The organism is Thalassospira xiamenensis M-5 = DSM 17429 (genome assembly GCF_000300235.2).
GTDB classification, from domain to species: Bacteria; Pseudomonadota; Alphaproteobacteria; order Rhodospirillales; family Thalassospiraceae; genus Thalassospira; species Thalassospira xiamenensis.
Window position 1 is genome coordinate 799,255 of the sequence record NZ_CP004388.1, and the last position, 57,671, is coordinate 856,925.

Consider the following 57,671-nt stretch of genomic DNA (forward strand, 5'->3'; position numbering starts at 1 on the left):
ATCGGCTATCCCCCACCGGCATCACCAGAATAACCTGCCCGTGACCGATGATGAATTTGGGCGCTGTCAGGCCGAAGGGATGATCCGTGATCCAGCGCCAGCAGATATAACCGGTCGGCTGCGGGACATGTTCCGGGCCAAAAACCAGGCGTCGAACGGCTGAATTGATCCCGTCCGCACCGATCACAAGATCAAAGCTGCCGGTCGTGCCGTCAGTAAAACGAACCTGTGCCTGATCGGGTGCGTTACTGATGTCGGATACGGAAAGACCAAACCGGATGGTCGGTGTTGTCAGTCTGGCGCACAGGATTTCGTGAAAGTCGCTACGCGTCAGGGCCTGAAATGTCGGCCAGCCGAGCTGTTCGGTTTCAAGCGCAAACAGTTTCCGGTCACGATGATCGAAATAATCCAGTCGTGGAAAGGCACAGGATTTGTCGGCAACATCCTGATCAATGCCAAGGTCTCGAAGGGCCGTCACCGCATTGCCGGGCAGGTGCAACCCCGCCCCGGTGGGTTTCCAGCCATCAAGGGTTTCGGCAATCGTAATGTCATGTCCGTCGCCTTGCAGGGCAATGGCCGCAGACAAACCGGCGATGCCGCCGCCGACAATCAGAATGTTCATTTTATGCCTGTAACTGGAATGGGGTGATGTTCGGATCAGCCGCCCGTCATGCTCATATGGCGACCGACTGCGGGTTTCTGGCCCTTGCGGTCGATGACGAAATCATGGCCCTTGGGTTTCAGCAGCATGGCTTCGTCAAGTAGACGATCAAGGGTTTCGGGTGCGCCCGAGCGGAGGGCCGCGCGCAGATCAACGTGGTCTTCCTGACCAAGGCACATGTAAAGCGTACCGGTACAGGTGACGCGCACGCGGTTGCAGCCCTCACAGAAATTATGGGTAAGCGGTGTTATGAAACCAAGACGCCCGCCGGTTTCGGCCACCGTGACATAGCGCGCCGGGCCGGGGGTGACATATTCGGACGGGATCAGAGTATATTCCTGTTCCAGCCGTTCACGAACGGCGGTCAGCGGCAGATATTGATCTGTGCGATCCCCGTCAATATCGCCAAGCGGCATGGTTTCAATCAGGCAAAGATCAAAGCCTTCCTTGCCGCACCAGGCGACAAGACGGGAAATTTCGTCTTCGTTGAAATTGCGAAGGGCGACCGTGTTGATCTTGATCTTGAGCCCCGCCTGTTTGGCAGCTTCAAGCCCGCTTAGCACCTGTTCAAGGCGGCCACGGCGGGTGATTTCGGCGAATTTCTGATGATCAAGACTATCAAGCGAGATGTTGAGCCGTTTGACGCCAAGACGTGCCAGATCATCGGCGTAGGTCGCAAGCTGGCTGCCATTGGTCGTCATGGTAAGTTCGTCAAGCGCACCGGATTTAAGATGACGCGACAAATCCCTGATCAGGTCCATGATGCCACGGCGCACCAGTGGCTCGCCCCCGGTCAAGCGCAGTTTGCGTACACCGCGCGCAATGAAGGCCGAACAGAGCTGATCGAGTTCTTCAAGTGTCAGGACTTCGGATTTTGGCAGAAAGATCATGCTTTCGGCCATGCAATAGGTGCAGCGGAAGTCACAGCGATCCGTCACCGATACCCGAAGGTACGATACATGGCGGCCATATTTGTCAATCAGCGGTCTGGTCATGGCGGCGGCGCTTGTTTCTGTTTATTGGTCTGGAAACGCTATGTAATGCGCAAGTTCGACTTTGGCACAGGGGGGATTGATTTGGCCACCCCGATTTGTGATGAAATCATCACCTTTCCGTCAGATAACATCAGAAAAACCGCGGGAAATATCCGCCGCGATGTTTCTATCTGTCAGGAAATTCAGGCATTATCGAATGCCTATTCCCAGTTTTCGGCTTCGCGGATGTGGAGGGTCGCGACGTCGCGATCAAGCGATGCCATGACATTGCGTAGCGTCTCGACATTCTCGCTGCCAAGCTTGGCAACCAGTTCGGCCGAACGTTCCGGCTTGGACAGGGCGGAACGTACATCGCGGAACAGGGCGCGCAGCAATCGTACACAATGTTCCTCGGTAAAGGTCCATGCATGATCGCCATGTGGCATGTTGTCATTGACCAACTGGATCATCCAGTTTTTACGCCGCTCGTAATCCTTGAAATGCAGGGCCATGCGCGAGAAGACCAGATTAAGCCGGTTGGCGACCTGAGGCTCTTCGGCAAGGTGATCCCAGTAATCTGTCGGATCACGCAATTCATCTTCTTCGTCGGCATGCTGTTCAATGATGGTCTGTATTTCGCCATCGATTTCCTGCAGCATATCCATGCCAACCATCATGCGGATGACCTTGAAGAAGGGTTGCAGGATTTCGCGCGACAGTGCCCCATGTTCCAGATCGCCCGCTTCGCGGCCTTCAAGCTGATGGGCAAAACGGCTGACCAGAAGGCGGCCCAGCGGATCGTGGCGGACAGCGACATTCTGGCGGGTCTTGACGGTATCAAGATCGGCTTCAAGCGTCATCCATGCCGCGTCAAACAGCTTGTTCTGCCCGCGCAAGGTTTCCAGCGCGCTTGAAATCTGTTCGGCGCTGATGGTGCCGCCATGCGCCTTGGCCTGTTCGATGAGGCCAGCGGCAAATTGTTCGAGTACGGCGAATGCGGCGGAGTGGTGACGCTGTTTGAAGCTGTCCCGCGGTGGTTTGACGATTGCAATCATTTACCCGTTCCGACCTTGTTATCATTTAAATCAGATCACCGGATTGATTCGCCCGGTAGCCGATGGATGCGATCTTGCGTATCAAATTCCGTCAAGACGCCGAATTATTCAATCTTTTCATTTCAGCAAGTTCCGTGCCATCGCAGGCGGTTATTCATAGCCGACGGCAGCCTCGACAATTTCAAGCACGACATGACGTGGGCGGATGATCTGGCGTCCGGCTTCTTCGAAATTTACGGCGATCCTGTCGCCGTCTACCGCCTGAATGCGACCAAGGCCCCAGTCGGGCTGGCCAGGATGGCGGACAATGGTGCCAGGTGTGAGCAGAAAATCCATGATCAAGCTCTTTTGTCTGATGTTCGTCTTTTTAATATAGTCAGGCAATAGGCCCGGAACAAATAATGCGCAATGATGACAGTCACATCTTTTGAGGCCCGTCGATGATGGGCAAAATTTGCCGGTCTGCAAATGCGGCAAAAATCCGCAGGTTAAAGAAGGTTTTAACACATCAGGCTGCAATCTGGGCGCGGTTTACACCGACCGTGATCCGATCATGTCCCAAATATCGACCGGGCGGCCAGATGTGAGCCACGTATTGTTTTGGGGAAGCAGTGCGGACCTGTTGAACAGAATTCTTGGAGATACCCGTTACATGGAACAGGACAGAGCAGTGGAACTGATCCTGATCGAGCTGATCAGCTCGCGCATTTGCCACGACCTTGTCGGGCCTGTGGGGGCTGTGAATGCCGGTGCCGAGCTGATGGGGGAGGCCGGTGTTGCCGATGACGAGGCACTTGCGCTGATGCGCAAAAGCGGGCTTGAGGCCGCGCGCCGGTTGCAATTGTTCCGTCTGGCATTCGGGCGCGCAGGCAACAGCGTTGACACAAAATCGATGCGCGATGCGGTTGCCCAGAGTTTCGAGGCCGAAGGCAAGGTGACCCTTCTGTGGGATCAAACTGGAATTGGAATTGATCCAGCTCATGGAAGGCTTGTGCTCAATATGGTGATGTTGGCCCGTGAAGCTTTGCCGTTTGGTGGGGATATTGTTGTTACCTGCGAATCCGGGGGGCGGATTTCGGTCAATGCAACCGGAAAACGTGCCGCGTTTCGCCCCGATGTGGAAAATGTCATGAAAAATGAAGTGGCCCCGGAACAGCTTGATCCCCGGACCGTACATGGCTTTTTCCTGCGAAATCTTGCGCATCGGACTGGTGGTGCGCTTTCAGTCTTGCAAGAGGACGGAAATGTTGCATTGATCTATGATTAAAAAAAACACATGCGGGTCTGGTAATACGGTGTGCTAGGTTCTACGTAAGTAACGGATTGAACGTGTGTTTCGCGCACTGGTCGTGGGGATGGGCGTTCCGGTTCCGGCAAACAGTATGATTGTCGGAGATGTGGAGGGGGTTTATGGACGATCTTTTAAGTGAATTTCTGACAGAGACTTCGGAGAGCCTTTCGACGCTTGACGTCGAGCTGGTCAAACTGGAGCAGAATCCGAACGATCCGGATATTCTGTCGAATATTTTCCGCCTGGTGCATACCATCAAGGGGACATGCGGATTTCTTGGGTTGCCGCGACTGGAAGCAGTTGCGCATGCCGGTGAAAACGTGCTTGGCAAGATCCGTGATGGCGAACTGGTTGTAACACCGGATGCGGTGACGCTTGTTCTTGAATCCATTGATACGATCAAATATCTGCTGAGCGAGCTTGAGCAGAATGAAACCGAACCGGATGGCAATGATGCCGATCTGATCGCGCGTCTTAACCATTTTGCCGATACCGGTACGATTATGGGCGGAAGCGCCGCACCGGCAGCCGCCGCCCCGGTCGAGGAAGAAGTCGCCGAAGAAGTGCCGATGACCGATGATGAGCGGTTGCAGGCAATTTTCGATGCAACCGAAGTCGACCCGGATATTCAGGAGCCGGAACCTGCTCCTGCGCCCGAGAAACCCGCACCGGCAGCCGCCCCGCCCGCAGCAGCAAAGTCGCAGGCAGTTGCCCCGGCCAAGGCCGCTGCGTCCGAGGGGCCAAAGGCCGAAGCGCAGCGTGTCGAGGCGAAGGAAAGCTCTGTCGCGGCTCAGACGATCCGTGTGAACGTCGAGCTGCTTGAAAACCTTATGACCCTGGTTTCCGAGCTTGTTCTGACCCGTAACCAGCTGTTGCAGATGGTTCGCGGCAAGGATGACAGCGAATTTACAGTTCCCTTGCAGCGCCTGTCGCACATCACTACCGACCTTCAGGAAGGTGTGATGAAAACGCGTATGCAGCCGATTGGCAACGCTTGGGCGAAACTACCGCGTATTGTTCGCGACCTTGCGCTTGAGATGAACAAGAAAATCGATCTGCAGATGATCGGTGCCGATACGGAACTTGACCGTCAGGTGCTTGAACTCATCAAGGATCCGCTGACCCACATGGTCCGTAACTCTGCCGACCATGGTCTTGAAGATATTCCGGGGCGTCGTGAAGCTGGCAAGCCGGAAACCGGTACGGTTACGCTGAATGCCTATCACGAAGGCGGTCACATCATCATCGAGATTTCCGACGATGGTCGCGGTCTCAATATCGAACGGATCAAGGCCAAGGCGATTGCCAATGGTCTTGCAACCGAAAGCGATCTTGACGGCATGGCGGATTCGCAAATCCACCAGTTCATCTTCAAGGCCGGTTTCTCGACCGCCGAAAAGGTGACCTCGGTTTCGGGGCGTGGTGTCGGCATGGACGTGGTCCGTACCAACATCGAAAAAATCGGTGGTACGGTTGAACTGAAATCGGTCGAAGGCCGTGGTTCGACCTTTATCATCAAAATCCCGCTCACCCTTGCCATCGTTTCGGCACTGATCGTTGAAAGTGGCGGCGAACGTTTCGCCATTCCGCAGATCAGCGTTCTGGAATTGGTCCGGGCTTCAAGCAATTCCGATCATTCGATCGAACGCATCCACGATACGCCTGTCCTGCGTCTGCGCAACCGTCTGCTGCCGCTTGTCACGCTCAAGAAAATTCTTGGTCTTGATGACGGCGAAACAACGGTCGATGACGTGGATGAAGAAGCCTTCATCGTCGTCACCCAGGTTGGGACCTATTCGTTCGGTATCATCGTTGACCGAGTGTTCGACACCGAGGAAATCGTGGTTAAACCGGTCGCACCGATCCTGCGTGACCTGTCTCTGTTCTCGGGGAACACCATCCTTGGCGACGGTAGCGTGATCATGATCCTGGATCCGAACGGCATTGCGACCCGCACCGGCGAAATCACCGTTGGTGGTTCGCAGGGTGTCGAAAGCAAGGCGCGCTCCGATACCGGTGATCGCGAAACGACGTCCATGCTGGTCTTCCGGGCTGGCGGTGCAGAAGTTCGTGCCGTACCGCTGGCACTGGTTGCCCGCCTCGAAGAAATCGATGTCGAAAACATCGAATATTCGAACGGTCGTCCGCTGGTTCAGTATCGTGGCAAGCTGATGCCGCTGGTCTTCATTGATGGTTCCTATCAGATGAAAGCCGAAGGCCGTCAGCCGACCCTGGTCTTCCAGGATCGCGAACGGACCATGGGCCTTGTGGTTGACGAAATTGTCGATATCGTCGATGACGTCCTTAATGTCGAACTGACAGCCGATCAGGATGGTCTGGTCGGGTCTGCGGTGATCGACGGCAAGGCAACCGATCTGATTGATGCTGGCTACTATCTTGAACTGGCGTTCTCGGACTGGTTTGGTCATGAGGATACCGGCGGTGAGAAAAAGCGTGTGCTTCTGGTCGATGACAGCCCGTTCTTCCGTAACCTTCTCACACCGATGCTGTCGGTGTCCGGTTTCCGTGTCATTGCGGTCGAGAATGCCGAGCAGGCGCTTGATCTTAAAAATCGCGGTGAAATGTTCGACGCGATCATCAGTGATATCGAAATGCCGGGCATGAACGGCTTCGAATTTGCCGAAAGCCTGCAGAATGATGAACATTGGGGGGATACCCCGATCATCGCGCTGTCCTCACACACCAGCGAGGAAGACTTCGAACGGGGTCGTCAGGTTGGCTTTAGCGACTATGTCGCGAAATTCGATCGAGATGCGCTGGTATCAACGCTGATCCAGACGCTGAGCGCAGTGTAAATCGGGGAAAAGTCCAATGAGCGATAAAAAGGCACTCGTCCCGAGCAAAGAACAGAGCACGGCCCTTGACCTTGGCGGGGCGACGAAGGATTTCGTTACCGCCTATATCGGCAAGCAGTTGTTCGGTATTCCGGTTCTGACGGTTCAGGATGTTCTTGGTCCGCAGCGCATCACGCGCATTCCGCTGGCTCCGCCCGAAGTGGCAGGGTCGCTGAACCTGCGTGGGCGCATTGTTACGGCGATTGATGTTCGCAAACGTCTAGGGCTTCGTGAACGCGAAGACGACGTGCCGGGCATGAGCATAGTGGTCGATCAGGGTGGTGAACTATACAGCCTGATGGTCGATCAGGTCGGAGAAGTTCTGAGCGTTCCGCAAAAAGCGTTCGAGCAGAACCCTGCAACGCTCGATCCGCGCTGGCGCGAATTTTCCGATGGCATTTTCCGGCTCGACAAGAAGCTTCTTGTCATTCTGGATGTGACCCGTCTGCTTGATTTCACGGTTTCTGTGAAACAGGCTGGCTAGCTATGTTAGTCTGTACCGGGTGCAAAATGCATCCGGTACAATGCCGGTTTTGGCTTAACGATCTAATTTGCGAGAAGGAAGTCGATGAAGAGTTGTCTCGTCGTCGATGATTCGAAAGTCATCAGAATGGTGGCACGCCGTATCCTGGAAGAAATAGGATTTGCGGTCATTGAGGCTGTGGATGGGCAGGAGGCAATTGATCGATGCCTTGAAGCCATGCCAGATGCGGTGTTGCTTGATTGGAACATGCCGGTGAAAAGCGGGATTGATTTCCTGCGGGAACTGCGCGCAGCCCCTGGTGGTGATGAGCCCGTCGTCGTGTTCTGCACTACAGAAAACGATCTCGAGCATATCCAGGAGGCCATCACGGCCGGTGCGAACGAGTACATCATGAAACCGTTCGACAGCGAGATCATCCAGGCAAAATTTGAGCAGGTGGGTCTGATTTAAGGTTCCTGTCAGCGTCGCTGTGCATTTGCCTTGGTTTTTGGTCCGGTTGCTCTAACGGGAACGTCGGTACGTGGAAGACACGCCAATTCATCCACCCTATAAAGTCCTGATTGTCGACGATTCCGCAATCGTGCGTGGTCTGGTAACCCGCATGTTGCAGGAAGACGACGATATCGAGGTCGTCGGTTCTGTTGCCAATGGCGAAGACGCGCTTGGCGTCATGCGTCAGGAGATTGGTATCGAAGCGGTCGTTCTCGACATTGAAATGCCCGTCATGGATGGTCTGACGGCATTGCCCAAGCTGCTTGAAATCGATCCGACGGTTCGCGTGATCATGGCATCGACCCTGACCAAGCGAAACGCCGATATCAGTTTCCAGGCCATGACACTGGGTGCTGTGGACTACATTCCCAAACCGTCCTCGGCCAAGGACCTTAATGTTGGCGAAGGCTTCCGGGCCGAGTTGCTCGACAAGGTCAAGGCCTGGGCTGAACAGCGTCGCAAGATGCTGGGGGCGGATCAGGCACGGCTTGAAGAAATCCATGAAGAACAGGTCGTCGTTGACGATGTGGATACCGCCGAACGGCATGAAGAGTTGCCGGAATCTGCTGCACCGGAAGATGACGCCTCCGCAACAGAAAAGCCCGCTGGCGATGCTCCGGCACCGTTCCGGGCCGAACTGTCGGCGGAGCATCAGATATTGCAAAAGCCCGGCCGGGTTCAGCGCAAACGGTTCACCGCTGAACTGCGTCCGCGTCCGACGCACCAGCCCGGTCGTCTTGGCCCGATGTCGACCCGCCCGATGCCTCAGCCCCAACATCCTCAGCACGTGCAGCCGGTATCCCCGGCACAGGGGCAGGGCAAAGAAGGCGGGGCCACGACCATTAACCGTGATGCGGCTACACAAACAACCAACATGCCTGCGCGCGATCCGGGTCGTCTGATCCGCGAGGCGGCAATTGCAGCCGGTGATGCCAAGGCGACAGGCGCGAATGTCAAACCGTCAACCCGCCAGACATCGGGAGGTGCTGTTGGTGGTGGGGCAGTGGCGCGAAATGCGCCGGTCAAACAGGCACCACAACGTGCCGCCCCGGCCGCACGCAGTCCAGCCGCCGCGGCGGCAGCGCGTGCCAAGGCGCCGACCGGTGCCGCTGCACCGGCGCCGGCAAAACGGGTGATCACGGGCGGACAGATCAGTCTGCTTCCCGAAAAACGGCTTAATGTTGAAGCGATTGCAATCGGAAGTTCGACCGGTGGTCCGCAGGCCCTGTTCGAGGTTCTGCGTGGTCTTGCCGGTGTGCGTCAGCCGATTTTTATTACCCAGCATATGCCTGCGACTTTTACCACGATCCTTGCCGAACACATCACCCGCCTGACCGGGCTTAAATGTCAGGAAGGCCAGACGGGCATGCAAATTCAGGGCGGACAGGTTTACCTTGCCCCCGGTGATTACCACATGGTGATAGAGGGCCGTGGCAACAGCAGGAAAATTGTTCTGAACCAGAACCCGCCAGAAAACTTCTGTCGTCCGTCGGTTGATCCGATGCTCCGCAGCCTTGTGGAAAGCTACGGTGGTAATATACTCACGGCTATCCTTACAGGTATGGGACAGGATGGTATGCTGGGTGGGCGTGCTGTCGTGGGTGCCGGGGGGATGGTTGTTGCACAGGACGAACAGACAAGCGTTGTATGGGGAATGCCCGGTGCCGCGGCACATGCAGGCATTTGTTCGGCGGTTCTCCCCGTAGGTGGCATCGCGGCCTATATCAAAAAATTTGCAGGGGGTCGTTAAGCCGAGATGATGAGGCCGGAAGACTTCGATTTCGTCAGCAGACTTATAAAGTCAAAATCCGGGCTCGTTCTGAGTCAGGATAAGACATATCTGCTCGAAAGCCGGCTGATGCCGATTGCACGCAAGCGCGGGCTTAAGGACCTGACCGAGCTGATCGCGGCATTGCGCGGCGGTGACCGCGTGCTTGTCGAGGAAGTCGTCGATGCGATGACAACCAATGAAAGTTTCTTCTTCCGCGATACCAAGCCGTTTGACCAGTTCCGGCATGTCGTTCTGCCGCACATGATCAAAGAGCGCGCGTCAAAGCGCCATCTGCGCATCTGGTGTGCGGCGGCGTCTTCGGGGCAGGAACCCTATTCGCTTGCGATGATCCTTGAAGATTTCAAATCCCAGCTTTCCGGCTGGCGGGTTGAAATTATCGGAACAGACATTTCGCGCGAAATCCTGACCAAGGCGCGTGCTGGTTTGTATTCCCAGTTTGAAGTTCAAAGGGGACTTCCGATCCAGCTTCTGGTCAAATATTTCCAGAAGAAAGAAGACCAGTGGCAAATCTCGCAGGAAATCCGCTCCAAGGTTCAATACAAGGAATTCAACCTGCTTGAGGATTTCCGGCCGCTGGGTCAGTTCGATATCGTCTATTGCCGCAACGTTCTGATTTATTTTGATCAGCCAACCAAGACAGATGTGCTGGCGCGTATATCGGCATTGATGCCCGATGATGGCTTCCTGTTCCTTGGCGGGGCGGAAACGGTTCTTGGGATTTCCGACAAGTTCAAACCGCTTGCGCGTCAACGCGGCATCTATCAGTTGAACCGTCCGGGGGCACCGGATGTCGATGTTTCAGCACTTGAGAAAATTCAGGCGGGTGCCAGTGCGGCGGCTGGGGCGGCGAGTGGTACCGCGACAGGCGGTTTTGCGTTTCCCAAGCCGAAACATATGCAAACCACCACTGGTGGTACGACCGCCAGTGTAGGTGCCGGAACCACAACCCCGCCACGTCCCGGGCTTTCGACCGGAACCACGGCACGCCCCACGACCCCAACGGGCACCGGCACAACAGCCCGTCCGTCAATAACGGGAACAACCGGTACTTCCGGCAGCACATATTCACGTCCTTCAACCGGCACTACCGGGACGGCGGGATCAACTGGGACTGCTGGATCGACATATCGCCGTCCACTGGGCACAACAGGCACCGCCGGTTCAAGCGGCACGGGCAGCACTCCGCCCGCAAGGCCGTCAACCGGAACCGGCAGCACGGGCAGCGGAACAACCCGCCCGTCCACGACCTTTGATCGGTCGCGCTTTGGCAAGCCGGAAGACAAGAAATAGAAATCAGGATGGTTGCCGTGTAACGCGGACCCGCCAAAAGCAAAACGCCCCGACGATCCATCGGGGCGTTTTTGACTTCGTGCGCAGCGGAACGCGATAAAGTTCGTTGCGTTCAGGCGGCAGCACTACTGTTTACATCCGGATCGCGCAGGACATAGCCCCGGCCCCAGACTGTATGGATGTAATTGTCGCCCTTGGTGGCAGACTGGATTTTCTTGCGCAGCTTGCACACGAAAACGTCGATGATCTTGAGCTCCGGCTCGTCCATACCGCCATAGAGATGGTTCAGGAACATTTCCTTGGTCAATGTCGTGCCCTTGCGCAGCGACAGCAATTCAAGGATGCCATATTCCTTGCCGGTCAGATGCAGCGGCGATCCATCAACATCAACCGTGCGCGCATCAAGGTTCACATTCAGTCTGCCGGTGGCAATCATCGATTGTGCGTGGCCGCGCGACCGACGAACGATCGCCTGAATGCGTGCCAGCAGTTCAACCTTGTCAAACGGCTTGGTCAGATAGTCATCCGCGCCAAAACCAAGGCCTTTGACCTTGTCTTCGGTTTCGGTCAACCCCGACAGGATAAGCACCGGGGTTTCAACGCGTGCGTCGCGCAAACGTCTGAGAACTTCATAGCCGTCGATGTCCGGCAGCATGAGATCCAGAAGAATAATATCGTAGTCATACAATTTACCGATCTCGAGGCCATCTTCCCCAAGATCCGTGGTGTCGACAACCATGCCCTCCGATTTCAGCATCAACTCGATGCTGTCAGCAGTGGCGTTGTCATCTTCGACAAGCAGCACCCGCATGTTCCGCTCCGTTACCGTGTTCCGCAAAAAATCCGTGTTAATCCGGCTAATTTCGACAAGCGCCCCAACGATTGCCGTGTGGAATTTTATTCCATTCCGTTAACGATACGTTGCTTTGCGACTCGTGGCAAGCAGGCGAGTCGCATGTTGTTAACTTTTTTTCATCGATAAAGGCAGATGGTGCGGGGAATGTGAAGTTTCCCAACGGTTTGCGCCGTTAACGACCATGACTGCCGATACCGGATTTTTAATGGCAATTCCGCATATACGGGTTTTTAATACCGTTTATGCCACTTATATCTGGTGCGACGCGGTCGAATTTGCCACCCTTTGACATGGGACTGCGATAAAATTCCTGATCGCATCACATATCGGAACCCATCAAACAGAAAAGCGCAAACGTGTTCCAGATTGGCCGAAATATTGTCGCCGAACTTCGCCGCATTCCAGATTACCGGACTGTCGGGCGGGTAACGGCTGTTCTTGGCCTGCTGGTTGAAATTGGCGGGGTCGAAGGGGCGCTTTCGGTGGGGGATCGTTGCAAGGTCAAACGCCGTGATGGTGTGGCCGTAATTTGCGAAGTGGTCGGTTTCCGGAATGAACGAGCACTTTTGATGCCGTTCGGGATGCTTGATGGCATCGGGATTGGCTGTGAAGTCGAACTGGCAGACACCCAACCACAGGTCTATCCCGATGAAAGCTGGCTGGGGCGTGTGGTCAATGCGTTCGGCCAGCCGGTCGATGGCAAGGGCCCATTGACCGAAGGACCGACACCATACCCGATCCGCAATGCACCGCCATCGGCCCATTCGCGCCAGCGTGTGGCGGGGAAGATTGATCTGGGTGTGCGGGCGATGAATACCTTTCTCACCTGCTGCCGGGGGCAGCGTATGGGCATCTTTGCCGGGTCCGGGGTTGGTAAATCCAGTTTGCTGTCGATGATGACCCGCCATACGACATCCGATGTTTCGGTTGTCGGCCTGATCGGTGAACGTGGCCGCGAAGCCCGCGAATTCATCGAAGACGATCTGGGCGAAGAAGGCCTTCGCAGGTCTGTTGTCGTGGTTGCCACGTCGGACGAGCCACCACTGATGCGACGTCAGGCTGCCTATATGACCATGGCGCTGTCGGAATTCTTCCGCGATACCGGGCGTGACGTGCTGTGCATGATGGATTCTGTGACCCGTTTTGCCATGGCGCAACGCGAAATCAGCCTTTCGGTCGGCGAACCACCCGCGTCAAAGGGCTATACTCCGACGGTGTTTGCCGAATTGCCGCGCCTTCTGGAACGTGCCGGGCCGGGCGGGCCGGGGCAGGGATCGGTGACCGGCCTGTTTACCGTTCTGGTCGACGGGGATGATCATAACGAACCGATTTCCGATGCGGTGCGTGGTATTCTTGATGGCCACGTCGTGCTGGACCGCGCAATCGCCGAACAGGGTCGGTATCCGGCGATCAATATCCTGCGCAGTGTTTCGCGTACCATGCCCGGATGTAATAGCGAGTATGAAAACCAGATCGTTTCGCGCGCCCGTCAGCTGCTGGCAACCTATGAAGACATGGCGGAACTGATCCGTCTGGGGGCCTATCGTCTGGGGACGGATCCCAAGGTGGACGAAGCCATTCATTACTTCCCGCTGATCGAGGAATTCCTCAAACAGCGTAAAACCGAATGTACCCGGCTGGCCGATGGTTATGCCGAATTGGCACGTCGTCTTGATCTGGCACCCGCCCAACAGGAAGTCCCGGATGCAGGTGGCCAACCGGCAGCCAACCCGCAGGGCGCAACCGTTATGGAACGCAACCGGCTTCGCCCGCAGGTCAATAGCCGTTCAACCGCGACGAATGCGGTTAATGATTTGAATGCGGCCAAACGGGCGCTTCGCCGCGATCAGCAGTAATCACATGATCATGCTGATGCCGCGTCCGCCATATTTCAGGTAACTGACCACGATGGCCAAGGATTTCAAAACACTGATCCGCATGCGCAAATGGGCGCTGGATGATAAACGCCGCGAACTTGGCGAAATGCTGGGCATACTGACCAATCTTCTGGCGGAAAAGGATGCGCTGGAAAAGGCCGTGATAGCCGAGCAGAAGGTTGCCGCCGAAAATCCCGAACTGGCCGGTTTTGCCTATGGCCCCTTTGCCAGTGCCGTCGTGTTCGAGCGCGAAGCACTGGTAAAGCGGATCGCAGAACAGGAAGCCAAAATCGACGCGTTCCGCGATGAGGTCGCGGATGCGTTCAAGGCCGTCAAGACCGCGGAAATCGCTGAACGCAACCGTGTTGAAGCAGAACGCGCCGAAGAAGATCGCAAGGAACAGGCCGAACTTGATGAAATCGGTGCACGTTCGGCAACGCGTGATGACGGTCTGATCTAAGCCTGATCAGGCCGAAATATCCACACCCGTGTCAACACCCGTCACCGCGCGAAGTTCATCTGGCATCAGGGAAAACACGGTTTTGGGTGTGCCCGCGGCCAGCCAGATTATCTTTTTCGCAAGCAGCTTTTCATCAATCAGGGTCTCGACCGGGCCGACATGTCCAAAGGGCGGAACACCGCCGATGGTGTAACCGGTATGGGTGCGGACTTCGTTGGCATCTGCCTTGCGGATATCAAGGCCAAGCAGATGGGCAACCTTGGTTTCATCTACCCGGTCGGCACCGTTCATGATGATCAGTACCGGTTTGTTGCCTTCGGTCATGAAAACCAGTGATTTGCCGATATCACTGACATCGCAACCAATGGCCGCCGCGGCATCCGCGGCCGACCGTGTGCCATCAGGGAATTCGAGAACCTTGACATGGCCTAGGTGGTGATTGTTGAAGGCGTTCTGGAGGCACGAGGGCGGTGAAACCTGTTTCATTTGGTTGCTCCCAGCTCTTTGGCTTTGCGTTTACGTTTCTGATTGATCAGATTAAGCGTCTCGACACCCAGGCTGAATGCCATGGCGAAGTAAATGTAACCTTTTGGAACATGGATTTCGACACCGTCAAGCAGCAGGACAAACCCGACCAGAATCAGGAAGGCCAGCGCCAGCATTTTGACCGACGGGTGCTTTTCGACAAAATCGCTGATGGTGCCGGCTGCTGCCAGCATGACGAGAACCGACAGGACAACCGCGATCATCATGATCGAAAGATGATCAACCAGTCCAACCGCCGTAATCACGCTGTCGAGCGAGAATATCATATCAAGCAGCATGATCTGGGTGATGGTCATCGCAAAACTCGACATGATCTTGCCTGGGCCGTGTTCTTCTGGTTCGTCAATTGTATGGTGAATTTCCTTGGACGCCTTGGCGATCAGGAACAGGCCACCGATAATCAGAATAAGGTCACGTCCGCTGACTTCCTGCCCGAAGGCGGCAAACAGCGGGGCGGTCAATTCCATTACCCAGGCGATACAGGCCAGAAGCAAAAGCCGCATGCCCATCGCCCCGATAAGGCCGATGCGCCGAGCCGATTTCTGTTGATTTTTCGGGAGTTTGGAAACAATCACCGACAGGAAAACGATGTTATCGATGCCCAGTACGATCTCAAGCGCGGTCAAAGTCGCAAGCCCCATCCACATATGCGGATCTGTGACCCATTCAAACATGATCTTTTCGTTCCTATGTCACGGGTGCCAAAACCATCGGCAGAGATTAAGCCCAGACACCTGCCATCTAACGCAAGCGTGAATTGATTTTAGACTGCCAAGATTGGAAAAATGATGGCAACAAAAACAGACAGGTATCGCCGATGGTGCCAGATTGCTTCAATCAGGTAGTGTTGACCGGCCCTTCAGCAACAAGGATTTCAAGTATGCGCGCTTTTTTCGCCGGTCTGAGCATCGTCACAGGCCTTGCAATGGCCATGGTATCGATGCCCGCAAAAGCCGACCCGGCCCCCGATATCGGCAATTGGCAGTCGGTTCTTGATCAGGCGCGCGGCCAGACCGTGTATTTTCATGCCTGGGGTGGGGAGCCGCGCATCAATGATTATATCGCGTGGGCGGGTGCCCAGGTGCAGGAACGATACGGTGTGAATGTCGTACAGGTGAAACTTTCCGACACGGCCGATGCAGTGGCCAAGGTGTTGTCGGAAAAGACGGCTGGCGTCGATGATGGCGGGGCGGTCGATATGATCTGGCTAAATGGTGAAAACTTTGCCGCCATGAAACGCAATGACCTTCTGTTTGGGCCGTGGGCCGAACAGACGCCGAATTTTGCCTATGTCGATGTCGAAGGCAAGCCAACCGTAATCAACGATTTCACGGTTCCGACCATGGGCCTTGAAGCGCCGTGGGGTATGGCGCAGGTCAGTTTCTATTATGATACCGCACGCCTTGATAGCGTACCGAAGTCAGCCCAAGCCTTGCTGGAATGGCTGGTCAAACATCCGGGGCGCTTCACCTATCCCCAGCCGCCGAATTATATGGGCTCGACCTTTCTGAAACAAATCCTGACCGAGCTGGTTGAGGATCCGAAAGTTCTGCAACAGCCCGCCAATGAAACGGACGCCAAAAAGGTTCTGGCACCTCTTTGGGGATATCTCGAAGACTTGCAACCGCTATTGTGGCGCAACGGGCAGGCCTATCCACAAAATGGTGCCTCGCTACGTACGATGATGGCCGATAACCAGATCGACATCGCGTTTTCGTTTAGCTCGGGCGAAGTCTCATCGGCAATCGAGGTGATGGAACTGCCCGATACAGTCCGATCCTATGTGTTTGACAAGGGGACGCTTGGCAACACCAACTTCGTTGCCATCCCTTATAACGCATCGGCCAAGGCCGGGGCGGTCGTGCTGGCCGATTTCCTGATGTCACCCGAAGCCCAATTGCGCAAACAGGACCCGCAATACTGGGGAGCCGATACGGTACTTGCGATGGATAAGTTGCCAGAAGACATGCAAAAGGCCTTTGCCGATCTGGATCTTGGCATTGCGTCTCTGTCGCCTTCCGAACGTGGCACGGTTCTGCCGGAACCGCATCCAAGCTGGATGGAACTGGTTGAAACAGAATGGCAGAAGCGCTACGGCGTGGTGCAATAAGCCCAAATGCTCCGGCTTTTCCCGGCTTTTACGCTTATCCTGATGATCGGCCCGGTCTGTGCCGGGCTGATCGGGACGATATTACCGGGATTCGGGTATCTTCCGGCGCTTGGCGGCGATGTAATATCGATTGATCCTTGGCGGGATTTGATCAATCAGCCGGGGCTTGGCATTTCGATCCGGCTGTCTTTGATCAATGGTTTGATCGCAACACTGATCTCGTTTCTGGTTGTCATACTATTTTGCGCCGCATGGCAGGGAACGCGGATTTTTGGCGTCATGCAACGCCTGCTGTCCCCGATCCTCTCAGTGCCACATGCAGCCGCGGCCTTTGGGTTGGCTTTTCTGATTGCACCAACCGGCTGGATCGTTCGGGCGGTCGCGCCGCTTGCCGGATGGGAACGTCCACCGGATATTGTGACCTTGCAGGACCCGTTGGGGATTGCCCTGATTGCCGGGCTGGTTGCCAAGGAAATTCCGTTTTTATTGTTGATGACGCTGGCGGCCCTGCCGCAGGCAGATGCCAACCGGACGCGCCATGTGGCCTTGACACTTGGATATGGTCGCGTGGTTGGCTGGCTTAAAGCCGTTCTGCCACGGGTCTATCCGCAAATCCGTTTGCCGATATTGGCGGTGCTGGCCTATTCGACCTCGGTCGTTGATGTCGCGATGATCCTTGGCCCAACAACACCCGCACCGCTGGCGGTGCGTATTCTTGGTTGGCTATCCGATCCGGACCTGTCGCGTCGTTTTCTGGCCTCTGCCGGGGCCATTTTGCAATTTGTCCTTGTAATGATCGCGATGGCGATCTGGTGGGGAGGGGAAAAGCTTGTGGCGTGGTGGGGGCATGTCTGGGCCGAAGGCGGCATGCGCGGGCGACGCGATGATACCGTTCGAAGCTTTGCCGCCGGGACGGCAATCCTCTCGGCGGCTGCCGTGTTTCTGGGTTTGGCAAGTCTTCTGGTCTGGAGCTTTGCCGGGTACTGGTCCTTTCCGGAGTTTCTGCCGCGCAGTTTCAGTCTGCGTCTTTGGATGCGCGAATACGACATGTTAGGTGCGGCACTTTGGACCACACTGATGATTGCGGTTCTCTCGGTCGGGGTTGCGATTACCCTGGTTCTGGGATGTCTTGAAAATGAAACCCGCCGGTTTCAAAAACCGGGACAGGGGGCGATGTTATTGATTTATCTGCCGCTTTTGATGCCGCAAATCAGCTTCATGTTCGGGCTTCAGGTGTTTTTTACCGGTATCGGGCTGGAACGAACGTTGATTTCCGTGGTGATCGTTCATCTGATCTTTGTTCTGCCCTATATCTTTCTATCGCTTGCCGATCCGTTTCGCGCCCTTGATCCGCGATATTTGCAAACTGCCTTATGCCTTGGTGCATCACCGGCACGGTTATTCTGGTTGGTGCGCCTACCATTATTGACCCGCGCGGTTCTGACCGCCTTTGCGGTCGGCATTGCGGTCAGTGTCGGGCAGTATCTGCCAACCCTTCTGATCGGGGCTGGGCGGTTTGCCACCGTCACGACCGAGGCGGTGGCACTGGCATCGGGCGGCGACCGACGGATGATCGGAATTTACGGGCTGTTGCAAATGATCCTGCCCTTTGCCGGTTTTGCCCTCGCCCTTCTGATCCCGGCGGTTTTATTCCGCCACCGGCGCGGCATGGGAAACCGAAACAGGATATGATCAGCCGATGAACAGCACACAAACCAATAACAGCACCCTCGCCCCCGCCACTGCCAAAGGTCTTGAATTACGCCGGGTTTCCATTCGCCTCAATGGGCGTGTGCTGGTTGATATCGATACCATCATCAAATCGGGCGAGATCGTGACGCTGATGGGGCCGAGCGGCTCGGGAAAATCCAGTCTGCTGGCCTATATTTGCGGAACCTTGCCGGTGGGCGGAACCGCCGGATTTGAGGTCAGCGGGCAGGTTGTCCTGAATGGCCGGGGGCTGGATGGTTTGGCACCACAGGATCGCCATGTCGGTATCCTGTTTCAGGATGATCTTCTGTTTCCGCATTTATCGGTTGGCGGCAATCTGGCGTTTGCCCTGCCATCAAGTGTTCGGGGGCGGTTAGAACGCAGAACGCGTATCGAGGACGCGCTGGAAAGTGCGGGGCTTGGTGGTTTTGCCAACCGTGATCCGGCGACATTGTCCGGCGGGCAGCGTGCGCGTGTCGCCCTGATGCGGGTGTTGCTGTCCGAGCCCGGCGCACTTTTGCTCGATGAACCTTTTTCAAAGCTTGATACCGAGTTACGGGATCAGATCAGGACATTTGTTTTTGAACAGGCGCGGTTGCGTGGTTTGCCAACTCTGATGGTGACCCATGATCCCGATGACGGGGCGGCAGCCGACGGCAGGATCGTAAATCCGGTATAGCATGCACGCGGTTCTTGCATGATTTTCGCGCTGGTCAATCGGTGCGTTTGGTCCTAAGAGAAGCGCACCGCAAAGAATTGTCTTGGGCCCGAAACACGAAATCAAAGGCCCATGCGGCATTGGAGAATGTCGTGAATGTTTCCAGAAGAAATGTATGCGATCGTCCCGGATGCGCTTGATCGTGCAACCTGTGATCGACTGATTGACGGATTTTCGCAAAAACTTGACGATGGTGGCCTTGTTCAGGGCCAGTCGGCAAGCCATATCCGCCGGTCACAGATCACCTGGTTTAACGAGACCCAGGAACCGGCCGTCATGCGCCGGATCGTTGACATGGTTGCGGATGTAAACCGCAATGTGTTTGATTTTTCTTTGTCGGAATTCGCCGAAGATGCACAGATTGCCTGCTATGCTGGGGATCAGCGCGGTCACTATGACTGGCACAGCGACGTTGGCGCATCCGATATTGCACGCCGTCGCAAACTGACCATGGTGATCCAGCTATCCGAACCCGACCAGTATGAAGGCGGTTTGTTGCAGCTAAACCCGGCGGGGCATGTTTTTGATGCGCCGATGGAACGTGGCACGGCGATCTTTTTCCCGAGCTTCGTTCTGCACCGCGTCGCCCCGACGACAGCGGGCCTGCGTTATTCCCTTACCCAATGGGTGCATGGAACGCCGTTTCGTTAAGGCCACAAAAATAGGCTTTCCCGAAGTTCTTGCATGGCATCCGATTGTTATTCGGGCGGTATTGTTATTTCAGGCCAGTCCTGGGTGACTTCTGCCTGTATCGTGCGTTCCAGATATGTAGATAAAACCACATAGCTGCGCGTGGTTTTAACTCCTCGAAGAATATAAAGCTGTGAAAGTAAAACCTCCAGTGCATGGGCGTCTGTAGTGCGCACTTTCAAGATCACGCTGGTATCGCCCGCAACGGAATGAATTTCTTCAACTTCCGGGAAGTTGGCTATTTTCATCATCCGCTCGCTTTTTCCCCAGCCATCGGTATCTACATGTACAAAGGAAACCATAGGTTTGCCGATGGCCGGGCCGTTTAAAATTGCCGACATACGCTCAATGATGCCGTGACGGCGGAGGCGTTTGACCCGTTCATGCACAGCAGGAGCCGATAAGCCGACGATTCGTCCTAGTTCGGCATAGGTTTGTGACGAGTCTTCGACAAGCGCGCCTAATATTCTTCGGTCAAATGTATCGAGCTGCTGCCCCGGTAAATTATTTTGCTGAAGATTATTCATAATTAACCATGTTCCGTAATTTGTCTCTTTTGCCAAATTAAATACTGCATATTCTTCAATTTCTGAACATTAGAAAGGACAAGCAAATGCAGATGCAACAGTGTAACCCGTCGGGGAAAATTTATCCGGCAACATCAGATTATGTTCATGCGATGAAGATTAACGGACTGAACAGTATTTTGTTTGTCAGTGGAACAATGGGGCTTCGTCTTGATGGCGTGCCCGGCGCTGATATCGACGAGCAACTCGTTCTAGTATGGAAAAATATCAAGGCTATTCTCGCCGATGCGGGAATGTCGATTAATAATGTTGTAAGAACGACCAGCTATCTGCGTGATCCTGCTTATACGCATGCCAATCAGGAGGCACGCGTCAAGGCCCTTAACGGTCGTGTTGTTCCAACCACAACAATCGTAGCACAAACATTAAGTGCGGGCTGGTTGGTGGAAATTGAGGTGATCGCCTGTGTGTGAAGTCTGGATCAATACCGTTCCAACCGGTCCAGAAGGCGTGGGTTGTGCCATTTCGGCTGCCGGTCTTCGAGTGCTGCTTCGTGGTGCTGGACGCTGGCATTGTCGGCCTTTTGCTTGTCAAGTCGCAGATTGATCCAGCGCGGAATGATTTCGTTGTTGAAATCTTCCATGAGAAGCACGGCTGCGGTTTCGAAATTATCAAACGGGATACGCGCGATTTCGGCGAAATATTCCGCAAGGCAATCGGGTTTTATGATCAGGCGGTCCGGGACATAACGCAGGGTCATACGGGCCGGAAACACGGTTTCGCATCCGCTCAGTTCGCTTTGCAACGTCACGACATAATCAAGCTGAGCACCGGGATTATGTTCTGTCAGCAACAGGTTTCGACGTTCAAATATTTCCAGCATCAGGCCTACCTGCGTTTATTCGTTTGATAATCAAGATTACCCCCGCCTTTCGGGAACGAAAAGGCTTCTTTTCCGGGTCAGGTGGGGCGAATGGCCGCTTATGCGTCAATCCCGCGATGCCGGTTGACAACTGCTTCGTTGACCGGCGGGGCAATTTCAACAAAGCGCGAGCCATCCTGAAAAATCAGATGCCCCTTGTAGCCGGAGATTTGCAAAGCCTCGCGGAAGATGCCGCGAATATCGTCGCGATTATCAGATTGCAGTGGATTTTCAGTGCGCACGATCAAATCGAACTTGCTGTCTTCGCCTTTGACCAGACCGTCAAGCTGGGTGTGGCCGACTTCGCTGAAAGACAGGTCGAGCAGAAAGCGCGTGCCGGGTTCTTCCCTTTCGCCTTTCTCGTTTTCGTCGTCGCCATGTCGCCATGCCAGACGAACCTGTTCGATGCGTTCCCCCATCTGAAATGGCATCGGCATCACACGCCAGCCATCCGGGCGTTCGTCGGCGGCCATGCCCCGCAATCTGCTGAAATCGCCTTCGAGCTTTTTAAGGATATCGTCGCCGTTCCCGTCAATCGATGACAGGCTGTTGCTGGCGCGATCCCCCAACCAGCCGCGTGCTGTTCCCCCGGGGCCGGTCATGGCGGCAAAAAAGAACATCATCGTGGTGGTCAGTTTCGGTCCGGCCTGCGGAATATTGTTCAGAAGCGCCGCCGCCGCGCCCGGATCGTGTTGTGCCAGTGCGGTCACCGCCTGCTGCAAACTGCCCCAGTCACGTGACAGGGCTGCGTTCTGCCCGCGTGCAATCAATTCTGCCTCTGTCATCGGAGGGGCTTGAGTGCCGCGTCCGGCGGCGGTATTGGCATCGACACTAAACGACAGGGTCGCACCAACCGGGGCTGGAACCGGCAATTTGATGCCGACAACACCGGCAGATGTGCGAAGGGCGGTAAAGCCGTTCGGCAACATCCGGGCTTCGGCGCTATCGGGTGGCAGAACCGTCCCGGTCAGCACCAGCGGGGTTGCTGTTCCGGCCGCACCTGTACCGCCTGCGACAACCTGACCTGAGATACCCGCACCCGATGGCGTTCCCAGCGCGCCGCCGGTTGTTATAGCGGGCGGCATGGTACCGGTTGCATTCATGTTGGCAATCTGGGCGGCCTTGCCGGCACTGACGGCACCCTGACCGACAAAGATAACCTGTGTCTGGCTTCCGGCGGGTAACTGACTGCCATTGGGCAGGGTCAGGTTGCTTGTTGTGATGGCGTTAAAGGCCTGGCCGGGGATCAGAACGTTGCCATTGATCCCGGTGGTCGGCAATCCGCCGCCAGTTCCGGTTGTGCCCGGTGTCAGCGTTTGCGGCAGCACCTGAAGGCGAAGGGCGGCTGCGGGGTCGCTGCCCTGCTGCGGCTGTCCCTGGGGCATGATCCGCACCCAAAGAAAGTCCCCCAGATTGGCCGGAAGGGGTGTTGGCAGTTTTATATTAACCTGCCCCAGACTGGTCAGAAGGGTAAGTTCATTACCCGAACGCGACTGAACAGACGCCTGAAGCAGGCTTTCGACCGGCAGTTTTGCAATGGCATTGGCGACCTGCTGGGCAGCACTGACCTGAGAAGGCGGCTGTGGACTACCCGATGCCCCGCCGGCCGTCGCACCGCCCTGACCGCCAACGGCAGTGCCTGGTGTTACGGCTTGTGGCGGGAGAGTCATGGCGTCAGCCCTCCAGCAGCTTTTGCGTGATCGCTTCCATATCGTGGGCGGCATCGCAATTGGGATGGCGCATCAGAAGCGGGGTCTGTGACCGAATGCATTCGGAAACACGCGGATCGGCACGTACAACACCCAGAAGTGGCGGGCTGATTTTCAGGAAACCTTCGCAGGCTTTAAGAAGCTTGTTGTAGATCGCCTCGCCTTCCTTGCGGTCCTTGGCCATATTGACCACCACCCGGATATCCGTTTTGGGCCGCGCCATATGTGTGACTTTGATAAAGGCATAGGCATCGGTTAGCGATGTCGGATCACCGTTGGTGATGACAATCACCGTATTGGCAAGGCTGGTCATCTGACGCACACCCTGATCAACACCCGCACCAAGGTCGATCAGGACCTTGTCGTAACTTTTACCGGTCTGGATCAAATCATCGGATAGGGCCTGAAGACGGGTCACGGGCAGATTGGCAAGACTGCCCGATCCGCTGCGCCCGGCAATGATGTCAAAGCCGCCATCGGGGAAGGGGGTTACGGCATCGCGCAAACCGATCCGTCCGGAAATCACCCCGCCCAGATCATGTTTGGGCATCAGGCCAAGCTGGATGTCGATGTTGGCAAGGCCAAGATCACCATCAAACAACAGGACTTTTTTGCCTTCGCGCACCAGCGAATGGGTCAGGGTAATGGCAAACCAGGTCTTGCCCACGCCCCCCTTGCCAGATGCGATGGCAAGGACGTTGCGGCCTTTGGCGCGCGGAGCAGTTTTGGATACTTCATCAGACTTGGCAGTCATTTCACGACCTCGGAGAAACTCGGTTTCGCGTTCTCGGCGCGATGGGACGGTATCAGAAGTTTGGCCAGGGCGACGGGGCTTATTGCGGTTAGACCGTCTGCGACCTGGGCCGTCATACTGACATTGCAAAGGGAAAGATTTCCTGAATCTGCACCGTATAACGCGCCGCCAAGGCGCGATGCAACATCCAGTCGGGAAATCACCATGCGCGCAACGCCGCAATCGGCAAAGGCATTGGCGATATCGGCACATTCGTCGGCATCAATCCCGGCGGGATTGACCAGTACGGGTTCGCTTGGCACAACGGACATGAAATCGCCCAGTGCCTTGATGTCGGCATCGACATAGGGATTGCAGCTTGCCGTGTCGACCAGAACCATGTCGGCATCCCGCATACGGGCAAACTGGGCTTTGAATTCTTCGGGTGTTTTGACCAGTGACAGATTGATGTTCAGGATACGGGTGAATGCCTCAAGCTGGGCCACACCGCCTGCGCGTTTGTAATCGGTGGTCAGAACCGCGACTTTTCGCTTTTTCATCACTGCACGGGCAGCAGTTTTGGCAACCGCCAGCGTTTTGCCGCAACCGGGCGGGCCGACAAAGGCCAAGGCACGCGGCGTGTTTTTTTCCGGCAACGGCGAAAAATCAAAAATCTCGTCCAGTGCCGATGCCAGTAATTGCTGTGCGGTAGTGGCACCGCTTTCGCGGCCCATAAGATCACAAAGCCGCAAACGCAGCCGTTCGGGCAGATTATGACGGAGAAGGGCTTCTTGTGCGTGATCAAACAGTTCCTGATGACCCGGAGGGCCTTGATCCGCGATATCGAAATCCAGATCCGGATCACGATCAAGGGCCGCGGTCAGCCGCACGCCCGTGCCCGGAATATCCTGGGTCGATACGATAATGGCATCCGATCCCATATGCTCTTTGACCAGTGCCATCGCCTCGGTCATGGTCGGGGCGCTGAACGTCTTAAGGCGCATATGCTGTCCCCTCGCAACGGATCATCATATCTGCCCCATGGTTTTGAGTTGGGCCTTGGGATGAATTTCATTTTGCGACATGACAACCGTGGTGGGCCGGAATCGTTCGACAATGGATCGGACATAGGGACGAATGCCGGGACTGGTCAAAAGAACCGGGCTTTCGCCCATCATGCCAAGTCGCTCGAACGTGGTGCGAACCTTGTTGATAAATTCCTGAAGCTGGCTTGGCGGGATCGAAAGTTGCTTTTCCTCGCCAGAGCCGACCAGACTTTCGGCAAATATCTGTTCCCACTGCGGTGACAGGGTCACCAGCGGGATCACGCCATCATGGTTGGTATTCACATCCGACAACTGTCGTGCCAGGCGGGAACGCACATGTTCGGTCATGAAGGTCGGATTACGCGTAAAGGCGGTGGATTCCGCAATTCCTTCAAGAATGGTCGGCAGATCGCGGATCGATATGCGTTCGGTCAGAAGGTTTTGCAGAACGCGCTGAACCCCGCCAACGGAAACCTGACCCGGTACGATGTCTTCGACCAGTTTTTTCTGGTCGTCGTCGAGCTCGTCCAGAAGCTTCTGGGTTTCGGCATAGGACAGAAGTTCGGGCATGTGGTCCTTGATCACCTCGGTAATATGGGTGGTGATCACGGTTTGCGGATCAACAACGGTATAGCCACGGAACATGGCCTCTTCCTTCATGCCCTGTTCGATCCACATGGCTGGCAGGTTGAAGGTCGGTTCCATGGTTTTTTCACCGGCAAGGGTGATTTCCTCGCCGCGCGGATCCATGACCAGCAGCATGTTGGGGCGAAGGTCGCCACGGCCGGCCTCGATTTCCTTGACGCGCAGTACATAGGTGTTGGCGGGAAGCTGCATATTGTCTTGAATACGCACACTGGGCATGACAAAGCCCATATCGGTCGCCAACTGACGGCGTAGCGCCTTGATCTGATCGGTCAGTTTCTGGCCGCGTTCGGTGCTGATCAGCGACAGCAGGCCATATCCCAGTTCAAGCCGCACATAATCCATGCGAAGCGCATTGGCGATCGGTTCTTCGGGTGGCGGGCCTGCGGCATCCGCGGCGGTCTGGGCTTCTTCCATCTGGGCGTTGGCGGCGGCTTCTTTCTGTTTTCGGCCCAAATGCCACGCAAGGTAGCCCAGCACAATCGCCAGACCAAGGAACCAGACCATCGGAATACCTGGCAAAAGCGACATGCCGGCCATCATCGCCGAGGCAACACCAAGAGCTGCGGGGTAATTGCTTACCTGTCCGAAAACGGCCTTTTCAGTTGCGCCGTCAAGGCCGCCCTTGGTGACCAGAAGGCCAGCGGCCGTCGAGACGATCAGGGCGGGAATCTGCGACACCAGACCATCGCCAACAGTCAGGATCGTGTAGGTTTCAGTGGCTTCGGCCAGTGATAGGCCCATCTGGGCGGTGCCGATAATAATGCCGCCGATCACGTTGATGAAGGTAATCAGGATACCAGCAACCGCATCACCGCGGACGAATTTGGATGCACCATCCATGGAACCGAAGAACGAGCTTTCGTCTTCCAGTTCCTTGCGGCGAGCCTTGGCCTGCGCTTCATTGATCAGACCCGATGACAGATCGGCGTCAATCGCCATCTGTTTACCGGGCATGGCATCAAGGGTGAAGCGTGCAGCGACTTCGGCGATACGACCGGAACCCTTGGTGATAACCACAAAGTTGATGATCACAAGGATGGCAAAAACAATAATCCCGATCACGAAATTGCCCGAGATCAGGAAACTGCCGAATGCCTCGATCACCGCACCGGCAGCATGGGTGCCTTCGTGTCCGTGGCCCAGAATCAGACGCGTGGTTGCAATGTTTAGCGCCAGTCGAAGCGACGTCGCGACCAGCAGGATCATCGGGAAAGAGTTGAATTCCAAAGGTTTCTGGATGAATAGCGACGTCATCAGGATCAGCACCGAGAAGCTGATCGACAGGGCGAGCAGGAAGTCGAGTAGCCAGGGCGGCATCGGGAACATCATGACCACAAGGATCAGGATGAAGCCAAGCGCCATGGCGATATCGCCACGTTTCATGGCCGACCGGACGCGTGACTGGATACCAGCCATATTCAGGCCGCCCGCACTTTGGGGGCCTTGTGACCCGTCAGATCCTGCCGGTGTGATGTCTCGACCGTCGGCCATGTTGACTTCTGGTTACCCTATGTTGCGCGATCCCGGGAATGCATCCCTTGTTCTGATATGGGGTGCACCGGTCGTTTTGTAATAATCAGTCCTGACCATTGCCAGGTTGCGGCACGGCAAGGCCTTCGTCGGTATATTGACGAAGCTTGTTGCGCAGTGTGCGGATCGAAATGCCGAGAATGTTTGCCGCATGGGTGCGGTTGCCAAAGCAATGTTTCAGCGTATCGATGATCAGATCGCGTTCGACATCTGCAACCGTGCGACCGACCAGGGCTGCCGTGACCGATGAATCCGCGTTGGTTTGATCGGCGCTATCCGCATCATGGTCGATCGGTGCTGCCGGGCAGGGTGCTGCATAATCGTCGTGATGATCAGGCAGCGGGGCAGGTGCGTATGGTGCCTGCTGTGCCGGGGGAACCGGACGATAGGCCGCACCACCATAAGCCGCATTGGCATTGGCATAGGCCGAACTTGCGCGGGACGGCGCACTGGGGGCTGGCTGCGAAGGAGCCGGGGCAGGTGCCGCTGTTTCGGGGGGCGGAGCAGACTGCCAGCCCGGTTCGCTACTTCCGGCACCCGAAAGCATGATGGCTTCAGGGCCGATTTCCGTCGGACCGGCAATCAGGACGGCGCGGTGCATGGTATTTTCAAGTTCGCGAACATTGCCACGCCAATGATGGCTACGCAAACGCGTGATTGCCAGCGGACTGATCGGGCGGATCGGTACATCGTTGGCTTCGGAATATTTTTTAACAAAAAATTCCGCCAGAACTGGAATATCGTCAGGCCGTTCGCGCAACGAAGGAATATCGAGATTGACGACGTTCAGGCGGAAATAAAGATCTTCACGGAAGTTGCCCGCATTGACTTCGGCCTCAAGATTGCGGTTCGAGGTCGCAAGAATACGGACATCAACCTTGACCGGGCTTTTACCGCCCAGACGGTCGATTTCCTTTTCCTGAATGGCGCGCAGCAGCTTTGCCTGAAGGCGGACATCCATTTCGCTGATTTCATCAAGCAAAAGGGTACCGCCATTGGCTTCTTCAAACTTTCCGATGCGTCGGGCCTGTGCGCCGGTAAATGCACCTTTTTCATGGCCAAACAGTTCGGATTCAAGAAGGTTGTCGGGAATCGCGGCACAGTTCACGGCAACGAATGGTTTGTCCGCCCGGTTGGATTTACGATGAACAAAGCGCGAGATGATTTCCTTGCCGGTACCGCTTTCGCCCGTAATCAGGATGGAGGCGGAACTGTTGGCGACCTGGGTTGCGAGACGAAGGGTTTCCGCCATGCGGGCATCGCGATGGATCAGGGCATGGCTTTCTTCGGTGACGGCCTCGAAGATGGCGGCAATCAGGTCGGCTTCGGGGGGCAGGGGGATGAATTCCTGGGCACCGGCCTTGATGGCATTGACCGCACCATTGACGTCATTGCCGATGCCACACGCGACAACCGGGACATTGATCCGTTCACGATGCATGGCTTCGATCAAGGCTGCAACATCAAGGGTGATGTCAGCCATGACAAGATCGATCCGGTTGCCTGCGCGCAGGATATTCAGCGATGTCGTGACACTTTCGGCCAACTGGACTGTTGCGCCGCGTGCCATCGCGATCTTGCTGGCTGCGCCGATCTGACCGCCCAGTCCACCAACGATCAATACCTGCATAGTCTCATCTCTTTCCGCTTCGTTCCCAATGGCAATTTCAATTGGTGGGTTTCACCGATCAATCGAAATAGCTGACCCGTTTTGACGGGGGCAGGATGGAGTTGATCAGCATTTCCAGACGACGGGGGTTTTCCTGTCGCCCGATGGAGACGGCCCCCACCATATAGACCGAATTCAAAAGTTCTTCTTCGCCCGAGTTGCGTTCAAGTTTGGCAGCAAGCGGCATAAAAACCATGTTTGCCAGAACAGCACCATAGAAAGTCGTCAGAAGGGCAACTGCCATGGACGGCCCGATCGAGGACGGGTCATCAAGGTTGCCAAGCATCTGCACCAGACCGATCAGTGTCCCGATCAGCCCCATGGCCGGTGCGATATCGCCAGCCTTTTTCATGATGTTCGCACCTTTCTGGTGGCGACCGATGGTGGCGTTCATGTCCTTGCGCATGATGGCTTCGACTTCTTCGGGTGGTGTGCCATCGACGACAAGCGACAGTCCCTTCCAAAGATATTCCTCGCTTTGCAGACTGTCGAGATGCCCCTGAAGCGATAGGACCCCGCCTTTGCGGGCGATTTCAGCCAGTTGCAGGATTTGCAGGGCAGCATCGGCAGGGTTGCGCGATTTGTGGAAAATCGTGCGCATCAGAACCTTGCCAGCCCCCAGGAATTCGCCCAGCGCAAAACACACAGCGGTAATCGCAGCCGTGCCGCCGATCACGATCAGAACGGATGGAATATCAATAAATGCCCCGGGCGATCCCCCCAATACGATCGCCGCGATAATAAGCGCGAAGCCAATAGCCAGCCCCGCAACCGTCGCGATATCAAACGACGTTTTAGTCCCCCCGTCCGCCATACCCGCTCATCCTCTCAAAAGACTAGTTTTTCTCGGACTTGATGATTTCCGTCATGGTTACCCCCAGACGGTCTTCGACAACCACCACTTCGCCGCGTGCGACCAGACGGTTGTTTACATAAATATCAATAGCTTCCCCAACCTTGCGGTCAAGCTCTACCACTGCGCCACGCCCCAGTTTTAGCAGCTGGCTTACCTGCATGGTTGCTTTTCCAAGGACTGCCGAAACCTGAACGGGAATGTCGTAAACCGCTTCGAGATCCTTGGAGGTCTTCATGGCATCGCTGCCGATCTCGGCGGCGGCCAGAAGTTCGGTACCTTCGCCCTCTAGCTCGATATCATCATTATCGAGTTCCGAGAGTTCAAGATCGTCATCATCGGCCATTTTCGTCTCCTGATCCTTGAGCTTCCTGCGTCACATCGGCTTCTGTTTCGTTCCGGGTATCGGGTTTGCGATCTTCCTGCAACGGGTTCCCATCCTGTTGTCGCGGATCGCTTTTCTCCTCATCCCGGATCTGAGTGTGCGACGCATCATCCTTGGGGGATGTTGGCATATTAACCTGTTCTGTGCCATGACCTTCTTCGATCTGGCCTGTCGGTTGACCGGCTTGGTGTGATCCGGTTCCACCATCCCTGATATAATTATCACCTGTCGGGGTGGCCTGCATTTCGGAAGTATCAGGTTCTGTCGCATAGGTTGGTGTCAAATCATGCCCCGAAACGGTTGTTTCCGGTTTCGCCGACGGGGTTTCTGGACTTGCCGGGCGGGGGGCGGGCGGAAGGTCAGCAAGCCGGGTGTTCTGGACATCAGGATCGCCCATGTCATTTTCTTCAAACTCGTGCTCCTCGCTATGATTTTGAAGGACACGTTCGACGATATCGTTGATTTCGGCCCAGATGCGTTTGGTTTCCCGCACAGCCGTTCCGTCACCCCACGATACATGGCAGTCACCCAGATCAATATCGGGCTCGCCAACAACCGCGACCTTACCCGAAAAACCCCGCGACTGTGCGATTTTTTCAACACTTTCGGAAACCATGTCGCTGATATCGGGGTGGACCTGAACGATCACCTTGGGAACATCGAACAGATTGGCAAGGCACTGACGGACTATGCTTTCGATTTCAGTCAGTTCGAACTGTTTTGACCAGGCCGGGGCGATTTTGCGCATGATGCCGACGGCAACATGAATGGCATCCTCGTTGATGCGGGCATTGGCACGTTTCTGCTGTTCGTCAATTTGCGCAAGTTTTTCGGCAAGTCGTGCGGACGTATCTGTCAAAGCCTGTTGCAGGGATGACTGGATTTCCGCGCGGCCTTGCTCGACACCGCGCGCAAAGCCTTCTGCGTCGGCTGCCTCGCGCGCAGCTGCCTCGGCCTCTGCAATCATCTGGGCGGCCTGTTCTTCGGTATAAACCGCTGGAGGCGGAGGCGGGGCTTCGTCCTCTTTCTTCTTTTTCTTTTTGCCCAGAGAATAATGTTCATCATCCGAACCGGACGAACGAATGACGTTATCGGCATCATCGAAACTGAGCGAGAATTTGAATTTTTCAATGGCCGTCATATCGAACCGCTGGTTTGATTTGTGCGACAAGCAGGCCGGCGGCCTTATGCCAACCTGCCCGTGAATGAACCGTCAGGCATATCAGGTTTCCTGATAAAGCCAGTTGCGAATGATCGCCAAAGCTTCTTCCGGGTGCTTTTCGACAATTTCACCAATTTTCTTGACCGAAGATGCTTTAACCCGGCCCTCGACCATCGAAAGGTTGATCAGTTCTTCGCCTTCATCACTCATCCCCGGCGCCATTGGAACCGGTGATGGGCCCGCAAGAGCTGGTGTTCCGTCGGCGGTCATTTCGTCGGCTAACAGCTGATTTTGTGCCATATCGGCTGCATTTGGCAGGGTTTCGAAGGCACGGGTCAGAAGCGGGCGAACCACCAGCAGGATAACTAGGATCGCAACGATGGCCAGGACCAGCATTTCCGCGATGCGGAAGATTTCGGCCTTATCAAGACCAAGGAACGTTTCGACATCTTCGTCCGGGAACAAGTCTGCCGCGTCGGCAAACTGCATGTTGATCACTTCGACCTGGTCGCTGCGCGCAGGATCATAGCCGATTGCGCTGCGTACCAGCGCCGCTATTTTTTCCAAATCTTCCGGTGATCGCTCTTGGTAGACGCGTTCACCATTTTCATCTGTTGTGTAGGTGCCATCGACCAGAACCGCCACTGTAACTCGCGAAATTTCGCCGATTTCCTTGACCTTGGTCGTGGTCGTTTTTGAAATCTCATAGTTGACGGTTTCTTCCGAGCGGTTCTCCTGGCTGCTGGTTCCAGAACCTTGACCGCCATTAAGATTAGGGTCAGGAAGGTTGTTCTGAAGTGTAACCGGATCTGCGCCGTCTGTTTCAGTATTGGTCGAGTTCTCGTCAATGGTCTGGCTGGACCGCACCACCCGTTCGTCGGGATTAAATCGCTCGTCCGCTGTCGTCACCTTGTTGAAGTCCATTTCGACCGACACCTCGGCACGAACTTCGCCATAACCAAGGGACCGGGAAAGAAGATCTTCGATCGTGTTGCGCAGACGCGTTTCGTTGCGGATGCGCATCTCGTCTGCGGTCTGGGTCAGGAAGGTTGAAGATTGTTCTTCACCCTGACCACGCGCCAGAAGACGGCCGCGTTCATCAATGATGGAAACCTTGCTTGGTGTCAGCTGGGGAATAGCCGCAGCAACAAGATGCTGGATCGCTATAACCTGTTCGGGTTTAAGTTCCCCGCCGGCCATTTTAACTGCAATTGATGCGCTGGCTTCCTGGGTCTCGCGCGAGAACATCTGACGTTTGGGCAAAACCAGATGTACACGGGCCTGTTGAACGGACTGTATGGAGGCTATGGTACGGGCCAATTCGCCCTCAAGGGCGCGAACATGGTTAATGTTCTGTTCGAAACTTGTTGCACCAAGGCCGCTGCCACTATCGAACACTTCGTACCCGACGGAGCCGCCGGTCGGCAACCCGCTTTCCGCCATTGACAGGCGCATACGATTGACCTGATCGGCGGGAACAAGAATTTCGGTGCCGTTATTCAGAAGCTGGTAGGAAACCTGCTGTTCTTCGAGACGGTTGACGATCTGGCTTGCATCCGCCGGGTTCAGATCACGGTAGAGCAACTCCATATTCGGTGCCGAAACACGCAGAATAAGGAATGCAAAAAACACAAGCAGCAACACCCCGACGCCACTGATGGCCATCAGGCGTGTCGGTCCAAGACCTTTAAGCGTTTGCAATAAACCGCCCACGTTCGACTGCTCCGGATCGATTGTTACCACTGTCCCCAATACCGGCAGATGTCCGCACAATAGCTACCGGTATCATCAACGAATAGAAGCGCATATTGAAGAACAGGTTAACGACCGGCAATTATTGCCCAGTAATGTGTTCAAAATTCGCCAGCGATTTGAATCGCTTGTATCTTTGTAAAGATCAATATGCCTAAAGATATATAGGTAGTTTGAGCGCCAAAAAGAAGCCCGGCGCTGAGGCCGGGCGAGTCTCTATCACATGCAGCAGTTCCAAAGAGTATAAAATTACCCTTTTTCGGCATCAATTACCGTTTGACGCGGATCAGTTCGTCGAGCATTTCGTCGGTCGTGGTGATCGTCTTGGTGTTCGCTGAATAGGCGCGCTGGGTGACGATCATATTGGTGAATTCTTCAGCAAGGTCTACGTTAGAACCCTCAAGTGCGGAAGCAACCACTTTACCGGCACCATCTATGCCTGGTTCACGCAGAACATAGTCACCGGAATCACGCGTCTGACGGTATACGTTGCCACTTTCAGCACCGAGTTCGTCGGGCGCTTCAAACGTTGCAATGGCCAGCTTGAACATCGGACGTTTAACACCGTTGGCAAACTGAACTTCAAGGAAGCCGTCGCTGGAGAAGCCATAGCCAACTTGGCTACCTGCACCCGCACCATCCTGATTGATAAAGTCCGTCGAATAGGAAACCAGGTTGCCGTTTGCGTCAACACCACCACCTTTCTGGGTAATGCCGTTACCGACGCCGGGATTACCCAGATCAAGGGTTATTTCCGATGCGTTGGAGCCATTGGTATAGGTGATGCTGAGCGGTTGATCGATCAAACTTGCACCGGTGGAATCGGTAAATGAGGAAATCACGCCGTCACCGTCGAAATTCAGGTAACCGGACTGAATAAGACCATTCGGGTGTGCCGATGGATCAAGGTTTCCTGCCGTTGTTTGGCCTGTAAGTTCAAATGCCCAGCGGTTCTGTGATACTTTGAGGAAGCGCAGGTTAACGGTATGCGCAGACCCCAGAGAGTCATAAACAGTGATCGGCATTGTGGTGTTTTCATCGACAGTCCCTGCGGCAATGCTACCCGGTGTGTAGGTTGCGGCCAGTGTCGCCGGGAATGGCCCCGCAAAACCAAGAGCAGTCAGCGGTGTGTTGTTATTGTTTGTCACAGTAACGTTTTGATCACCTGGGCCTGTGATCGTCAATGTGTCGTCAGTACCTGTCGACGTCGCCGATGCATTCACTCCCGGTATCGCACTGATTTTTGCTGCGATATCGTTCAGGGTATCTGTACCAGTAATCGTAATTGTCGTCGTGTTGCCATTAACCGTAATGTCAAAGCTGTCACCAGCGGCGATGCCCGCTTGTCCAGCAAGTGCTGTGGTCCCATTGATACCCAGAGTTGTCGAGGTATCGGTACCCCCGGCAAATGGTGTTTCGTCGGCGTCAAGGTTACCGCCAATGCTGATGTTACGGGTATCGGCAGAGGCACGCAGGATGCGGTTTACGTCAATAACTTGAAGGTCGCCTACGGCCGCGCTGTTCGAAGACGTTGTATTGCCTAGTTGATCAAGAAGGTTTCCGTCTCGGTCAGTCGCCCAGCCCTGTACAAAGAAGCCGGCTGTATTTTTCAGATACCCGTCATCGTCAGGTCTGAAGTCGCCCGCACGGGTAAAGAATACTTCGTCATTCGCATTTGGCGTTGCTGTGTCGCGTACGACAAAGAAACCATCTCCCGAGATCGCCGCAGAGGTTGCCGAGGAAGAGGATTGCAGCAATCCCTGCTTGCTGATCATCGCTGTTGGATGAAAGCGAACACCGCCAGGAGTGTAACGGGTCGGAGTGGCGGATTCCGTTACAAGTGTCGAGAACCGGCCGAGAGTCCTTTTATAGCCGATCGTATTCATGTTGGAGATGTTATCGGAAATCACACCAAGATTCTGGCTCTGAGCGTTCAAACCGGAAACACCGGAAATCATTGCACCGAAAAGGCTCATTTTCTTTCTCCTGCACTTACAGGCTGTTAATTACAATACCGTGTCTGAGCGTCAGGCCGCTTGGTCCTGCTCTTCATCATCGGTTGGAGTTTCGTTTGTAGGAGTTCCATTTGCGCCAAGCTTGACATTGGTCAGTGTCTCAAACGGAACAGACACTCCACCGATACGCAGGTAAATGCCGTCATCGGCAATATCGACACTTTCGACGATTCCTGAAATTCCGATATAGACCTCTGCTGGTTTGCCGGATTTATCAGCATACGTGTTCCCGCTGCCATCCTTGGGTTTGACCACAAGGGTGTAGGCACCTTCTGGCTGGGCGACGCCGCTATTGCTTTTCCCATCCCAGCTGAAATCTTGAAGGCCGGATTTGTCGGATACAGTTTTGGAATAAACGGTATCTCCATCCTGATTAACAATCTGAAGCTCCACTTGCGGAACGTCAGCTGGCGAAACGTTGTATTTGAAATCGATGCTGCCGTCTTTTTCCAGCCAGCTCGTATCACCAACAGCTTCAATCCGGGCTCCGACATAAGATAGAGCGGACAGTTGGCGCTGCTGTTCCTGCATTGAAAGCAGATCTTCCAGATTTTGGTTGGTCTGAATGCCTTGCTCGACCTGTGCAAACTGGCTTAGCTGATCCGTAAATTTGTCCGTCTCCATAGGAGAGGTTGGATCCTGGTTTTTCAGCTGCGTCGTCAGAAGCGTCAAAAACGTATCCAGATTGGCTGCAAGTTGCTGCGACGACGCGCCGGAAGTCGCGTTCTTGTCGGCTTGAGAAAGGCCAATGTTTGATAGGGAGGATACAGTCATAACTTCATTCCCCTATTTCGCTAAATTCGAATATCGACAAGGCCATTGGGATTGATCCCATAGCCAATGGCGACATGTTCTGCGAGCTCGGCTCCGCTTAAAATATCGCCGTCATTAGGGCTTGATGCAGAATTGCTTCCAACCCGTTGCTGACCTTGGTTGTCCCGACCATTGTCACCTTCATTACGATGTTCAAAGGTGAAACTTTGACTGTCTGCATTCAGGCCAGCGTCTTTCAGCGCTTGCTGCAATGAACGCGCATCTTGTCTCAGAAGATCCAACGTTTCACGGGTGTCTGCTTGAATAACACCCTGCACCCTGCCGTCATGGGAAATTTCAAGTTTCACATCAACACGCCCGAGATGTTCCGGGCGAAGCTGAACCGAAATCTTTTCAACGCCATCATTTGCGGCGTTTCGAATATGCACGGCAACCTGTTGCTGCACTTGCTGGGCCGGGGTTTGTCGTGCGTTTGCCGTAGTGTGTCCGCTTTGCAAATTGCTGTTCACGCTGTTCGATGAAACGCTGCCTGCATTGTTTGCTGTCGGCGACGCGCTTCCTTCAACGGACGAAGTGTTTACCGTTTTCGCGGGGGCTGCGGTTTGGCCGTTTTGCGGCGTTGTCTGTTGTGGGATGGCTGTAGCAGCTGCCATCTGTTGTGATGCAGTATTGTTTACCGCAGAATTTGCCGTGGTCGTGCTTGTCGTGCTGCTTGTTGGATTATTGCCGCTGCTTGCATTTGAATTGTTGTTGGTGGTGGAAGTCGTATCACCCTGTTTGGCCGATTTGGCGACACCATCACCGGACATATCGTCCAGGAGGCTTGCCAGGAAATCATTTTTCCCATTTAGAGGGGATTTTTTATTCTCTGCGCCGGTTACGCTAGCCGCCATTGCGCTTTGTGACATGATCGCAGCGTCACTGGCCGACTTGCCTGTCGACATGCTCGGCGCATTGGATAACGCGGTAGACCCCATCAACTCAGACGTGGCGGTCTCCGGGGACTGAACCAAATTCGTCCCTTCTCCAACCTTTTGGTTGGGGTGGACCGTCTCGGCCAAAACCGTAATTATTGTTGCTTCGTCACCACTCGTTGCCTTTGGATCCGTGTTATCTTCGGTTGCAACTTCTTTTTGGGTGGGATTGCCCGTCTCGTCTCCAGAATTAGCTTCGGATGAGGGCTTCTGCTCTACTTCGGTACCTTCGGTACCTTCAGCTTTAACAGCTTCCTGCTGATCCGGCTCTTCATCACGTTGAGCTGAGTCTTTTTGCTTTACGTCCTCGCGCGGGGTGACGTCTTTTTTCTCGTCGCGGGGCACATCTGTTTTGTCTTTTACCGACTGCTCGGCAAATTTTACCTCGTGTTGGGGATGTCTCGTATCACTCAGCGGCCGGTCGTTGCGATCGCTAGCCTTCATCGCATCCATCACTTGCCCGAACGCCATATTGCTCTCGCCAGCCAGTCGTGGGGCTGCGGCGCTTGCTACGGCAGTGGTGCGAAAATTGATTTCAGAACTAATCATGACAGAGGTCCCTTTAAAGACAGTGCAATGATTAGAGCAAAAGGCGGGCCAGTTTCACCAATGTGGTTAAGTCACTAGAAAATCACTGATTTAATAGAGAGGTTGGTTTGAGGTGAGGCTTTCAATGATGCATGTCTTGCCCAAAGGGCAAAAATTGCCTGTCTTTTCACGGTGTGCATACGAAAACACCGCCCTGCAAGACAGAGCGGTGTGTTACTGCGCAACGAATACACGTAGAGGCGGGCATTAAATGGACACAGAAATACCTGTCCGTGGTGGAACAGATTCCTGTTCCTGGCTGTAGGACGTATTCTGCTGTGGTGCGGGTTGATAAGCATTGCCGGAGAAACCAGTATTCCCCAAAGCTTGATTAAGCTGAGAAGTGTGCGCTTTTCGCATCTCAATACGAAGTTCTTCGGAACTTTTTTCTGCAAGCTGTTTCCAGCTTTCCCGGAGGGGAATAAGCAGGTCGATGACATCCTGAGCGGGTTGTGTTTTGCCCACAATATCAATTGAGACCAGATGATTGATGCAGAATCGGTACAGCTTGTCCATTCTGCCCGCAAAGTCCGGCGCAGCTTCATGGTCCAACGCGTCCATCAGCTGGAAGATGATTTCCTGCGCCAGACAGTTGGATTCACACCGGCCCATTACATCTTTTGATTCGCCTTTGGCAATCACGTCACGCAAGTGGATAATCGCTTTTTCATACAACATGAAAACGATCTGCGCCGGGTTGGCGCTATTCACCTGCTGCGCTTTATAAGCCAGGGCTGCATTCCCGTTCATGTCATACTCCTATTGATTTCCACCATGTTTAATCAGACAGAATAGCTACTGATAAAAACGGGTACTTATTGGTCTTTCTGCGAAGCAGCCATCATTTCGGTCAAAGACTGCTGGATCGTTTTCATCTGCGCGAGAGCTTCTTCCATCTTGATAAACTGGGTAAGAAGACTGTCCTTCTGGATAGCCAACCGGTCATCAATCTTGGTCACTTTTTCACTATACGACCCATTCTGAGTCTGGAGCTTGTCAATTTCTTGTGAAAGGATGCCATCACTCTCGTCAAGAAGCTTTTCCAGGCCGAAGAAAAGCTGAGCTCCAACACCGACGGAGACAGTAACATTAGCCGTAATCGTTGCGTCATCGGGACCATTATACAACAAAACCAATCCATTTGCATTGGTTGCGTCGGTCGCCGAAACGCTGTTCGAGCCGAGTGTTTCTGTCGATCCTGCTACACCGTCTACATCTGATCCGGTGATGGCGCCTGCGGTGGACGTGATATTGAACGCGTACGTGCCAGCCTGCACTTTTCCGCTGAAGCCAGTAACCGTCACGTTAGGGTTATCAGTTGTCGTTTTTAACCCAAACAGTTCGATGACTTCTTGTGGTTCAGAAAGAAGAGCCTGATTGAGCTTGGTTTCATCAAGTTCAAGCGTGCCCTTCAGATAGGGATCTGTTTGCAGAGGTGACACTGTTGATATGCCAATGTCGGCCAAAAGCGAATAATCTTCTTCATCCGGACCACGATTGGTAACACCTTCAGCTTGCGACGACACCATCGTTTTCAACTGCTGCTGAATGCTTCGAACGGTTGGATTACCAACCAGATAAGCATCTTCACCAGCTTCGCCAGTTACCGGATCGACATAGGTCTGTTCGTTGATGAAGGTTTGCAAGGCGTTGTATGCCTCGACGACATCGAGGATGGCTGTTTTGGCCGTGTTGAGGTCACGCTCAACTTCAATCCGCACTGTTGTTCCGGGTTCAGCATCATACAAATTGATACTGGCACCAGTAATGATATCGTTGATATCGTTGCTAGAGCGCGTGATCGTCACACCATCAACTACCAGAGTCGCATCTGATGCCACTTGTGACTGATGTGCAAGTTGCAAAGGATTTTCTGGATCAGAAATTCCGCCGTCAAACACGCCAAGAGAAGACAAAACAGAACCCGTCGTATCTTCAAATGTGGTCACAGCATTTGCCGTACCTTCGTCAACAGACGAAAAAACAAGGGTGCTTTGCGTGTCGCTGACTTTGACAACACTTGCACGAATTCCCGTCGTTCCGGAGGCAGCATTCACCTTGTCGCGGATATCAATCATCGAATCGCCCGCTTCGACCGAAATCGTTGTGGAGCCTTTGGCTGTTCCCAAAGTGAAGGTGCCCGTTCCGGTCACGGCTGTCAGGTCGGCGGACGTGGTGATGTTCTGTGTTGCTGTCGAGAATTTCTGACGCTGAGCTACGGACTGAACCTCCAGCTCGTAAATCCCTTCCGGTGTCGCATTTGATGCCGTTACGCCAACAAGTTGAGCCGCCGGAGTTGCGGTTCCCGAACTGCTGGATGATGTTAGATAGACACCTTTGGCTTCAAACGCATCCTTGGAATTGTCGAAGCTCATCGCACCATAGAGGGTGGAAAGAGCGTTCTTGAGCTCGGTCGTCAGCGACTTTATTGTATTAAGAGAGGTTAGAGCATTCTTATTAACATCTATCTTGTCTTCCAGATTCTTGGCGGGAATCCGGCGCGCTTCAATCATCTTGTCAACAATGTTGACAAAGTCGATGTTCGAGCTGCCGCCAGACAGTTGAACCCTGCCGTTTGCTCCGACGTAGATATTGTCGAGATTAATACCGCTCATAACCTTACTCCGGAATTCGGAATGTGTGCTTGTCCCGGCAAATCAAGATTTTTGCGAGACATGGGCATTACAGAATGTTCCTCGAACGAAGCAATCTGTGTGCCATTAAACAGGCGGAAAATGTTGCCTACACTTCGACGTCGATCAGTGGGCCTAAAGAATCGCGCAATCTGGCGATCAATGTCTGCATGCTTTCAGATGGAATCTGACGCAAGACTTCTCCACCTGCATCGCGTACGACCGCAATGACGCGTCCGGTATCTTCGCTGTAGCTCAACTGGACATCCAGATTGTCTATACCTAGCTCGGAAGAAACATTTCGCGCAATTTCCTGACTAAGCGCTTGAGTAAAACCGCTTACGTCATTGCCTTGATTTAGACTGGCTGCGGATCCGGTAATAGATGCGCTTGCAGAAGACGTGTTCTGCACATTGCGCAAAGACGAAGCAACTACCGGGCCTCCAACCTGCTGCGTCGAACTCTGTAATTTAACGGCTTCCATTTTCCGGGCTCCAATACCTGCGCGGCATTTTAACCAGTTGATATCACGGGGGGGAGTTTGCCTACCCCCGTGATAATAATCAACCGGTTACTGCAGCAGACGCAGAAGGTTCTGCGGCATCTGGTTCGCCTGACCAAGCATCGCGATACCCGACTGCATCAGGACCTGTTTTGACGAGAAAGCTGCCATCTCAGAAGCGACGTCAAGGTCGATCAGGACCGAGCGGGCATTCTCGCTGTTTTCCGAGACAGTCCGCAGGTTCTGAGCTGCAAATTCCAAACGGTTCTGGTTCACACCAACACTTGCGCGTGCAGTCTGAAGTGCGTTAATCGCCGCATCGATCAGGGGGATCGCCGTGTTTGCGTTCGTCGCGTCGGCACCGCTAAGGTCAACCGCTGCAAGGTTAAGACCAGCCGCAGCTGTTGTGACGTTGACCAGCGTAAATGCCAGATCGTCCTCAGCGGCAGTTGCGCCCGTACCGACCTTGAAGTTGAGTGTCACGGTTGCATCATTCAGAACATTGACACCGTTGAATTCGGTGTCGTTTGCTATACGAGTGACCTCACCAAGCAGCGACTGCGCTTCATTGTTGATGTAGCCGCGTTCAGTGGTGCCGAGGTTTTCAGAACCTGCCTGCACTGCAAGCTGTTTTACGCGCACGAGAATGTCGTTGATCGTGCTCATGCCACCATCCATAACCTGCAGGAGTGCACCTGCCTGGCTGGCGTTGGTGGTGGCAACCTTCAATGCGCCGACTTCCGCGTTTAAACGTGCGCCGATGGCCATCGAGGCAGCATCGTCACGCGCATTCATCACGCGCTTACCGGACGACAGTTTTGAAAGGGAATTTGTTGCCGACGCGTCAGACGCAACCAGATTGCGATGAGCGACGTTTGCGGCGTAGTTGGAAATAACACCAAGACCCATGGTCTTTACTCCTACTTGGACTAATATAAATCGGCTTCTTGCCAATCCTGCAGCGCATCTCGTCCTGAAATGCTCACAGATGCGTGAAGTTTTATTTCATTAAACCTCACGGTGATAAAATAGGGTATATTTATACAGGAGTCTAGTAAAAAAATGTTGAAGCGTCTTTTTTAACAGTTATCGCGCGTTCACGCTGCCTGACGTTCTGGTTGTTCATCAATGGACAAAAATCGGGGCGGATCTGATTTGCTTTTGAGGTGCGACAGGGCGGGTGAGATAAATAAAAAAAGGCTGGCCAAAATGGCCAGCCTTTTGCTGAAAGCTGTTTTGATTACTGTAGCAGACGCAGAAGGTTCTGCGGCATCTGGTTCGCCTGACCCAGCATCGCGATACCCGACTGCATCAGGACCTGTTTCGACGAGAAAGAAGCCATTTCAGAAGCAACATCAAGATCGATCAGGACTGACCGGGCGTTCTCGCTGTTTTCAGAAATAGTGCGCAGGTTCTGTGCTGCGAACTCCAAGCGGTTCTGGTTCACACCAACGCCTGCACGTGCAGTTTGCAGAGTGTTGATTGCGGTGTCGATCAGGCCGCTGGCGGTGTCGGCATCTGCCTTCGTCGTCAGGTCAATCGTCGTTGCATCAATACCAAGAGTCGTTGCAGTCACATCAGAGGTTGTGAAGGTCAGGTCATCTTCAGCTGCAGTTGCACCGCTACCAATTTTGAAGTTGAGAGCGGTTGCCGAGTTCAAAACTTTCACACCGTTGAATTCGGTGTCATCAGCAATACGTTCAATCTCGTTTGCAAGCGCTGTTGCTTCGTTGTCGATATAACCGCGCTCAGTGGCACCCAGGTTGTCCGAACCCGCCTGAACCGCAAGCTGTTTCATGCGAACGAGAATGTCGTTGATGGTGTTCATACCGCCATCCATCACTTGCAGGAGCGCGCCTGCCTGGCTGGCGTTGGTGGTGGCAACTTTCAGTGCGCCGACTTCTGCGTTCAAGCGTGCGCCGATGGCCATAGAGGCAGCATCGTCACGTGCATTCATCACGCGTTTACCAGACGACAGTTTTGCAAGGGAGTTCGTTGCCGAAGCGTCAGATGCAACAAGGTTGCGGTGAGCGACGTTTGCGGCATAGTTGGAAATAACACCAAGACCCATGGTCTTTACTCCTACTTGGATTAATGTAAATCGGCTTCTTGCCAATCCTGCCGTGCATTTCATCCTGAATTGCTAGCAGATCGAATTGTCTCATCTTGTTGAGACTTACATATGTGAACTTAGAGGATATCTATACCAGAGTCTAGAAAAAATGTTCAAAAGCGTTTTTAAATAGATATGACAAACTTGTCTAAATGGCGTCCTGATTGGCTTTTAAGGTGTGATGGAGCAGGTAAGACAAATAAAAAAGGCTGGCCAAAATAGCCAGCCTTTTGGCGAAAGCTGTTTTTGATTACTGCAACAGACGCAGAAGGTTCTGCGGCATCTGGTTAGCCTGACCAAGCATCGCGATACCCGACTGCATCAGGACCTGTTTCGAAGAGAAGGACGCCATTTCAGAGGCGACGTCAAGGTCGATAAGCACTGACCGGGCGTTTTCGCTGTTTTCAGAAATGGTGCGCAGGTTCTGTGCCGCGAACTCCAAGCGGTTCTGGTTCACACCGACGGCTGCACGGTTGGTCTGCAGGTTATTGATGGCTGTGTCAATGGACGCGCTTGCGATATCTGCAGCAGCCTTTGTTCCCATTGCGGTGGCACCGCCGCCCGTGAGAGTCGCGAGAGTGTTGTCAGAAGTCGTGAAGGAGAGGTCATCCTCGGCTGCAGTGGCACCGCTACCAATTTTGAAGGCAAGGGCGGTTGCAGAGTTGAGGACGTTAACACCGTTGAACTCGGTGTCGGCGGCAATACGGTTGATCTCGTTTCCGAGGGCCGTTGCTTCGTTGTTGATATAACCACGCTCAGTGGCTCCCAAGTTTTCTGAACCCGCCTGCACTGCAAGCTGTTTCATGCGAACGAGGATGTCATTGATGGTGTTCATACCACCGTCCATGACCTGCAGCAGAGCACCTGCCTGGCTGGCGTTGGTGGTGGCAACTTTCAAGGCACCGACTTCCGCGTTCAAACGTGCGCCGATGGCCATGGAGGCAGCATCGTCACGCGCATTCATCACGCGCTTACCGGATGACAGTTTGGAAAGAGAATTGGTTGCCGATGCGTCAGACGCAACAAGGTTACGGTGAGCGACGTTTGCGGCATAGTTGGAAACAACACCAAGACCCATGGTCTTTACTCCTACTTGGATTAATATAAATCGGCTTCTTGCCAATCCCGTAGCGCGCCATCTTGGCGCTGCCTACGGATTTGTAAGGTCTAATACCAGACAACTTACAATCACTTTAGTACTGTATTTCTATACGGGTGTCTAGTGCAAAATGCGTGTTGATTGATTTTTTTTAATATAGAAAAGCTCAGGGTTTCGTGGTGGTTTTAAGGTGCTGTTTCAATGGCGTAAAAAAGGCTGGCAACAAGTGCCAGCCCAGACCGCTGACAAACCCCGTCATATTTTGGCGGGGTTTTTCTTTTAGAGGTGTTTGAAAGCTGGCTTGAGTGTGCCGAGGGGATTATCCCTCAGCGATTGGCCCCTTGGGGCCCAAAGCCAGGGCTATTTTCTTGATGTTTTGGGCGGCGGCGGCCAGCAGACATTGGCATTTGACATTGATCAGTCCCCGGAACCTTGCATATCGATGACCGTGAAGCTGTTTGGCATCTGCAAAAGAGCGTTCGACCGTCTCTTTTCGGCGCTTGTAAACCCGCTTACCCCACTCTGTCAGACGATAGGCGTCAGCCCGGTCTCTGGCGTCTTGCCAGACATGGCGCGTGACAGTTTTTCAGTGATGGGCGTTGGCGGTACAGGAAGCCAGCACAGGGCATGTGCGGCATTTTTCCGGCTCGCTTTGATAATGGCGATATCCATTTCGGTCGGTTGTCGCATAAGACAGAAGCTGACCTTCGGGGCAGCGATAAGCATCACGTTCAGGGTCATAAACGTATTTGCGTTTGGGGATGTAGCCTTCCCGAAGGTTCGGGCGGCGATAGCCCGTCACGCCAAGGATGTCACGATCTTCAAGGCCTTTGGCAATCGCGGCGGTCGCATAGCCCGCATCCAGTCCGACGGCGATAACATCAAGGTCAAAACGCTGCCTTTGTCGGTCAAGACGGTCGAGATAGGGAATGCTGTCATGCAGATTGGCCGGGGTGGCGTAACTGTCGGTAATGATCCCAAGCTTGCCATCGACCGTGCGGTGATCGAGATAGAAAAAGCCCTTGGGCTTGCCGTCGCGCACCATATATCCGCTGTCGGGATCGGTTCGGCTGATCTTGGTTTCTTTCTCAACCGGCTGGCGTTCCTTGGCTTTGAGCGGCTTTTTCGCATGAGCCGCCCGGTCTTCCTCAATCGCCAGATCCAGATCATCCCAATAGGCCGCGCGCGATTTGGCAACCACTTCGCGGTCCCATTTGTTCTTGTTGGCATCGGCCTTCAAATGCGTGCTGTCGGTATAGAGAACCTTACCATCCACCAGCCCGTGCCTGATCGCCTGCTCGACGATCTCGTCAAAAATATCCTGCGCAACACTGGCATCATGATATCGACGCCGCCGGTTCTGCGACAGGGTCGAGGCATCAAAGACCTTGTCGGTCAGCTTGAGTTGCAAAAACCAGCGATAGGCGACATTGACCTCAATCTCGCGCACAAGCTGGCGCTCCGAGCGCACGCCAAACAGATAGCCAATGAACAGCGCCTTAAACATCATCACCGGATCAAGGGCGGGACGGCCATTGTTCGCGCAGTACAAATCGGCCACGCGCGCATGGATAAAACTGAAATCGATCACGGCATCGATCTTACGAAGCAAATGATCGCTGGGGACCAAACTGTCGAGTGTCACCATCTCAAGTTCGGTTTGATGTGGGCTGGGTTTCTTAAGCATTCCCCATTGAATCAAAAGTCCCCGCCAATGGCGAGGACTTTGTCAGCAGTCTGGGCTGGCAACAAGTGCCAGCCTTTTTGCGAAATTGGACGGCAGTTACTGGAGCAGACGCATAAGGTTCTGAGGCATCTGGTTTGCCTGACCGAGCATCGCAATGCCCGACTGCATCAATACCTGTTTCGACGAGAACGCTGCCATTTCAGAAGCAACATCCAGATCGACCAGAACCGACCGGGCGTTTTCACTGTTTTCAGAAATTGTACGCAGGTTTTGAGCTGCGAACTCCAAGCGGTTCTGGTTCACACCGACGGCTGCGCGGTTGGTTTGCAACGTATTGATGGCAGTATCAATGGATGCGCTTGCCGTGTCGGCATCAGCCTTGGTGGCCATTGTTGTTGCCCCACCACCTGTGAGTGTCGCAAGCGTGTTGTCTGACGTTGTGAAGGTCAGGTCATCTTCTGCTGCAACTGCACCACTGCCGATTTTGAAATTCAGACCTGTTGCCGAGTTCAAAACTTTGACGCCGTTGAACTCTGTATCGGTAGCAATACGGTCGATCTCGGCGGCGAGCGCTGTTGCCTCGTTATTGATGTAACCGCGTTCAGTTGCGCCGAGGTTGTCCGAACCCGCCTGAACGGAAAGCTGTTTCATGCGAACAAGAATGTCGTTGATGGTGTTCATACCACCATCCATCACCTGAAGCAGGGCGCCTGCCTGGCTTGCGTTGGTGGTGGCGGTTTTCAATGCGCCGACTTCTGCGTTCAAACGTGCGCCGATGGCCATAGAGGCCGCATCGTCACGCGCATTCATTACGCGTTTACCGGATGACAGTTTTGCAAGTGAGTTTGTTGCCGAAGCGTCAGACGCAACAAGGTTGCGGTGAGCGACGTTTGCGGCATAGTTGGAAATAACACCAAGACCCATGGTCTTTAACTCCTACGTGGATTGTAATTGTTCAGCGTAATGCCGAATTTTTGAGATACCTTCCTAGTATCCCTGCCTCTTCTGCGTGCATTAATCTGCATTTAGAAGATTTTTTGCGTGTAAGTGGTTCCACGTAAGACGTAAAGTAAATAATTGTTTATGTTGCGAAATTTTATGAAAATAGAAAAAGCCCCGCAGATTTCTCCTGGGGCTTTTCTCGTATAGGTTTAATTTGGGGCGCTTTAACCTTGCAGCAGGCGCAGAAGGTTCTGAGGCATCTGATTCGCCTGACCAAGCATTGCGATACCGGACTGCATCAGGACCTGTTTCGACGAGAAAGCAGCCATTTCAGCGGCAACGTCCAGGTCGACCAGGACAGATCGGGCGTTTTCGCTATTTTCAGTGATCGTCCGGAGGTTTTGTGCGGCAAATTCGAGGCGGTTCTGGTTGACGCCAATTGACGCACGCGCGGTCTGCAAGGAGTTGATCGCTGTATCAACCAGACCAATACCTGTGTCGGCGTTTGCTTTGGTGGTAAGGTCAAGAGCTGCAATGTTAAGGCCAGCAGCACCGGAAACCACGTTTACAAGCGTAAAGGTCAGGTCGTCTTCTGCCGCAACGGCGCCGGTACCAACTTTGAAGCCCAGCGATGCCACAGAACCGTTAAGGACCTTCACGCCATTAAATTCAGTATCTTGTGCGATACGTTCGATTTCGGCGACAAGCTGTGTTGCTTCACCATTGATGAAACCGCGTTCTGCCGCGCCCAAGTTTTCAGATGCGGCCTGCACTGCAAGTTGTTTCATACGTACAAGAATCGAGTCAATCGTTGTGACAGCACCATCCATGACTTGCAGGAGTGCGCCCGCCTGAGTGGCGTTGGTGGTTGCAACTTTCAAAGCTGCAACTTCTGCATTCAGGCGCGAACCGATGGCCATGGATGCTGCGTCGTCCCTTGCATTCATAACACGCTTGCCCGAAGACAGCTTTGCTAGGGAATTTGTTGCCGAGTTATCTGAGTCGACCAAGTTGCGGTGCGCAACATTGGCTGCGTAGTTCGAGATTACGTTAAGAGCCATGAGTGCCCCCTAAACTGGATCAATACATATCCCATTATCGGGTCTGTTTGAACGGTCGGTGACCATTCGCGATGCCTGAGCTATCAGGCGGTTCGGGTGAGCACGCAGATTCTTTCTGGATCCGGCCTGCTCGTGAATTCTTACTTTCGAGGTCTTTGTGCAAAAGTTTCCATCATCTATGCAGGAGGTGTGCCAGTTTTTGAGTATCTGACTAGTTGTTTGTTTTTATTCATTTATTTTGGGGGCAGGTAGGGAGCCGGGCGACCGGGACTCTGTTCGAAAGGAGCGGCTTATGATCTGGCTAGGAATATTATTATCCCATTTGCGCCATGCGCTATTGGACCCGGCAAAAAATGCCTCTGCAATTTCAAGTAGGGGATGATTGTGATGGGCTGAAAAAAAAACGCCGCCAATATGGCAGCGTTTCACAACTTTTTAGCTTTAACTTCTCGTCCCGAAATCTCATCGGGATCGCGAAGGGGATATTTAAAGAGCAAAATCAACCGGATACTTGTTGTGCGGAAAGACATGCTGCCACGCGGTTTGTTTGGCAGTATCTATGATGATGGGCGCTTGCAGGTTAACACTTAAAGACAGTTTTCCATCTTCGTGTTTGTCAATTTTGACAACAAATACAGCAGCCACGTCTTCTGGTGTTACCCCGTGCTGGATTGCCGCGTCCTGAATTTCCTGAAAATCAACAATTTCGTTGCCCGTCATGTAGGGATAGACGATGAATGAAACGTTTTCGTTGTCGTAGCTCTGCCAAAGTTTGTATGGCAACTGGGCATTTCCGGGAATATCAATCAAACCAAAATGACTGCTGTCCGAAAAGCCCAGCATTTTCGCGTTCATGCTGATAGCCTTGCTTCGGTCAAGCGTCAGCTGTCCAAACCGCGTATTCAATTCGACGCTGTTGGCCTGCTCATCGAGCGGCTGGCTTGCGGCCATAATGTTGGTCTCCAGAATCATCTGATTTCTCAATTATTTTGAATATGGCGTTTTTTACCCACTGCTTCAACGAAGATAATCCGTAAGGGAGAGTTGTGTGCTCTTATTGAGGACCATATAGCTCGCTTGCAGCGAAGTTTCGTACTGCGCAAGAATGGCAATTGTCGAAGGGATGTCAGCAGCTTCGAAGCTTGTAACCGCTTCCTCGTAAAACAGTTTCAGATCAGTGTTCTGCGATTGAACATTTTCCGTATTGTGTAAGTCGACCCCGATACTTGTTTGAACATCCGTCAGGGATTTAATTGCGTTTTTTACATGCCCCAAAGCAACGTTGAGAGACGCAGGGTTTCCTGTTTCCGCAGCGATTTTCAATCCGCGGATCAATTCCTCAAACGCGCTTTCGTCAGCGTTGATCCCATATTCAATGGTAAACTCCTCGTTCAACCGTGCAGAGAGTTTTTGCTGGTTTCCCTCGTAATACGCATAGTCCGCAGCCGGGTTCGGGGCGCTAACCATTGATAATGATGTTTGCAGGTTGCCGATATCGGCAATTGCCAGCGGCCCGCCGCCGGTTGCTTCAATCACCAGCTTTACCTCGCCGCCTTCGGGATCCTGGCGCAATGTCGCCGTTGCTCCAGCGCCGGCAGCATTGATGTCATTCACCAAAGTTTGCACGTCTTGAGCATCGGTATAGGGAATAAGGGTTCCGTTGATATCAAGTGTTCCGCCCGGAGCCGTCACGCCGAGGCTTGCCAGTGTTGCTGTACCATCACCAACAGATCGTTCGGACATTTGTGTTTCAGGCAGGACTATATTATCAAAATTAACCGCACTGCTTCCGGTGTCCGAGCCACCAAACAGGTAGCGGCCATCAAGTTTTGTATTAAGCAAGACCTCAAGCTGTTCAAGAGCTGATCTCGCTGATATATTTATCGCGGCTTCGTCTGCTTGATCAGCATTTGTTGCACTCAGAATCTGGGTTTGCATATCCGTTGCAAGTTCCAGAATATTGCTCACTGCTGTTTCCATACTCTTCAGGCGCAAAGAGGTTTGCACACCATTACGATTATATTGTTCCAGGCGATTTAGATTGTTTTCGAAGCTCAAAAGACCCTGTGCTTCGGAAGCAATACCCGCGTAATCACGCGACTTGTAGCCGCTTGATGCCTGGTTCCGTAAATCGACAATATTAGATGCTTGGCCGAGCGCCTGATTGGTCAGCAAATTGTGATTGGTGAAAGTGGCAACTCTTCCGATCATGATAGATATCCTCTTCGCTACGCGAGGCTTTAAATGACGTTCATGAGGCTGTCGAACAACTCGTCAACCGTTGTGAAAACTTTTGCCGAAGCCGAGTATGCGCGCTGCAAAATGATCAAGTCTGACATTTCTTCATCCAGGTTTACCCCAGCAATATTTTGCAGCCTGTTATTGAGGTCGGCAGTTTGAGTCGCGCTAAAATCTGCCTGACTTTTGGCTGTTGATGCTTTGGCGGAATTTGTCGAAATCAAATAGGCCGCATAGCCGGTAAAGCTGGTTTTCTGGTTTGGCAGTCCACCTGCTGCATCAAAATCGATACCATCAGAGTCAAACAGGTCTGCCATTGCGAGTGCCGCGCTATTGTCACCGGAACTCAGCCCTGTTGTGATATCGAGGTTGATGGCGGTGATCAGGTTGCCGCCTCCGGCATCTTCTAGTCCCAGAGAATCTTTGTTTGAATCATTGATCATCAAGACATAGCCGCCAACACCGCTATCAAAGCGAACTTCTGCTGTCACATTCGCAGCAGTTAGCGTTGCATTGTTGTTGATCAAATTTGCAATGTCGTCCAGCGACGCGCCAGCCGGATAAGTCAAGGTCACGGCAGTTGTTGAGCCGAACTCGCCGCGAAGGACCAAGTCTCCGCCGGTGAGACCGGTAATTGCATCCGTGCCTGTTGCTTGTCCTGTTGAGGACGCATAGCTTGAAGCGTTCATCGTTCCGCGAATAATTCGTCCCGGATCGTCGGAGATCGAGCTATTTACGGTCAAACCCAGCGCTGTTGACGGTGAGTTTTCTGAAAGTCCGAGTTTGGATACGAGACTTCCTGTGTCGGAATAAGAGATGTTGGCGCCACTATCGGAGGTGATTTTCAGTCGACCTCTGCTTCCATCTTCCATGACGGTTGCCGACAGGCCCGGAATAGCGTTAATCGTCGCCGCCAAATCGGCCATGCTGTCTGAAGTGGTGTAGGGAACATTGATCCCGTTAATCGTCAATGTTCCAACTACAGAAAGCGCTGCATCGGGGTTGCTTACAGGGGATGAATAGAGGGTTGCGCCGGTTTCGTCGCTGGCAAAGAAATCATTCAGCCCAAAGTAGTGTGAGAAGCCTCTGGTTTCGATGCCATTTACGTCAATCGCGCTATCCATTTCGTTGATCGCGACTTTATTTTCACCGATGCCTTCGATTATGAGTTTTCCGCTCGGCGAGGGTTCCAGGCGCGCTTGAACTCGTCCCGCGAGACCCGGTGCACTGTTGATCTGATTGATGATTTCATTAACCGTTGGCGGTGTCAGCCCGGCAAGGTCAAGGTCAAGATAGCTGGCCCCGGCCGCGAGCGAGCCGTCGGCATTCAGGGCCGCAATACGAACAGTGTTGCTTGGGCCGGCAGCCGATATTGTATCGCCCAGGTTGACAAGACGCGTTCCGCTGAGGTTTGCGGGGGGCGGAAATGCTGTGCCTTTATTATGAATTGCATTAAGTTCGTTACGCAGGTTCTGAGCAAGTTCATTTATCTGATCCTGCATTTCCGGCAGCTCTGTATCACGCATATCAAATAGGGCGCGTAGTGTGCCGGATTTGAGTTCGTCAGTGATGTCTTCACCATTCAGCGACAATCCGTCACCACCGTAGCCTGCCGAAAAGCTCGACGTTTCATTAAAGGTCAGCTGTTCAACATTACGGTCAAGCAGCACACGATTACCGGTGCCCGTCATGACAACGATTGAACCGTCACCACGTGTAAATGAGTTGATATTCATAATTTTGGACAGCTCGGTCAGCGCGTTGTCTCGTTTATCGAGCAAGTCGGCAGTTGCCTGTCCCAGATTTTTCAGTTGTACAATAGAGCTGTTTAGCTGGCCGATTTCGGACAAAAGCTGATTGGCACGACGAACGTCTGCACCGATTTGGTCGTCAGCTTCAGCACGCAGACTTTGTAACCGGTCAGACATTGTCGCGAACGATTTCACAACTTGTTCGGCCGCCTCGACAACCTCGATTTTTGGGGCATTCTGTTCGGGAGAGGTTGCGACTTGATCCATCGCGTTAGCAAGTTCGCTTATGCGCTGGCTAATCGCGGAGTTAGACTCAGGTGAGCCAAACATTTGCTGCAGGCTCTGATAAAAATTGAGACGAACTTCCGTGCGCCCTGCGTCAGCCATTTCGGCGCGCAGGGTTTTCATCAAGCCCTCGTCGATGTTCCGCGATATGCTTGAGACAGTCGAGCCCGCGCCAGTTCCGTTAAGGGTGATAGTTTCCTGCTGGGAAATCTTTCTCGAATAGCCGATGGTATTTACGTTCGAGATATTTGATGACGTCACAGCAATGCGCGCTTGTGCGGTATTCAAACCAGAAACAGCGCTGTTCAGTGCAGAGGTCAACGACATAACAAAATACCTCGTTAAAGGGTTTTATTCAGTGAAACCGAGAGAGACTTTTTCTGTTGCGGTTTCGAATAGCTGCTGATTGGTGCGGACGCTGCGTTTCCATATTTGTCATATGGACTGAAGTCGCTTGCCGCCTGCTTTTTTATCGAGTCGACTATTGTCTTTACGATGTGATCTGTGGTGCGCCGCATTGCCAAAAGAACTATTCGGTTTTTGTCGGCAACGTCATGAAAGCGTTCTTGCAGTTCTCTTAGCTCTGCGCGGATTTCTGTAGGTAGCTTTTTCAGCTCGTCCCCATGTTTGCGAAGGGTTGTTACCAACTGCTCATACCGCATGCAAAGCGCTGTTTTATCATTGATAAAACGTTCATATTCTTGCATTGGAATGGCCCGCATCCCCTGATTTTCACGCTCCAGCAGGGAAATCAGGTCATAAGTGACGCTTTTGAGTTCGATAACCATCTGTTCGGTGGTCATGGTCATTATCCTTCCTGCACCTTGAGGATTTCGCGTGTAACGGCATTTGCAATTCCGATGCCACCTGCGCGGGTCATTTCTTTGGCATATTCATCAACAAGCAGGGACCGCATCATGGTTTCGCCATGACCGCCGCCAAAGGTTTCGTTGGTTTCGATACCTGCAAACATGTGGCTCAGCATCTGGCCTAGAAACATTGATTCAAATTCCTGGCCTGCTTTACGCGCCTGGGCCTCGGTTTTGACATGTCCGTCTGTCAACTGGCTTGCATGGTTCGAGACATTGTTCTGACTGCCGTACTGGGCAGATGCCTGCGCCTGCGCCATCAATGCATTGGTGCTGTCGATCATCATCACATCACCTCGATTTCGGCTTGAAGTGCGCCGGACGTTTTGATCGCCTGAAGGATGGTGATCATGTCGCGCGGTCCGACGCCAAGGCTGTTCAGGCCATTAACCAGTTCCTGCAGGCTGACACCGCTTTCAAGCACGCCAAGCTGGTTATCCTCGCCTTCATCCACTTCGATATTGGTTCGGTCGACGGTTTCAGTCGTGCCGGTTTGCGAGAATGGGGAAGGCTGAGAAACTTGCGGAGTTTCAGTTACGCGGATGGTCAGGTTGCCCTGCGCGATAGCCACGCGGTTGATGCGAACATTTTCGCCCATCACGATCGTGCCGGTGTTTTCATCAATGACGACACGTGCGATCTGATCAGGTTCAACGCGAAGCTGTTCGATGTCCGTCAATAAAGCCACGACATTCTGATTGTAGCGTTCCGGAATGTTGATGCGAACGGTGCCGGGGTCGCTTGGGCGCGCGGCGATTTCTCCAAGATAGGCATTGACGGCTTCGGCAATGCGGCTGGCTGTGGTGAAGTCCGGGTTGCGCAAGACAACCGACATGTTCTGCATGGAATTGAGATTGAAATCGATTTCGCGTTCAACGATACCGCCATTGGCGATACGCGCGGAAGTCGGAACACCCTTGACCACGGTTTGAGCATTGCCGCCAGCAGAGAACCCGCCGACTGCAAGGTTGCCCTGGGCAACGGCGTAAACTTCACCATCAGCACCGACCATGGGAGTAACCAGAAGGGTCCCGCCCTGAAGGCTTTCGGCAGTGCCGATTGCGCTGATGGAGACATCAAGGCGCGACCCCTGACGCGAGAAAGGCGGTAGGGTGGCGGTGACCATCACGGCTGCGATATTGTCGGAATCAATGTCATCGATCTGGCTGCGCACGTTGATGCCGAGCCGTTCAAGCATGGCCACAAGGCTTTGGCGGGTAAAGTCGGCATCACCAAGATCGTCACCCGTGCCGTTCAAACCGACAACCAGGCCGTAACCTACCAGCATGTTGTCACGTACGCCTTCAAAGTCGGCGATATCCTTGATGCGCGACTGGGCGTTTGCCGGGACAACCTGCGTCAGGGCGATCATGCCGAGCACTGCTGCCTTTAATGCATATTTGCCTAGACCTTTGATCATATTCTTTGTTCCGCTTCCGGGGATGGGTTTGCCACCCGATACAATTTGCAAACACTTCTGCGAAAACCGTGCCAGATGGCAGAAAGCCAAAGCTTTGGATCACTGATTGTGCAAGTTGCCGGAAAATCGGTGTTTTTTTTGACGAGCAGACGAACTGCACGGCAATAGTGGGGTGCCGACCCGGCATTTTTTTCCCGTTGCGTCAGGCAACGCTTTGGGGGAGACTCGGCCTAACGGGATCACTGCCAAAGGGCTATGCGGATTGAGCCGACAGGCTTTGCACAGCTGATTGACGTAGTGATGGCTGCATGTTCGATCCCGGCAAGCTTACCACATAGCAGGCGGAAGTGAAAAATGAAGGTCAGCGGATCCAAAGCGACAGGCACGAATAGCACGACACGCAAGAAAACATCCGGCGGTGGCGGTGCGGGCGGTTTTGCTGATGCAATTCGTTCACTCGATTCCGCAGGCGGAGCAAGCGGGGCAGGTGGTGTGCATAGTGCGGGAACGGTCAGTGCGCTTGATGCATTGCTGGCGTTACAGCAAAGTGGTGATGCACTTGATTCCCCGAAAAAGCACGCCGTCCTGCGGGCCGAAAGCTTGCTTGAGCAGCTTGAAGGTGTGCGGGATGCTCTGTTGAGCGGGACTTTGCCTGCCAGCCGACTGCGCCAGCTTGTCGGGCTGTTGGATCAGCAGCGCGAAAATATCTCCGATCCAGCCCTTTCTTCTGTGCTGGACGAGATTGATCTGCGGGCACAGGTCGAGCTTGCAAAGCTTGAAGTTTCGGGTCTGGCCTGAAAATTTACGGTTTGGGCGATGGTTTTGGTCGCAAAACCCAAGGTTGTGAAGGCTTTCAGGCTAATTCAGATTTATTTACTCAATCAGCTTGCACCCATTGCGCGCGCCCTCTATATTGCCGCGCGTTCGATGAGTCCTGTATAGAGGGCGTACATGACTATCACGCTACCACCAGACTATCGTCCCGCTGAGGACGAAGAGTTCATGAACCCGCGCCAGCGGGAATATTTCCGGCAGAAGCTTTTGGCCTGGCGGGCTGAACTGCTGCAAGAATCTTCGGAAACATTAGCGAGCCTGCAGGATGGCGGGGGACTTCAGGAACCGGATTTGACCGATCGTGCATCGGCCGAAACAGACCGGGCCTTGGAACTCCGCACTCGTGACAGGGCGCGTAAGCTGATTTCAAAAATTGATGCTGCTTTGCGTCGAATTGAAGACGGATCATATGGTTACTGCGAAGAAACCGACGAGCCGATCAGCCTTAAAAGACTTGAAGCTCGTCCGATTGCGACCCTGAGCATCGAAGCCCAGGAACGCCATGAACGGATGGAGCGCACTCGCCGCGACGACTGATCGCGTCGGGAATAATCACGGGTCGCGCCTGCGTTGATCCGGTCAAATGGCAAAAGCCAAAGCTCTGTTGGGGAATACCGGTTAGGGATAACCAAAATCAAAGGTCCGGCTGTAATTTGCAGCCGGACCTTTTTTGTTTTGGCCTGGTTCAGGCGAAACAAAACCGGCCTGTGGCAGGCCGGTTTTGGTCAATCGTGATTGCCCACGGGAATCCAGGAAAGCGCAGGCGATCAGGATCAATCAGAACGGTAGAATGACATCCATGATTTCGCTGCCGTAACGCGGCTGCTGTACATCTGAAATCGTACCGCGACCACCATAGGAAATACGGGCTTCCGCGATTTTGTCATATTCGACTTCGTTGGACGAACTGATGTCCGCGGCACGTATGACGCCCGCGATCTGAACTTCACGGACTTCGCTGTTTACCCTGATTTCCTGACGACCATGAATGACATAATTTCCGTTCGGAAGGACCTGAATGACGATGGCTGCCACGCGCAGGTCAATCGCTTCGTTACGGTCAAGCGTGCCACTGCCTCTGTTGGACGTCGCGCTGTCCATATCGAACATCGATGACGGGTTGATCGTTTCGGGCAGTACTTTGGTGAGTTCGGACTCGAGGCCAAAAAGGTTTGGCACCGCCAGATCCTCGCTATTGGTGCGGGAACGTGCGGTGGTGTTGGCCAGTGCCGCACTGTCCTGCATATCGACAACAACCGTCAGAATGTCACCAACCTGATTGGCGCGCTGGTCCTTGAAGAACGAACGTGCACCGGAACGCCATAGCGAGTTCGGATTGCTTTCTGCGATCTGCGGTGCAGGCATTGGCAAGCTTACTGGTCGATAGGTTTCTGACTGCGTGGGATTGTCGATTGCCGAGAGCCTCGGTGCCTCGCCGACTTCGGAAAGGCGTTTCATCGCGTTGCAGCCTGAAAGCAGTGCCGTGGCACCGATCAGGCCGGTTACAATTGCCAAACGGCGCATTGAAATCTGCATGTGATTAACAGGCATTTATTCCTCCTGGAATTCCTGCCTGTATCTACGCAATCCTCATGCCAGATTGCGGTTCCTGAGCGGGCAAAGCTTGCCGGGTCGGCAAGCCTTTGTCTTTCATCGTGAATTGCGGGAAATCGCCGTGCTATTGCGACATTGCGGGCAAAGCGCGAACTTCGTTCTCGGCAACAACTTCCACTTGGATGGTTTTGTTGCTGGTCATGTTCATGACGCGAATGATCGCGCCTTTTGCCCCGTCTTCAAGCGCTTTGCCGCGCGCGGTTAGCGACATGTTGGCGGTGAACAATCGGATCGTAACCAGTGCGCCGCGCCGAACAAGGATCGGATTGGAAAAGTCGCGGAACATCAGGGGTTCGTCTGATTTGATCGGGCGCAAAGCTTCTTTGCCGATAACATCGTTGATGTCGCGAATGGCGCCCGCTGGAAGACGTTCCGAGCGGACATTTCGGTATTCAACTTGATCCGGGCGCACGATCTCGCCACGCCGGACGGGTTCGATCACGACGGGAACCTGTGCCAGGGGGAAATATCTGCCGCTCATGCGGTAAGTGCGGCGCTGGGCTGTTTGCGTGCCGGTGGTGACACTGGCAATGAACCGGTTTGTCCGTTGGTTGACGTCAAGACCTGTGATCTCGACTTCGGCCGGTACATCGACAGGCAGATGGATTTGAAATGTCTCGCCGGAAAGGTCGACAGTAAAGGGCGGCTTTATTCCATGGTCGACAAGCGCATCTTTGATCGCTTCGGAAATTTCGTCGATGGAAATTGTCTGGCTTGCGCGGGTGATGACGATCTGGTCCGCCGTCGTTCGGGGGCGCCATGCAATTTTGTTTCGCTGCGCGATGCCATAAAGCCAGCGGTAATCAAGAACGGTTTGCCGCCCGGGCTGCGGGGAATGGGAAACCGGAATATCAGCCTGTTCAACGTCTATGCCGCTGAAAATGTCTCCCAATGTCACATATTGCCCTTCGACAACCGCATCAGGGCGCAACAGGATATTGGTATCCAGTTCTTGGGAGCTGGACGACGATTGCGCGTGAGACGGTACCGGGTTGCTCAGCAGCACCGGAAGCAAAAGGGCAAGGACAAGGAATATTTTCTGCATTTTCATCCGCCAACCATAGCACGGAACTGTATAAATCGCGTAAACGCAGTTAACGCGGGAAACCACTTTTTCCAAGGCTGCCCGCGCATTCATTTTCCAAGAAATTTTATCAGTTCGGAACCGTATCGAATTAACGCAGGTTGCTGACGGAGCTCATCATTTCATCCGTGGTCGAGATTGATTTGGAATTCATCTCGTATGCGCGCTGCGCCTTTATCAGGTTGGTGATTTCCTGAACGACGTTGACGTTTGAGGATTCCAGATAGCCCTGCTGAACGGTACCAAAACCAACAGAACCAGGAACACCGGTGGTGGCATCACCTGACGCCTCAGTTTCGAGGAACAGGTTATCGCCAAGCGCATCAAGCCCGGCTGGGTTGATGAAGGTTGCAAGCTGGATTTGTCCCAGATTCTGAAGTGCAACCTGGCC

53 protein-coding genes and 1 pseudogene (2 of these 54 only partly in view) are annotated in these 57,671 nt (G+C 53.8%); 15 read left to right on the forward strand and 39 right to left on the reverse strand.

Going from position 1 to position 57,671, the window contains the following annotated elements:
* The 4 genes from TH3_RS03625 to TH3_RS03640 all read right to left on the reverse strand — a co-directional run.
* Positions 1–622, reverse strand: the 5' portion of a protein-coding gene (locus tag TH3_RS03625) for an FAD-dependent monooxygenase (RefSeq protein ID WP_007091310.1). It extends 515 nt beyond the left edge of the window; only the first 622 of its 1,137 coding nucleotides appear in the window; it begins with the start codon at positions 620–622; its stop codon lies beyond the left edge, outside the window.
* 35 nt (positions 623–657) lie between these two features.
* Positions 658–1,656: a GTP 3',8-cyclase MoaA gene (moaA, locus tag TH3_RS03630; RefSeq protein WP_007091311.1), complete on the reverse strand. Its 999-nt coding sequence runs from the start codon at positions 1,654–1,656 to the stop codon at positions 658–660.
* Between the two features lie 200 nt (positions 1,657–1,856).
* The gene (locus TH3_RS03635; RefSeq protein WP_007091312.1) at positions 1,857–2,690 is read right to left on the reverse strand and encodes a hypothetical protein; all 834 of its coding nucleotides are present in this window, start codon (positions 2,688–2,690) and stop codon (positions 1,857–1,859) included.
* Positions 2,691–2,840: 150 nt separating this feature from the next.
* A complete protein-coding gene (locus TH3_RS03640; RefSeq protein ID WP_007091313.1) occupies positions 2,841–3,026 on the reverse strand; it encodes a DUF3553 domain-containing protein in 186 nt (61 codons plus the stop codon).
* Positions 3,027–3,342: 316 nt separating this feature from the next.
* On the opposite strand from TH3_RS03640, the gene TH3_RS22220 reads away from it, so the two are divergent.
* The 6 genes from TH3_RS22220 (at position 3,343) to TH3_RS23505 (ending at position 10,894) form a co-directional block, all read left to right on the forward strand.
* Positions 3,343–3,957, forward strand: a complete 615-nt coding sequence (locus TH3_RS22220; RefSeq protein ID WP_110252634.1) for a histidine phosphotransferase family protein — start codon at positions 3,343–3,345, stop codon at positions 3,955–3,957.
* Positions 3,958–4,100: 143 nt separating this feature from the next.
* On the forward strand, positions 4,101–6,797 hold the full coding sequence (locus tag TH3_RS03650) for a hybrid sensor histidine kinase/response regulator (protein WP_007091315.1): 2,697 nt from the start codon (positions 4,101–4,103) through the stop codon (positions 6,795–6,797).
* A gap of 16 nt (positions 6,798–6,813) precedes the next feature.
* A complete protein-coding gene (locus tag TH3_RS03655; protein ID WP_007091316.1) occupies positions 6,814–7,320 on the forward strand; it encodes a chemotaxis protein CheW in 507 nt (168 codons plus the stop codon).
* An 84-nt stretch (positions 7,321–7,404) separates the two neighbouring features.
* The gene (locus TH3_RS03660; RefSeq protein WP_007091317.1) at positions 7,405–7,770 is read left to right on the forward strand and encodes a response regulator; all 366 of its coding nucleotides are present in this window, start codon (positions 7,405–7,407) and stop codon (positions 7,768–7,770) included.
* 70 nt (positions 7,771–7,840) lie between these two features.
* Positions 7,841–9,562: a chemotaxis protein CheB gene (locus TH3_RS03665; protein WP_007091318.1), complete on the forward strand. Its 1,722-nt coding sequence runs from the start codon at positions 7,841–7,843 to the stop codon at positions 9,560–9,562.
* Between the two features lie 9 nt (positions 9,563–9,571).
* The gene (locus tag TH3_RS23505; RefSeq protein WP_338057534.1) at positions 9,572–10,894 is read left to right on the forward strand and encodes a CheR family methyltransferase; all 1,323 of its coding nucleotides are present in this window, start codon (positions 9,572–9,574) and stop codon (positions 10,892–10,894) included.
* A gap of 112 nt (positions 10,895–11,006) precedes the next feature.
* On the opposite strand, the gene ctrA is transcribed toward TH3_RS23505, so the two are convergent.
* Complete coding sequence (gene ctrA, locus TH3_RS03675) at positions 11,007–11,705, reverse strand: response regulator transcription factor CtrA (protein WP_007091320.1); 699 nt, start codon at positions 11,703–11,705, stop codon at positions 11,007–11,009.
* A gap of 401 nt (positions 11,706–12,106) precedes the next feature.
* On the opposite strand from ctrA, the gene fliI reads away from it, so the two are divergent.
* Positions 12,107–13,606: a flagellar protein export ATPase FliI gene (fliI, locus tag TH3_RS03680; RefSeq protein ID WP_007091321.1), complete on the forward strand. Its 1,500-nt coding sequence runs from the start codon at positions 12,107–12,109 to the stop codon at positions 13,604–13,606.
* A 52-nt stretch (positions 13,607–13,658) separates the two neighbouring features.
* The gene (locus tag TH3_RS03685) at positions 13,659–14,087 is read left to right on the forward strand and encodes a flagellar export protein FliJ (RefSeq protein WP_007091322.1); all 429 of its coding nucleotides are present in this window, start codon (positions 13,659–13,661) and stop codon (positions 14,085–14,087) included.
* Between the two features lie 6 nt (positions 14,088–14,093).
* On the opposite strand, the gene TH3_RS03690 is transcribed toward TH3_RS03685, so the two are convergent.
* Positions 14,094–14,573, reverse strand: a complete 480-nt coding sequence (locus tag TH3_RS03690; RefSeq protein ID WP_007091323.1) for a YbaK/EbsC family protein — start codon at positions 14,571–14,573, stop codon at positions 14,094–14,096.
* Positions 14,570–15,307, reverse strand: coding sequence for a TerC family protein (locus TH3_RS03695; protein WP_007091324.1), 738 nt, complete (start codon positions 15,305–15,307; stop codon positions 14,570–14,572). Before TH3_RS03695 ends, TH3_RS03690 begins: the two co-directional genes overlap by 4 nt.
* Before the next feature lie 206 nt (positions 15,308–15,513).
* On the opposite strand from TH3_RS03695, the gene TH3_RS03700 reads away from it, so the two are divergent.
* From TH3_RS03700 to TH3_RS03715, 4 genes are all read left to right on the forward strand, one after another.
* Positions 15,514–16,743: an ABC transporter substrate-binding protein gene (locus tag TH3_RS03700; RefSeq protein ID WP_007091325.1), complete on the forward strand. Its 1,230-nt coding sequence runs from the start codon at positions 15,514–15,516 to the stop codon at positions 16,741–16,743.
* A 6-nt stretch (positions 16,744–16,749) separates the two neighbouring features.
* Positions 16,750–18,435 (forward strand): ABC transporter permease, encoded by a 1,686-nt coding sequence (locus tag TH3_RS03705; protein WP_007091326.1) that lies wholly within the window; start codon positions 16,750–16,752, stop codon positions 18,433–18,435.
* 7 nt (positions 18,436–18,442) lie between these two features.
* A complete protein-coding gene (locus TH3_RS03710) occupies positions 18,443–19,132 on the forward strand; it encodes an ATP-binding cassette domain-containing protein (RefSeq protein ID WP_007091327.1) in 690 nt (229 codons plus the stop codon).
* A 135-nt stretch (positions 19,133–19,267) separates the two neighbouring features.
* On the forward strand, positions 19,268–19,822 hold the full coding sequence (locus TH3_RS03715; protein ID WP_007091328.1) for a prolyl hydroxylase family protein: 555 nt from the start codon (positions 19,268–19,270) through the stop codon (positions 19,820–19,822).
* Between the two features lie 47 nt (positions 19,823–19,869).
* Here TH3_RS03715 and TH3_RS03720 read toward each other — a convergent pair whose 3' ends face one another.
* The gene (locus tag TH3_RS03720) at positions 19,870–20,388 is read right to left on the reverse strand and encodes an Lrp/AsnC family transcriptional regulator (protein ID WP_007091329.1); all 519 of its coding nucleotides are present in this window, start codon (positions 20,386–20,388) and stop codon (positions 19,870–19,872) included.
* Positions 20,389–20,474: 86 nt separating this feature from the next.
* Between TH3_RS03720 and TH3_RS03725 the strand changes: the two genes are divergently transcribed.
* Positions 20,475–20,861, forward strand: a complete 387-nt coding sequence (locus tag TH3_RS03725) for a RidA family protein (RefSeq protein ID WP_007091330.1) — start codon at positions 20,475–20,477, stop codon at positions 20,859–20,861.
* An 8-nt stretch (positions 20,862–20,869) separates the two neighbouring features.
* Here the strand turns inward: TH3_RS03725 and TH3_RS03730 are convergent, their stop codons facing one another.
* The 28 genes and pseudogenes from TH3_RS03730 to TH3_RS03860 all read right to left on the reverse strand — a co-directional run bounded on the left by TH3_RS03730 (position 20,870) and on the right by TH3_RS03860 (position 53,748).
* A complete protein-coding gene (locus TH3_RS03730) occupies positions 20,870–21,271 on the reverse strand; it encodes a hypothetical protein (RefSeq protein WP_007091331.1) in 402 nt (133 codons plus the stop codon).
* Positions 21,272–21,369: 98 nt separating this feature from the next.
* A complete protein-coding gene (locus TH3_RS03735) occupies positions 21,370–22,980 on the reverse strand; it encodes a hypothetical protein (protein WP_007091332.1) in 1,611 nt (536 codons plus the stop codon).
* A gap of 4 nt (positions 22,981–22,984) precedes the next feature.
* Positions 22,985–23,773, reverse strand: a complete 789-nt coding sequence (locus TH3_RS03740) for a MinD/ParA family protein (protein WP_007091333.1) — start codon at positions 23,771–23,773, stop codon at positions 22,985–22,987.
* On the reverse strand, positions 23,770–24,756 hold the full coding sequence (locus tag TH3_RS03745) for a flagellar biosynthesis protein FlhF (protein WP_007091334.1): 987 nt from the start codon (positions 24,754–24,756) through the stop codon (positions 23,770–23,772). Before TH3_RS03745 ends, TH3_RS03740 begins: the two co-directional genes overlap by 4 nt.
* A gap of 24 nt (positions 24,757–24,780) precedes the next feature.
* Positions 24,781–26,937, reverse strand: coding sequence for a flagellar biosynthesis protein FlhA (gene flhA / locus TH3_RS03750; protein ID WP_007091335.1), 2,157 nt, complete (start codon positions 26,935–26,937; stop codon positions 24,781–24,783).
* An 85-nt stretch (positions 26,938–27,022) separates the two neighbouring features.
* Positions 27,023–28,606 (reverse strand): sigma-54-dependent transcriptional regulator, encoded by a 1,584-nt coding sequence (locus TH3_RS03755; RefSeq protein ID WP_007091336.1) that lies wholly within the window; start codon positions 28,604–28,606, stop codon positions 27,023–27,025.
* 58 nt (positions 28,607–28,664) lie between these two features.
* Positions 28,665–29,459: a motility protein A gene (locus TH3_RS03760; protein ID WP_007091337.1), complete on the reverse strand. Its 795-nt coding sequence runs from the start codon at positions 29,457–29,459 to the stop codon at positions 28,665–28,667.
* Positions 29,460–29,481: 22 nt separating this feature from the next.
* On the reverse strand, positions 29,482–29,844 hold the full coding sequence (gene fliN, locus TH3_RS03765; RefSeq protein ID WP_007091338.1) for a flagellar motor switch protein FliN: 363 nt from the start codon (positions 29,842–29,844) through the stop codon (positions 29,482–29,484).
* On the reverse strand, positions 29,834–31,024 hold the full coding sequence (locus TH3_RS03770) for a FliH/SctL family protein (RefSeq protein WP_040059517.1): 1,191 nt from the start codon (positions 31,022–31,024) through the stop codon (positions 29,834–29,836). Before TH3_RS03770 ends, fliN begins: the two co-directional genes overlap by 11 nt.
* 81 nt (positions 31,025–31,105) lie before the next feature.
* Positions 31,106–32,758, reverse strand: coding sequence for a flagellar basal-body MS-ring/collar protein FliF (gene fliF / locus TH3_RS03775; RefSeq protein ID WP_007091340.1), 1,653 nt, complete (start codon positions 32,756–32,758; stop codon positions 31,106–31,108).
* 308 nt (positions 32,759–33,066) lie between these two features.
* Positions 33,067–34,755: a flagellar hook protein FlgE gene (locus tag TH3_RS03780; RefSeq protein ID WP_233421834.1), complete on the reverse strand. Its 1,689-nt coding sequence runs from the start codon at positions 34,753–34,755 to the stop codon at positions 33,067–33,069.
* A gap of 69 nt (positions 34,756–34,824) precedes the next feature.
* On the reverse strand, positions 34,825–35,586 hold the full coding sequence (locus tag TH3_RS03785; protein ID WP_007091342.1) for a flagellar hook assembly protein FlgD: 762 nt from the start codon (positions 35,584–35,586) through the stop codon (positions 34,825–34,827).
* Between the two features lie 20 nt (positions 35,587–35,606).
* On the reverse strand, positions 35,607–37,109 hold the full coding sequence (locus TH3_RS03790) for a flagellar hook-length control protein FliK (RefSeq protein ID WP_007091343.1): 1,503 nt from the start codon (positions 37,107–37,109) through the stop codon (positions 35,607–35,609).
* 246 nt (positions 37,110–37,355) lie between these two features.
* Positions 37,356–37,898, reverse strand: a complete 543-nt coding sequence (locus tag TH3_RS03795; RefSeq protein ID WP_007091344.1) for a flagellar export chaperone FliS — start codon at positions 37,896–37,898, stop codon at positions 37,356–37,358.
* 65 nt (positions 37,899–37,963) lie between these two features.
* On the reverse strand, positions 37,964–39,763 hold the full coding sequence (gene fliD / locus TH3_RS03800; RefSeq protein ID WP_007091345.1) for a flagellar filament capping protein FliD: 1,800 nt from the start codon (positions 39,761–39,763) through the stop codon (positions 37,964–37,966).
* Positions 39,764–39,890: 127 nt separating this feature from the next.
* Positions 39,891–40,265, reverse strand: coding sequence for a flagellar protein FlaG (locus TH3_RS22605; protein WP_076519672.1), 375 nt, complete (start codon positions 40,263–40,265; stop codon positions 39,891–39,893).
* Positions 40,266–40,352: 87 nt separating this feature from the next.
* Positions 40,353–41,192 carry a flagellin N-terminal helical domain-containing protein gene (locus tag TH3_RS03805; RefSeq protein WP_007091346.1) on the reverse strand — a complete coding sequence of 280 codons (840 nt, stop codon included), beginning with the start codon at positions 41,190–41,192 and terminating at the stop codon, positions 40,353–40,355.
* Between the two features lie 331 nt (positions 41,193–41,523).
* A complete protein-coding gene (locus TH3_RS03810) occupies positions 41,524–42,354 on the reverse strand; it encodes a flagellin N-terminal helical domain-containing protein (RefSeq protein ID WP_007091347.1) in 831 nt (276 codons plus the stop codon).
* 292 nt (positions 42,355–42,646) lie between these two features.
* Positions 42,647–43,474 (reverse strand): flagellin, encoded by an 828-nt coding sequence (locus tag TH3_RS03815; RefSeq protein WP_007091348.1) that lies wholly within the window; start codon positions 43,472–43,474, stop codon positions 42,647–42,649.
* A gap of 340 nt (positions 43,475–43,814) precedes the next feature.
* Positions 43,815–45,182: pseudogene (locus tag TH3_RS03820) on the reverse strand (IS1182 family transposase).
* 96 nt (positions 45,183–45,278) lie between these two features.
* Entirely contained in the window at positions 45,279–46,106 is an 828-nt protein-coding gene (locus tag TH3_RS03825) for a flagellin (RefSeq protein WP_007092323.1), read from the reverse strand.
* A 242-nt stretch (positions 46,107–46,348) separates the two neighbouring features.
* Complete coding sequence (locus tag TH3_RS03830; RefSeq protein WP_040059521.1) at positions 46,349–47,185, reverse strand: flagellin N-terminal helical domain-containing protein; 837 nt, start codon at positions 47,183–47,185, stop codon at positions 46,349–46,351.
* 486 nt (positions 47,186–47,671) lie between these two features.
* Complete coding sequence (fliW, locus tag TH3_RS03835) at positions 47,672–48,136, reverse strand: flagellar assembly protein FliW (RefSeq protein ID WP_076519721.1); 465 nt, start codon at positions 48,134–48,136, stop codon at positions 47,672–47,674.
* A gap of 66 nt (positions 48,137–48,202) precedes the next feature.
* Positions 48,203–49,396, reverse strand: coding sequence for a flagellin N-terminal helical domain-containing protein (locus TH3_RS03840; protein ID WP_007092326.1), 1,194 nt, complete (start codon positions 49,394–49,396; stop codon positions 48,203–48,205).
* Positions 49,397–49,425: 29 nt separating this feature from the next.
* Positions 49,426–51,786, reverse strand: coding sequence for a flagellar hook-associated protein FlgK (gene flgK / locus TH3_RS22230; RefSeq protein ID WP_007092327.1), 2,361 nt, complete (start codon positions 51,784–51,786; stop codon positions 49,426–49,428).
* Between the two features lie 14 nt (positions 51,787–51,800).
* Positions 51,801–52,262, reverse strand: coding sequence for a hypothetical protein (locus TH3_RS03850; protein ID WP_139328334.1), 462 nt, complete (start codon positions 52,260–52,262; stop codon positions 51,801–51,803).
* 5 nt (positions 52,263–52,267) lie between these two features.
* On the reverse strand, positions 52,268–52,615 hold the full coding sequence (locus TH3_RS03855) for a rod-binding protein (protein WP_007092329.1): 348 nt from the start codon (positions 52,613–52,615) through the stop codon (positions 52,268–52,270).
* Positions 52,615–53,748 carry a flagellar basal body P-ring protein FlgI gene (locus TH3_RS03860; protein WP_007092330.1) on the reverse strand — a complete coding sequence of 378 codons (1,134 nt, stop codon included), beginning with the start codon at positions 53,746–53,748 and terminating at the stop codon, positions 52,615–52,617. The genes TH3_RS03855 and TH3_RS03860 overlap by 1 nt, the downstream gene beginning before the upstream one ends.
* Positions 53,749–54,102: 354 nt before the next feature.
* Here TH3_RS03860 and TH3_RS03865 point away from each other — a divergent pair, with 354 nt between their 5' ends.
* Together TH3_RS03865 and dksA are read left to right on the forward strand one after the other, a co-directional pair.
* A complete protein-coding gene (locus TH3_RS03865) occupies positions 54,103–54,546 on the forward strand; it encodes a flagellar assembly protein FliX (RefSeq protein ID WP_007092331.1) in 444 nt (147 codons plus the stop codon).
* Positions 54,547–54,699: 153 nt separating this feature from the next.
* Complete coding sequence (gene dksA / locus TH3_RS03870) at positions 54,700–55,119, forward strand: RNA polymerase-binding protein DksA (protein ID WP_007092332.1); 420 nt, start codon at positions 54,700–54,702, stop codon at positions 55,117–55,119.
* Between the two features lie 240 nt (positions 55,120–55,359).
* Here the strand turns inward: dksA and flgH are convergent, their stop codons facing one another.
* The 3 genes from flgH to flgG form a co-directional block, all read right to left on the reverse strand.
* On the reverse strand, positions 55,360–56,133 hold the full coding sequence (gene flgH / locus TH3_RS03875) for a flagellar basal body L-ring protein FlgH (RefSeq protein ID WP_139328333.1): 774 nt from the start codon (positions 56,131–56,133) through the stop codon (positions 55,360–55,362).
* A gap of 127 nt (positions 56,134–56,260) precedes the next feature.
* Positions 56,261–57,241: a flagellar basal body P-ring formation chaperone FlgA gene (flgA, locus tag TH3_RS03880; RefSeq protein ID WP_139328332.1), complete on the reverse strand. Its 981-nt coding sequence runs from the start codon at positions 57,239–57,241 to the stop codon at positions 56,261–56,263.
* Between the two features lie 130 nt (positions 57,242–57,371).
* Positions 57,372–57,671 carry the final stretch of a flagellar basal-body rod protein FlgG gene (gene flgG, locus TH3_RS03885; RefSeq protein WP_007092335.1) on the reverse strand. The gene runs 486 nt beyond the window's last position, so 300 of the gene's 786 nt are visible here — the last part of the coding sequence; the start codon falls outside the window, past its right edge; it ends in the stop codon at positions 57,372–57,374.

Coding starts and splice junctions, on each gene's coding strand:
- moaA (WP_007091311.1), bottom strand. CDS start 1,656: ATGACCAGACCGCTGATTGACAAATATGGCCGCCATGTATCGTACCTT.
- TH3_RS03635 (WP_007091312.1), bottom strand. CDS start 2,690: ATGATTGCAATCGTCAAACCACCGCGGGACAGCTTCAAACAGCGTCAC.
- TH3_RS03640 (WP_007091313.1), bottom strand. CDS start 3,026: ATGGATTTTCTGCTCACACCTGGCACCATTGTCCGCCATCCTGGCCAG.
- TH3_RS22220 (WP_110252634.1), top strand. CDS start 3,343: ATGGAACAGGACAGAGCAGTGGAACTGATCCTGATCGAGCTGATCAGC.
- TH3_RS03650 (WP_007091315.1), top strand. CDS start 4,101: ATGGACGATCTTTTAAGTGAATTTCTGACAGAGACTTCGGAGAGCCTT.
- TH3_RS03655 (WP_007091316.1), top strand. CDS start 6,814: ATGAGCGATAAAAAGGCACTCGTCCCGAGCAAAGAACAGAGCACGGCC.
- TH3_RS03660 (WP_007091317.1), top strand. CDS start 7,405: ATGAAGAGTTGTCTCGTCGTCGATGATTCGAAAGTCATCAGAATGGTG.
- TH3_RS23505 (WP_338057534.1), top strand. CDS start 9,572: ATGAGGCCGGAAGACTTCGATTTCGTCAGCAGACTTATAAAGTCAAAA.
- ctrA (WP_007091320.1), bottom strand. CDS start 11,705: ATGCGGGTGCTGCTTGTCGAAGATGACAACGCCACTGCTGACAGCATC.
- TH3_RS03685 (WP_007091322.1), top strand. CDS start 13,659: ATGGCCAAGGATTTCAAAACACTGATCCGCATGCGCAAATGGGCGCTG.
- TH3_RS03690 (WP_007091323.1), bottom strand. CDS start 14,573: ATGAAACAGGTTTCACCGCCCTCGTGCCTCCAGAACGCCTTCAACAAT.
- TH3_RS03695 (WP_007091324.1), bottom strand. CDS start 15,307: ATGTTTGAATGGGTCACAGATCCGCATATGTGGATGGGGCTTGCGACT.
- TH3_RS03700 (WP_007091325.1), top strand. CDS start 15,514: ATGCGCGCTTTTTTCGCCGGTCTGAGCATCGTCACAGGCCTTGCAATG.
- TH3_RS03705 (WP_007091326.1), top strand. CDS start 16,750: ATGCTCCGGCTTTTCCCGGCTTTTACGCTTATCCTGATGATCGGCCCG.
- TH3_RS03710 (WP_007091327.1), top strand. CDS start 18,443: ATGAACAGCACACAAACCAATAACAGCACCCTCGCCCCCGCCACTGCC.
- TH3_RS03715 (WP_007091328.1), top strand. CDS start 19,268: ATGTTTCCAGAAGAAATGTATGCGATCGTCCCGGATGCGCTTGATCGT.
- TH3_RS03720 (WP_007091329.1), bottom strand. CDS start 20,388: ATGAATAATCTTCAGCAAAATAATTTACCGGGGCAGCAGCTCGATACA.
- TH3_RS03725 (WP_007091330.1), top strand. CDS start 20,475: ATGCAGATGCAACAGTGTAACCCGTCGGGGAAAATTTATCCGGCAACA.
- TH3_RS03730 (WP_007091331.1), bottom strand. CDS start 21,271: ATGCTGGAAATATTTGAACGTCGAAACCTGTTGCTGACAGAACATAAT.
- TH3_RS03735 (WP_007091332.1), bottom strand. CDS start 22,980: ATGACTCTCCCGCCACAAGCCGTAACACCAGGCACTGCCGTTGGCGGT.
- TH3_RS03740 (WP_007091333.1), bottom strand. CDS start 23,773: ATGACTGCCAAGTCTGATGAAGTATCCAAAACTGCTCCGCGCGCCAAA.
- TH3_RS03745 (WP_007091334.1), bottom strand. CDS start 24,756: ATGCGCCTTAAGACGTTCAGCGCCCCGACCATGACCGAGGCGATGGCA.
- flhA (WP_007091335.1), bottom strand. CDS start 26,937: ATGGCCGACGGTCGAGACATCACACCGGCAGGATCTGACGGGTCACAA.
- TH3_RS03755 (WP_007091336.1), bottom strand. CDS start 28,606: ATGCAGGTATTGATCGTTGGTGGACTGGGCGGTCAGATCGGCGCAGCC.
- TH3_RS03760 (WP_007091337.1), bottom strand. CDS start 29,459: ATGGCGGACGGGGGGACTAAAACGTCGTTTGATATCGCGACGGTTGCG.
- fliN (WP_007091338.1), bottom strand. CDS start 29,844: ATGGCCGATGATGACGATCTTGAACTCTCGGAACTCGATAATGATGAT.
- TH3_RS03770 (WP_040059517.1), bottom strand. CDS start 31,024: ATGACGGCCATTGAAAAATTCAAATTCTCGCTCAGTTTCGATGATGCC.
- TH3_RS03780 (WP_233421834.1), bottom strand. CDS start 34,755: ATGATTTCCGGTGTTTCCGGTTTGAACGCTCAGAGCCAGAATCTTGGT.
- TH3_RS03785 (WP_007091342.1), bottom strand. CDS start 35,586: ATGACTGTATCCTCCCTATCAAACATTGGCCTTTCTCAAGCCGACAAG.
- TH3_RS03790 (WP_007091343.1), bottom strand. CDS start 37,109: ATGATTAGTTCTGAAATCAATTTTCGCACCACTGCCGTAGCAAGCGCC.
- TH3_RS03795 (WP_007091344.1), bottom strand. CDS start 37,898: ATGAACGGGAATGCAGCCCTGGCTTATAAAGCGCAGCAGGTGAATAGC.
- fliD (WP_007091345.1), bottom strand. CDS start 39,763: ATGAGCGGTATTAATCTCGACAATATCTACGTCGGAGCAAACGGCAGG.
- TH3_RS22605 (WP_076519672.1), bottom strand. CDS start 40,265: ATGGAAGCCGTTAAATTACAGAGTTCGACGCAGCAGGTTGGAGGCCCG.
- TH3_RS03805 (WP_007091346.1), bottom strand. CDS start 41,192: ATGGGTCTTGGTGTTATTTCCAACTACGCCGCAAACGTCGCTCATCGC.
- TH3_RS03810 (WP_007091347.1), bottom strand. CDS start 42,354: ATGGGTCTTGGTGTTATTTCCAACTATGCCGCAAACGTCGCTCACCGC.
- TH3_RS03815 (WP_007091348.1), bottom strand. CDS start 43,474: ATGGGTCTTGGTGTTGTTTCCAACTATGCCGCAAACGTCGCTCACCGT.
- TH3_RS03825 (WP_007092323.1), bottom strand. CDS start 46,106: ATGGGTCTTGGTGTTATTTCCAACTATGCCGCAAACGTCGCTCACCGC.
- TH3_RS03830 (WP_040059521.1), bottom strand. CDS start 47,185: ATGGCTCTTAACGTAATCTCGAACTACGCAGCCAATGTTGCGCACCGC.
- fliW (WP_076519721.1), bottom strand. CDS start 48,136: ATGGCCGCAAGCCAGCCGCTCGATGAGCAGGCCAACAGCGTCGAATTG.
- TH3_RS03840 (WP_007092326.1), bottom strand. CDS start 49,396: ATGATCGGAAGAGTTGCCACTTTCACCAATCACAATTTGCTGACCAAT.
- flgK (WP_007092327.1), bottom strand. CDS start 51,786: ATGTCGTTGACCTCTGCACTGAACAGCGCTGTTTCTGGTTTGAATACC.
- TH3_RS03850 (WP_139328334.1), bottom strand. CDS start 52,262: ATGACCACCGAACAGATGGTTATCGAACTCAAAAGCGTCACTTATGAC.
- TH3_RS03855 (WP_007092329.1), bottom strand. CDS start 52,615: ATGATGATCGACAGCACCAATGCATTGATGGCGCAGGCGCAGGCATCT.
- TH3_RS03860 (WP_007092330.1), bottom strand. CDS start 53,748: ATGATCAAAGGTCTAGGCAAATATGCATTAAAGGCAGCAGTGCTCGGC.
- TH3_RS03865 (WP_007092331.1), top strand. CDS start 54,103: ATGAAGGTCAGCGGATCCAAAGCGACAGGCACGAATAGCACGACACGC.
- dksA (WP_007092332.1), top strand. CDS start 54,700: ATGACTATCACGCTACCACCAGACTATCGTCCCGCTGAGGACGAAGAG.
- flgH (WP_139328333.1), bottom strand. CDS start 56,133: ATGCCTGTTAATCACATGCAGATTTCAATGCGCCGTTTGGCAATTGTA.
- flgA (WP_139328332.1), bottom strand. CDS start 57,241: ATGCAGAAAATATTCCTTGTCCTTGCCCTTTTGCTTCCGGTGCTGCTG.